This window comes from Bradyrhizobium iriomotense (assembly GCF_018130765.1).
GTDB classification, from domain to species: domain Bacteria; phylum Pseudomonadota; class Alphaproteobacteria; order Rhizobiales; family Xanthobacteraceae; genus Bradyrhizobium; species Bradyrhizobium iriomotense_A.
Map to the genome: position 1 here is coordinate 1 of NZ_JAFCJZ010000034.1, position 55,280 is coordinate 55,280.

Sequence of the window (55,280 nt, forward strand, 5' to 3'; positions counted from 1 at the left end):
TCCACAAAGCTCGGCTGTCCTGTCCGCTTAACCGCCATCGCTACCCTCCAAGGCTCTGCCCTAGGGAATCACAACTGACGGATTACGCAACAGGCCCCTTTGTGGGAGAGGGCAGCACCGCGAGGAGACACAAACTCACTTGGGTGAGGGGTATTTCTCCGCAGATTCGCTTGCAGATGTGAACGTGGAAAGAACCCCTCATCCGGCGCTTCGCGCCACCTTCTCCCACAAGGGGAGAAGGAAGAGACCTACTCCGCCAGGAACCTGTTCACCACCTCGCCGAACTCTAGCGGTGCCTGCTCGAACATCCAGTGGCCGGCATTGGCGATCACCGCCGTCCTGGCGCCCGCGATGTGCGCGGCCAGCACGCGCCATAGCACCGAGAGGCTGCCGGTGGTGGCGCCGCCACCGATCAGCAGCGTCGGCGTCCTGATCGCCTGCGCATCGCTGAGCGTATAGGGCCGGCGCTGTTCGTTGATCTGGCCGAGGAAGGTGAGCGCGTTGTCGCGCAGTTGCTGTTTCGCTGCCGCCGGCACGCGCCGCCAGGAGCCGTCGCCCTCGATGCCCTCGTAGAAGTTCTGCAGCGCGCCCTCGAGGTCGCCGGCGCGGACCATCTCGACCGAGCGTACTGTCCGCGCCGCCAGCGGCGGATGCGCGGGCGTGCCTTCGGGTACCGGCAGGCTGGCGTCGAGATCGCCGCCCGGCTCGGCCAGCACTAGTTTGCGCAGCAGATCAGGTCGCGCCTGCGCGACGCGAAACGCGATGTGGCCGCCGCGCGAATGGCCCATCAGGTCGACCGGGCCGGGCTTGATCTGCTCGATGAAAGCGATCGTGTCCGAGACGTGCTGGGCCATCTTGTAGTCGTCGCCGACGGCGTCCCAATGCTCGGGAAAGAAATGCCGCAGGCTGACCGAGATCACCCGATGGTCCTTCGACAGCGGGCCGAGCACCGAATACCAGGTGCGGAAGTCCCCGAGCGTGCCGTGTACGCAGACCAGCGGCGGGCCGTCTCCGAGTTCGAGATAGGCCATGTCGTAACCGTTGACGTGAAAGCTCTGCATGGTCAGCTCGCCAGAAAATCCAGGACCACTTCGGAGTATTTCTGCGGCGCCTGCTCGAACATCGGATGCGTCGCGTTCGGGATGATTGCCGTCTTGGAGTAGGGCACATGTGCCGCGAGCGCATGCAGCACCTTCGGCAGCAGGCCCTTGGTCCGCGCGCCCAGGATGAACAGTGTCGGCATCTTGATCGCTTCCGCATCCGCCTTCGAGAACGGCGGGCGATTGTCGCGGACCTGCCCGATCAGTGTGTAGGCGTTGTCGCGCAGATTCTGTTTCACCATCGCCGGCAGCCGCGGCCAGGTGCCGGCGCCCTCCAGCGTGTCCACGAAGACGGCGAGGCCGCCGTCGACATCGCCGGCCGCGATCTTCTCGGCCGAAGCCGTGAAGCGCGCCAGCAGCGGCGAGGGGCCGCCGACGTAATCGGGATCGAGGCTGGCATCGAGCTCGCCGCCGGGCTCGGCCAGGATCAGCCGCCGGAGCAGATCCGGCCGGCGCTGCGCCACGCGAAAGCAGATGTGCCCGCCGCGCGAATGGCCCATCAAATCGACCGGGCCGAGATCGAGCTTTTCGATGAAGGCGATGACGTCGTCGACATGCTGGGCGATCGAATAGGTGTCGCCCACACCGTTCCAGCGGTCCGGGAAGAAGTGCCGCAGGCTGACGGCGATCACGCGGCACCGCTGCGTCAGCGGCCCAAGCACGCAGCCCCAGACGCGGAAGTCGTTCAGCGATCCATGCACACAGACCAGCGGCGCGCGGCCTCTGTCTTCGCCCACGTCGAGATAGGGCATGTCGTAACCGTTGACGTGGAGGCTTTGCATTCTGGGCTCGCGGGAAGAGGGCGGAACTCCTGTGCAAGATTCCCGGAAACCGGGTGGATCGCAACTATTTCCAAGCCTAGATTTAGGCGGAGATCACATTGGGGGCATGCGACAAGGACGCAAGCTCAGGAACCAAGCCATGACCGACCAGCATTTTGCCCTGTTCGACACCAGGATCGGCCTCTGCGCCATCACCTGGGGCCCGCGCGGCATCAACGGCACGCAATTGCCGATGGGCGGCGAGGAGAAGATCCGCACCCGCATCAGCCAGCGCCATGCCGATGCTACCGAAGCCGAGCCGACGCCCGAGGTGCAGCAGGCCATCGATCGCATCGTCAACCTGCTCGCGGGCGAGCCTGACGATCTCACCGACATCCCGCTCGATCTCGATGGCGTGCCTGAGTTCAACCGCGGCGTCTACGAAATCGCCCGCGCCATCCCGCCGGGTAAGACCATCACCTATGGTGACATCGCAAAACAACTCGGCGGCGTCCAGCTATCGCGCGACGTTGGCCAGGCGCTCGGCCGCAACCCGTGCCCGATCGTCGTGCCCTGCCACCGCGTGCTGGCGGCCGGCAACAAGCCCGGCGGCTTCTCGGCGAATGGCGGCGTGGTGACGAAGCTGAAGATGCTGGAGATCGAGGGCGCGCTGGTGAACCACACGCCGAGTCTGTTTGATTGAGAGGGCTTGCGCTGTTTTCGTAGGGTGGGCAAAGCGAAGCGTGCCCACCAAACCGATCGTAACATGGACAGGTGGTGGGCACGACGCTTCGCGCCTTTGCCCACCCTACGGATCCCGTCCTAAATCTTCGCCGCCGTCTTCGGCCAATATTTGTCGCGCAGATGCCGCTTCACCAGCTTGCCGGTCGGCGTGCGCGGCAGCTCGGCTTCGAAATCGATCGAGCGCGGGCACTTGATCGCTGAAAGCCGCGTCTTGCAGAACGCGATCAGCTCGGCCTCCAGCGCCTTGCCGGCGCGCTTCATGTCGTGCGGCTGCACCACCGCCTTCACCTCTTCGCCCATCTCCTCGTTCGGCGCGCCGAACACGGCGACGTCGGCGACCTCGGGGTGCGTGATGAGCACGTCCTCGGTCTCCTGCGGGTAGATGTTCACCCCGCCCGAGATGATCATGTAGGACTTGCGGTCGGTGAGGAAGAGGAAACCGTCCTCGTCGAGATAGCCGACATCGCCGAGCGTCGACCAGCCCTTGGCGTTGTAGGCCTTCTTCGTCTTTTCAGGGTCGTTGTGATAGGTGAAGGCGGGCGCATCGGCGAAATAGACCGTGCCGATCTCGCCGACCGGCTGCTCCTCGTCGTTCTCGTCCAGAATCTTGATCTTGCCGACCACGGCGCGGCCGACGCTGCCGCGATGCTCCAGCCATTCCCTGGAGTTGCACACGGTGACGCCGTTACCTTCCGATCCCGCGTAATACTCGATCAGGATCGGGCCCCACCATTCGATCATTTTTGCTTTCACGTCGACCGGGCAGGGGGCGGCGGCGTGGATCGCGCCTTTCAGCGTCGAGACATTGTATCGGTTGCGAACCTCGTCCGGCAGCTTCAGCATGCGCACGAACATGGTCGGCACCAGCTGCGACTGCGTGACCTCATACTTCTCGACCAGCTTGAGGAATTCTTCGGCGTCGAAATGCTCCATGATGATGGAGGTGCCGCCGAGCACGATGGCCATCATGTTGAAGCGCAAGGGAGCCGCGTGATAGAGCGGCGCCGGCGAGAGATAGGTGCTCTCCGTGTTCATGCCGCACATGTCGGCGCAGAGCACACGCAGGAACGCGTTCGGCACGTCGATCCTGTTGCCCTCGAACGCCTTCTTGATGCCCTTTGGCCGGCCGGTCGTTCCTGACGAATACAGCATGTCGTAGCCGGCGACCTCGTCCGCGATCGGCGTGGTCGGCTGCGCGGCGGCTTCCTTGTCGTAGGAGCGGAAGCCGGGCAGCGGCTCGTCCATCATGTAGAAGATCGGCTCGCCGGGCGCGCCCTTGATCAGCGCCTTGATCTGGTCGGCGCATTTCGGCGTGGTGATCACGACCTTGGCGCCGCAATCACCGATGATGTAGTCGATCTCGTCCTGCTTCAGGTAGCGGCTGATCGCGGTGTAATAGAGCCCGCTGCGTTGTGCCGCCCAACAGAGCTCCATGAAGGCGAGGCGGTTCTCCATCAGCAGCGCGATGTGGTCGCCGGCCTTCAGCCCCAGCGAGCGGAAGAGATGCGCGCCCTGGTTCGAGAGCTCGTCGAGCTCGCGATAGGTGATCGCCTTGCCGGTGCCCGCCATCTGATAGGCGATCTTGTTCGGAGCGGTCTTGGCGTAGACGGACGGATGGGTCATCGCGAAGGTCTCACAACAAAAAAGGTGTCATCCCGGCGAAAGCCGGGATCCATAACCACAGGCCTCGACTGTTGAAACGAGATGGGGTTCCGGCGCAGCATAACCACGGACTCCTGTGGTTATGGGTCCCGGATCTGCGCGCGCTTGTCCGGGACGACACCATCTGTGTGGAAGAGGCCTACAGCCGCTCCACGATCGTCACATTCGCCATGCCGCCGCCTTCGCACATGGTCTGCAGGCCATAGCGCTTGCCGCGCTGGTGCAGGGCGTGGATCAGCGTGGTCATCAGCTTGGTGCCGGAGCCACCGAGGGGATGGCCGAGCGCGATGGCGCCGCCGTTGACGTTGAGACGCTCCGGGTCGGCGCCGGTGGTCTTCAGCCATGCGGTCGGCACCGAGGCGAAGGCTTCATTGACCTCGAACAGGTCGATGTCGCCGATCTTCATGCCGGCCTTCTCCAGCGCCCGCTTGGTGGCGTGCAGCGGCGCATCCAGCATGATGACGGGGTCGCCGCCCATCATGGTCATGTGATGGATGCGCGCGAGCGGCTTGACGCCGAGCTGCTTCAGGCCCTTCTCGTTCACCACCAAGACGCCGGAGGCGCCGTCGCAGATCTGGCTGGCGCTGGCCGCCGTCAGCTTGCCGTTCTCGGCGATCAGCTTGACGCCCTTGATGCCTTCGATCGTGGCGTCGAAGCGGATGCCTTCATCGATGTGGTGGATGTCCTTGCTGCCGTCGGCGCGGGTGATCTCGAGCGGCACGATCTCCTTCTTGAAGTGACCGGCTTGCGTCGCCGCGATCGCGCGCTGATGGCTGTTATAGGAGTATTCGTCGAGCTCGTCCTTGGAGAGGCCATACCGCTCCGCCATCATCTCCGCGCCGGTGAACTGGCTGAACACGATGTTCGGATATTTCTTCTCGATGCCCGGGCTCTTGTAATTGCCAAAGCCGTTCTTGGCCGGAAGCTGCGACGACAGGCCCATCGGTACGCGCGTCATGGATTCCACGCCCGCGGCGATCACGACGTCCATGGTGCCGGACATCACGGCCTGGGCTGCGAAGTGCAGCGCCTGCTGCGAGGAGCCGCACTGGCGGTCGATCGAGGTGCCCGGCACGCTCTCCGGCAGCTTCGAGGCCATGATCGCGTTGCGCGCGACGTTGTTGGACTGTTCGCCGACCTGCATCACGCAGCCCATGATCACGTCCTCGACCTGGGCGGGATCGACCTTGCTGCGGTCGACCAGCTCGTCCAGCACCTTGGCGGCGAGATCGGCCGGATGCCAGCCGGCGAGGCGGCCCCCCTTGCGCCCGCCGGCGGTACGCGCAGCGGCGACGATGTAAGCCTCGGCCATTTCGGTCTCTCCCTGGATTGTTCTGAATTGGGTTGTCGGGGGCGGATTTAAGGGGCGGGATATCGTTTAGTCAATCGATCAATTAACTCTTGTGATGAGGCGCTGCATGGGCTTATCTGCGCCCCGCTTCCAGCGGCCAAACAGGGATTTCCGTGGCTACCAGCGTACCGAACAGGCTCCCGAGCGGAAAAAATTCCACGGCAGAGAAATTGCTCGTGGCCGCCAGCGAGCTGATGATCGAACGCTCCTCGATCGAGATCTCGCTGTCCGACATCGCCCAGAAATCCGGCGCGAACGCCGCGCTGGTCAAATATCACTTCGGCAACAAGGACGGCCTGCTGCTGGCGTTGCTCGAGCGCAACGCGGCGACGGAGCTGTCCAATCTCGAATATCTGCTGGCGCAGCCGATCACGGCGACGGCGAAGCTGAAGCTGCATATCGGCGGCATCATCCGCGCCTATTACCGGTTCCCCTACATGAACCGGCTGATCCATTATCTCCTGCACGAGACCAATGCGGGAGCCGCCGACGAAGTCTCGAAATTCTTCGTCGCACCGCTGCTCGATTTTCACCGCCGTCTGCTCGCCGAAGGCGAGAGCAGCGGCGAATTCCGCAAGACCGATCCGGTGCTGTTCTACACCAGCCTGATCGGCGCCTGCGACCACCTGTTCTTCGGCCGGCACGCGATGTCCCGCGCGACCGGCGTCGGCCCGGTCACCGACGAAGTCTGCCGGCAATACATCAAGCACATGGAAACGCTGATCTGTGGCGGCATCCTCACGCAAGCCGGGGAAGCTGCCGCTGCCGGATAGTCCGGCCATCACTCTCAAGTCTAGAGAAGAAACGCCCAAGGAAAGGTAGATTGCGATGGAGTTGAAAGACGTAGCCGTTCTCATCACCGGCGGTGGTTCGGGTCTCGGTGAAGCGACCGCCCGCGCCATGGCCGCCAAGGGCGCCAAGATCGGTGTGATCGATCAGAACAGGGAAAACGCCGAGAAGGTCGCCACTGAGGTGAAGGGTGTCGCGCTGCATGCCGACGTCACCAGCGAGGAGCAGATCAAGGCGGCGATCGCGAAAGCAGAGGCCGCGCACGGTGTTGCGCGCGTGCTGATGAACTGCGCCGGCATCGGCGGTTCGCAGCGCATCGTCGGTCGCGACGGCGTCTATCCGCTGGAGAAGTTCGCGCGCATCATCAACGTCAATTTGATCGGTACCTTCAACTGCCTGCGGCTGTTCGCCGAGCGCCTCGTCACCATTGAGCCGGTCGGCGAAGAGCGCGGCGTCATCATCAACACGGCGTCGGTTGCCGCTTACGAGGGCCAGATCGGCCAGATCGCCTATTCGGCGTCGAAGGGTGGTGTCGTCGGCCTCACGCTGCCGGCCGCGCGCGACCTCGCGAGCCAGAAGATCCGCGTCAACACCATCGCGCCCGGCCTGTTCTTCACGCCGCTGCTGATGGGATTGAACGAAGAAGCCCGCAAGAGCTTAGGGGCCCAGGTGCCGCATCCTTCCCGGCTTGGTGATGCCAACGAGTACGGCATGCTCGCGGTGCACATCGTCGAGAACCCGATGCTGAACGGCGAGACCATCCGTCTTGACGGCGCCATTCGCATGGCGCCGCGGTAAGCACTTTCTTCCTTCTCCCCTTGTGGGAGAAGGTGGCATAGGCGGCCCTCGGCCGCCGTTCATAGGAACGCCGATGCTTTGCATCGGCTAAGGCGCCGGATGAGGGGTTCTCTCCGCGGAGACAGACCCCTCACCCAAGCGAGTTCTTGGTCAGCGACGTACATGCCCTCTCCCACAAGGGGAGAGGGCGCAATAACCGCCACTCAAAGAGCGGATGCAGGAGCGCCCCATGTCCCAACCGCTGCTGATCGAGCATCACGACGGCGTCGACCGGGTGACGCTCAATCGCCCTGACAGTCTCAACGCACTCGATCCTGCGCTGATCGATGCGCTCAACGTTTATTTCCAGGGTCTCCAGCGCAACCGTGACACACGCGTCGTCGTGCTGCGCGGCGCCGGCAAGAATTTTTGCGCGGGCCTCGACCTCAAGGCGGCGATGGCGCGCCGTGCCGGGCAGCAGGAGCCGCCCGGGGTCACGGAGTCGCTGGACTCGCAGCGCCGCATTGCCGACATCGTGATGTTGATGCGTCGCTGCCCGCAGCCGATCCTGGCGTTGGTGCAGGGCGCGGCAGCCGGCGGCGGCTTTGCGCTGGCGCTCGCCTCCGACATCCGCATCGCGACGAAGTCGGCGCGGATGAATTGCGCCTTCATCAAGCTCGGCCTTGGCGGCTGCGACATCGGCACCAGCTATTTTCTGCCGCGGCTCGTCGGCGTCTCCGTCGCCTCCGAGCTGATCCTCACCGGACGCTTCATCGGTGCCGAGCGCGCGCTCGCGGTCGGCCTTGTCTCCGAGGTCGTCGATGAAGACAAGCTCGATGCAGCGGCCGAGCCTTATGTCGACGCGATGATGACGGCGTCGCCCGTGGGGCTGCGTCTGTCAAAGGAATGTCTCAACATGAGCGTCGATGCCGGTTCGCTGGAAGCTGCGATCGCGATGGAGGATCGCAACCAGGTCCTGTGCAGCCGCTCCGAGGAATTTTCGGAAGGCATCAGGGCCTTCCTTGAGAGGCGAAAGCCTGTCTATATCAAGCGCTGAACGACGAAGATCCGCAAAGGACGGTAATTCCGGGAGACGCAAAATGAGTGGAAGCGCGGCGGCGGCGGCGATGATGACGAAGCCCGCCTTTCGCAAGGTCGAGTGGCTCGAGCGCGACATCGACGTCGAGCGCCGTGCCGACGGCACGGTGGTGCTGAGGTCGCGCATTCCGCTGCAGGCTTACGAGACGCACATCCCGGCGTCGCTGGCAAAGTGGGCGAAGGAAGCGCCCGAGCGCATCTGGCTTGCCCAGCGCGGCGGTCCGAACCGTGAATGGCGAAAAGTCTCCTACGCCGAAGCCAAGCGCACGGTCGATGCGCTGACGCAAGGCTTGCTCAATCTCAAGCTGGAGGGGCGCCCGGTCACGATCCTCTCCGGCAACTCGATCGAGCATGCGCTGATGACGCAGGCCGCGATGCAGGCGCGCGTCCCGGCGGCTCCAGTGTCGCCGGCCTACTCGCTGATGAGCCACGATCACGTCAAGCTGAAGTATCTGTTCGACCTGATCAAGCCGGCCGTGGTGATGGTGCAGGACGGTCCGACCTTCGAGAGGGCGCTGAGAGCGATCGACCTCAGCGATGTCACCGTGGTTCATGTCGCGCGGCCCTGCGATGGGGTCAAGAGCGTGAGTTTTGCCGATCTCGCGGCGACGCCGGTGACGAAGGACGTCGAGGAGTCGATCGCAAAAATCACGCCGCAGACGGTCGGCAAGCTGCTGTTCACGTCGGGCTCGACCGGCATGCCCAAGGCCGTCATCAACACGCAGGAGATGATGTGCGCCAATGCGGCGATGATGATGCAGGTGCGGCCGCGCATGCCTGATGGTCCCGTCACGACCATGCTGGACTGGATGCCGTGGAATCACACCATGGGTGGCAACGCAGCGTTCCACCCCGTGCTGGTCGATGGCGGCACGCTCTATATCGACGACGGCCGGCCGATGCCGGGCCAGTTCGAGGAGACGCTGCGGAATCTGCACGAGATCTCGCCGACCTATTACGCCAACGTTCCCGCCGGCTATGCCGCGCTTGCGGCGGCGATGGAGAAGGATGACGCGCTCTGCCGCTCCTTCTTCAAGAACCTCTCGATCATGGCCTATGGCGGCGCGCGGTTGCCGGACGATCTTTACGAGCGCATGCAGGCCCTCGCGGTGAAGACCACCGGCGAGCGCATCGTGTTCTACACCGGCTGGGGTTCGACCGAGACCGCGCCGACCTCGACCGGCACCTATTGGGACACCGAGCGCGTCGGCCTGATCGGCCTGCCGTTTCCCGGCGTCGAGCTGAAGATGGTGCCGTGCGGCTCGAAATATGAATTGCGGCTGCGCGGCGTCAACGTCACGCCCGGCTATTTCGGGCAGCCGGAGCTGACGAAGAAGATGTTCGACGAGGAAGGCTTTTATTGCATCGGCGATGCCGGCATTTTCGTCAACGATGCCGATCCGGTGCAGGGCATCATCTTCGCGGGGCGCGTCGTCGAGGACTTCAAGCTCACCACCGGCACCTTCGTTCATGTCGGCTCGCTCCGCACCGACACGATTGCGGCGGCAACTCCCGTCGTACATGACGCACTGGTCGCGGGACAGGATCTCGCCTTCATCGGCCTCTTGGCCTGGCCGAACCTGCATGCCTGCCGTCAGCTCGTCGGCAATCCCGATTTGAGTTTTGCCGATGCGGTGAAGCACCCTGACGTGCTCGCCTGCTTCAGGCGCGGGCTGGAGGCTCACAACCGGGAGTGCGAGGGCGCCAGCAGCCGCATCATCGCGCGCGCGATGCTGATGGTCGAGCCGCCCTCGATCGACGGCAACGAGCTCACCGACAAGGGCTACATCAACCAGCGCGCAGGCCTCGAACGCCGTGCGGCGCTGGTTGAGCGGCTCTATGCGGACAAGCCGGACCAGGATGTGATCGTGCTGAAATGAAACCCATCTTTCTCCATTGGTCATTCCGGGGCGCGCGTAGCGCGAGCCCGGAATCCATCGGGCCGCAGGGACGCGGTGAAATGGATTCCGGGCTCGCGACTTCGTCGCGCCCCGGAATGACGGTCTGAATAACGATGAATAAGAGGTAGCCCGCCATGAACTTCGATTTCTCCGACGACCAGAAACAGCTCCGCGACCAGGCGCGCAAATTCCTCGCGGAAAAATGCTCGCCCAAGGCGGTGCGCGTGGTGCTCGACGGCAAGGCGCCTTACGACAAGGAGCTGTGGAAGGGTCTTGCCGAGATGGGCTTTCTCGGCGTTGCGATCCCCGAGGAGTTTGGTGGTGCGGGCGCCGGCCATCTCGAACTTTGTGTGATCGCGGAGGAGATGGGCCGGGCGAACGCGCCGGTGCCGTTCTCCTCGACCGTCTATCTCGCCGCCGAAGCGCTGCTGATCGCGGGCAGCGATGCGCAGAAGAAAAAATGGCTGCCGGCGATCGCCGCGGGCGAGGCGATCGGAACGCTGGCGCTGTTCGAGGGCAAGGGCAATCCGTCGCCGAAGAACGTCAAGCTGACGGCCGCGAATGGCGTGCTCAACGGCGTCAAGAAGCCGGTGGCCGACGGCGCGATTGCCGACCTCGCGGTGGTTGCCGCACGCACGGGATCGGGCGGGCGCGAGAACGACATCTCGCTGTTCCTGGTCGACCTCAAGGCCGGCGGCGTCGAGGTCAAGAGCCTCACCAATCTCGATCCGACCCGCGGGCAGGCGGAGCTCACCTTCAAAGACTGCAAGGCCGAGCTGCTTGGCGCTGCCGGCGAAGGCTGGAGCATCCTGACCCAGGTGCTGGATCGGGCCGCGGTGCTCTGCGCCTTCGAGCAGGTCGGCGGCTCCGACCGTGCGCTGGAGATGGGCCGCGACTACGCGCTCGACCGCATCGCCTTCGGCCGTCAGATCGGCTCGTTCCAGGCTGTGAAGCACATGCTAGCCGACATGTATGTGTCGGCGACGCTGGCGCGCTCGAACAGCTATTACGGCGCCTGGGCGCTCTCGACCAATGCGGCCGAATTGCCGGAAGCCGCCGCGGCCGCGCGCATCAGCGCGACGCAGGCGTTCCAGCACTGCGCCAAGAACAACATCCAGGTTCACGGCGGCATGGGTTTCACCTGGGAGTTCGACTGCCACATGTACTACCGCCGCGCCAACGCGATGGCGCTCGGGCTCGGCAGCCTCAGCTATTGGGAAGACCAGTTGATCGACCGCATGCGGAAGAAGAACGCGGCGTAGCATTGGTGATTTGTAGGATGGGTAGAGCGTAGCGAAACCCATCATGACGCGGGTGATCTAAAAGATGGGTTTCGCTTCGCTCTACCCATCCTACGACACCGGCGAAGGATGAGAGACCATGAACTTCGACGACACCCCGCAGGAGGCCGAATTCCGCGCCACCGCCCGCGCCTGGATCGGCGCCAATGCGCCCAAGCAATACGAGGAGGAGCTGCGCAAATCCTCGCTCGGCCGCACCGTGCTCAAGAACGCCAACATTCTCGAAGTCGCGAAGGCCTGGCAGAAGAAGAAGGCCGATGCCGGCTGGGCTTGCCTGCACTGGCCGAAGGAATATGGCGGCCGCGGCTCATCGCCGATCGAGCGCGTGATCTGGCAGCAGGAGGAAGGGCCGTTCGGCCAGCTGTCCCGCATGTTCATCATCGGCCACGGCATGTGCGGACCGACCATGATGGCGTTCGCGCGCGAGGAGCATAAGCGCACCTACCTGCCGCCGCTCGCTTCCGGCGAGAAGGTCTGGTGTCAGCTGTTCTCCGAACCCGCGGGCGGCTCCGACGTCGCGGGCCTGCGAACCCGCGCGGAAAAGGATGGCGACGACTGGATCATCAACGGCCAGAAGATCTGGACCTCGGGCGCGCATTATTCCGACTACGGCATCTTGCTCACCCGCACCGATCCGACCGTGCCCAAGCACAAGGGCCTCACCATGTTCTTCCTGGACATGAAGAGCCCCGGCGTCGAGGTTCGGCCGATCAAGCAGGCGAGCGGTGCCTCCGACTTCAACGAGGTCTATTTCACCAACGTCCGCATTCCCGATCATCAGCGCCTCGGCGAGGTCGGCGACGGCTGGAACGTCTCGCTGACCACGTTGATGAACGAGCGCAGCGCGATCGGCGCGGCCGTCTCGACCGGTTTCCCGGAGCTGTTCGAATACTGCTCCAGCCTGATGCTCGACGACGGCCCGGCGATCGAGGATCGCGCGGTGCGCTCGAAGCTGGCGAACTGGGCGGTGAAGGCGAGCGGGCTGAAGTACACCAGCATGCGAGCGATCTCGGCGCTGTCGAAGGGTGAGCGGCCGGGGCCCGAAAATTCCATCGGCAAGCTGGTGGCGGGCTCGATGATCCAGGATGTCGCGACCTATGCGCTGGACTTGCAGGGCGCGGCGGGCGTCGTCAGCGGCGAGGATGCCGAACTCGCCGGCCGTTTCCAGGCCATGCTGCTGCGTGCGCCGGGCACGCGCGTCGAAGGCGGCACCGACGAGATCATGCGTAACATCATCGCTGAGCGGGTCCTGGGCCTGCCCGGCGATATCCGTGTCGACAAGGACGTGCCGTTCAACAAGATCCCGACGAAGGGAAGATGAGTTCGTGTCCCGGACGCGATGCGGCGCTTAGGCGCCGCTTCGCAGAGCCGGGGCACGAGAGAGGAGAGTTCGAAGATGAATTTCGACGATACCCCGCAGGAAGCCGCATTTCGCGAGACCGCGCGCAAATGGGTCGAGGCCAATGCGCCGAAGGAGCTGCATGCCGAGCTGTCGAAGTCCTCGCTCGGCCGTATTCGGCTTGCCAAGCACGACATCGTCGATGTCGGCAAGGCCTGGCAGATGAAGAAGTTCGAGGGCAACTGGTCCTGCCTGCACTGGCCGAAGGAGTATGGCGGCCGCGGCGCCACGCCGATCGAGCGGGTGATCTGGCAGCAAGAGGAAGGCGTCTACGGCAAGCTGACGCAGCCGTTCCAGATCGGCGAGGGCATGTGCGGCCCGACCGTGATGGCCTTTGGCAGCGAGGACGCCAAGCGCCGCTATTTGCCGAAGCTCGCCTCGGGCGAGGAGATCTGGTGCCAGCTGTTCTCCGAGCCCTCCGCCGGCTCCGACGTCGCGGGCCTGCGCACGCGCGCGGAGAAGAAGGGCGACAACTGGGTCGTCAACGGCCAGAAGATCTGGACCTCGGGCGCGCATTATTCCGACTATGGCCTCCTGATCGCGCGCACCGATCCGAACGTGCCCAAGCACAAGGGCCTCACCATGTTCTTCCTGGACATGAAGAGCCCCGGCGTCGAGGTCCGTCCGATCAAGCAGGCCAACGGCATGCAGGAGTTCAACGAGGTCTATTTCACCGATGTCGTGATCCCCGACAGCCAGCGTCTCGGCGCGGTCGGCGAGGGCTGGAGCGTGTCGCTGACCACCCTGATGAACGAGCGCATGTCGATCGGCGCGCGGCTCGCGACCGGCGTCCCTGAAATGTTCGAGTTCTGCTCGAATCTGATGCTCGAGGACGGGCTTGCGATCGACGATCCGGCGGTGCGCTCAAAACTTGCGAGCTGGGCGGCGAAGTCGAGCGGGCTGAAATACACCAGCTACCGCACCATCTCGGCGCTGTCGAAGGGTGAGCGGCCGGGTCCGGAGAATTCGATCGGCAAGCTGGTGTCCGGCATGATGCTCCAGGACATCGCGACCTACGCCATGGACCTGCAGGGCGCGGCCGGTGTTCTGACCGGCACGGACGATGAGACGGTGCAGGGCCAGTTCCAGCAGATGCTGCTGTCCTCGCCCTCGATGCGCATCGCCGGCGGCACCGACGAGATTTTGCGCAACATCATCGCCGAGCGCGTCCTGGGACTGCCGGGCGATATTCGTGTCGACAAGGATGTGCCGTGTAACAAGATCCCGACCAAGGGGCGGTGATGTCTCCGTGCCTCGGCTCTCGTAGGGTGGGCAAAGCGTAGCGTGCCCACCATATGCAGATGCTCCGGGGTAAGTCTGTCGGTGGGCACGATGCTTGCGCGTCTTTGCCCACTCTACGAGAAGAGCGCGAGCTGATTCATGGACGCACAAGTGAAACAAAACGACCGCATCGGCGTGCTCGAAGAGCTCCTCAAAGAGCGCTACTCGGTCCGCGCCTTCCTGCCGGAGGAGGTCGACCGCGCCACCATTGAGCATGTGCTGACCACCGCGCAGCGTACCGCGTCCTGGTGCAACAGCCAGCCCTGGCAGGTCGTCATCGCCAGCGGCGAGGCCAAGGAGCGTTTTCGCAAGGCGATCTACGCGGAGGCTTCAAAAGGCCTCGGCGACGATTACGATTTCACCCCGCCGCGCGAATATGTCGGCGTCTATCTCGAGCGCCGCCGCGAGAGCGGCTTCCAGCTCTACAACACGCTCGGCATCGCGCGCGGCGACAAGGCCGCCTACGCCAGGCAGGCGCTGGAGAACTACAATTTCTTCGGCGCGCCGCATATCGCTGTCATTCACACCAACGAGCCGCTCGGCATTTACGGCGCGATCGATTGCGGTGCCTATGTCTCGAATTTCATGCTGGCGGCGCAGGCGCTCGGGCTCGGCACGATTCCCCAGGCGGCGCTGGCGCGCCATTCCGGCCTGATCCGCCGCCATTTCAATTTGCCCGACGACCGCCGCGTCGTCTGCGGCATCTCGTTCGGCTATGCCGACCACGCCCACAAGGTCAACAGCTACCGCACCTCGCGCGCGAGCGTGCCTGATACCGTGACGTTCGTGGAGGCGTGAGGACGTACGTGAAGGCGGCCGCGCGAACGGCCGCCTTCACACGTCTGCTGAGGACCCGCTAGCTGCGCTATCCGCCGCTGCCGCCGATCACGGCGCGCACGGTCTCGTCGGGCCCGAAGTCTTCGGCGCCGTCGACATAGAGCAGCGCGGCGAGCTTCGAGCGCGCGCGATTGACGCGGCTCTTGATCGTGCCGACCGCGCAGCCGCAGATCGAGGCCGCGTCCTCATAGGAGAAGCCGGAGGCGCCGACCAGGATCAAGGCCTCGCGCTGGTCCTGCGGAAGCTTCTCGAGCGCGCCGCGAAACTCCTCGAACTCCAGATGCGCGTTCTGCGAAGGCTGCGTCTTCAGCGTTTTGGCATAATTGCCCTCGGCATCCTCGACCTCGCGCCGCCGCTTGCGATAATCGGAGCGAAACAGGTTGCGCAGGATCGTGAACAGCCAGGCCGGCAGGTTGGAGCCGGGCTGGAAGGAGTCGATGTTGGCAAGCGCGCGCAACAGCGTTTCCTGAACCAGATCGTCGGCGCGGTCGGCATTGCCGCTGAGCGAGATCGCGAACGCGCGCAGACTTGGCACGGCCGCAAGGATGTCGTTACGCAGGGATTCCGTGAGAGGCATTAATCCCTCCCATTGTTGTTGTCGTTGGAGCCCCCATCAGTTTCCACTTGGGGTGCGCCTCCCGGCGCATCAAGTTTCTTGATCAGTTCCGCGAACCGGTCCGGAACCCCTTGCCGCACGACATCGTCGTACATGGCGCGCAGTTGATGCCCGATCCGGGATTGGATCTCCGGAGTGAGGCCTCCCTTGCCGGGGGTCGTGCTTTTGCTGGCTTGAGACTTGAGATCTTTCATGACCTGTTCCACGTTTCCCCGAGTTAAGTTACTGTAAAATCGAGAAGTTTTCTCAACCGGGAGCCGTTCCCTGGATAGGCACAATTCCAGGTTCGACAAAAAGTTCCCCCTCTCGCGGAACTTTTCTTGTCCTGAGGCGTAATCAGCCCTGCAGGGGAACCTGGGCCTCCCCTCGTGGTTCCTATTCTTTGAGGTTGGCCCGAAGATGAATGGAGTGGGGATGTCCCGTTCACAGCTTGTCGCTGAACACTTGCCGTTGCTGCGCCGGTATGCACGCGCCCTGACGGGCAGCCAGGCCTCGGGCGACGCCTATGTCGCAGCCATGTTGGAAGCCATGCTGGGAGATCCGTCGGTGCTCGACGAGAGCCGCGGGCCGCGCGCGGGCCTGTTCCGGCTGTTCACCCAGATATGGAATTCGGTTTCCGTCAACGACGATGCCGAGGTGACAACCCTGCCGATGCCGCCCGAGCGGCGGCTGTCGAACATCACGCCGCTGCCGCGGCAGGCATTCCTGCTGCTCTCGCTCGAGGGATTTTCGGAGGAGGAAGTCGCTTTCGTGCTCGGCACCGATGTTGGCGAGACCCGGCGGCTCGCGGACGCCGCAGGACGCGAGATGGCGGCCGAGATCGCCACCGACGTGCTGATCATCGAGGACGAGACCTTCATCGCCATGGACCTCGAGAGCCTGGTGAAGAATCTCGGCCACAATGTCGTCGGCGTCGCGCGCACCCATGCCGACGCGGTGGCGCTCGCCAAGAACAAGCGGCCCGGCCTGATCCTCGCCGACATCCAGCTCGCCGACGGCTCGTCGGGGCTCGATGCCGTCAACGAATTGCTGCGCACCTTTGAGGTGCCGGTGGTGTTCATCACCGCCTATCCGGAACGCTTCCTCACCGGCGAGCGCCCGGAGCCGGCGTTCCTGATCTCGAAACCGTTCCAGCCGGCGATGGTGTCGGCGGTGGCGAGCCAGGCGCTGTTCTTCCAGCGCAACTCGCGCAACCGCGCGCCGAAGGTCCCGGCGGCGTAAGCAAGCTTCGATCGGACAGGAAGACGGCGCGTCGCAAGGCGCGCCGTTTTTTCGTGTGTGGGAGAGCTGGTTTGCTCTTGCCTCAACAGCCCCGGCAGATGCTGCGAAGCATGGAATTCAGCTTGGCGTCGTTCGGCCCCGGCGATTTCGCGTTCTGCCTGGCCTGGTCATCGATCCAGGATTGGAGAAATTTTTCGCGTTCCGGTGACGGCCCCGCCCAGGGGCGCGGCGTGCCGTCGAAAGCTATGAGGACGGTCACTCTCTGCAGGTCGTCCTTCGCCTCGGCGGGCGGTTTCGGGAACGGCACGGATCGCTCGACCATCGCGAGCGTCTCCGCATCGAGCGGTGCGATGCCGGTGCTTTCCACCAACGCATTCGAGATCAATTTGCCTGAACGGTCGATTACGAAAGTGACGCCCGCATCACCCCGCTGGCCGATCGCTTTCGGGGGGAACACTATGTTGCGCCGGACGTGCTCGGTGACCGCCTTGCGCCAGGCGGCCATAGCCTCGGACTCTGCGAAGCCCGAAGCCGGCGTGCTCAGCACCAGCCCGTTGGTCGGCACCTGGAATTGGCGGCCGTGGAAGACAATCGGCACTACGAGGTAGAAAGTCTCTTCCTTCAACTCCTCAGGCGGCTGCGGAAACGGTTGGGCGCGGGCGACGATCTCCAGCGCAGCATCGTCGAGCAGTCGCGAGCCGGTGCTCGCAGCCAGTACCCGCGAGACCAGCTTGCCGGACCGGTCCATGACGAAGCCGACCCTGGCCTCACCGGTTTGCCCCAGTGCCTGGACTGGAAATAGCCCGCTCCTGGCGATGTGCGCTGACAGCTTCGCCTTCCAGGCCTGGGCACTTTCGCTCTGCGTATCCGTCTGCGCATGGGAAGGGGGAGTCACCAGCAATCCGAGAAGCGCGGCAAGCAAGGGGAATTTCATCTGCATCGGTGCGGATACTAGTCGCGGTATGGTTGATTACAAGGCTCGCTGCTCGTACCGCGTTTCTCAAGCTGTGGGCAATTCGAACGGCCGCGAAGCACCGGGCGCTTGACGGCAACCCAATTGCCCCGTTGATACGTCGAGCCGACGACATCCATCGCAGCCTCAAGCCGCCGGGAGAAACGTACCATGGACCAGCAACTCCTCGATCGCCTCGCCATCCGCGACCTCGTCGAGAACTGGGCGGTCTGGCGCGATGCCGGGGACTGGGACCGCTTTGCGACCGTCTGGCACGAGGAGGGCTGGATGTCCGCCACCTGGTTTCAGGGGCCGGCGCGGGATTTCATGCGCGTCAGCCAGGAGGGTTTTGCCAAGGGCGTGCGCATCCTGCATTTCCTCGGCGGCACCAGCATCGACCTCTCTGGCGAGCGCGCCATCGCCCAGACCAAGATGACGATCTCGCAGCGCGCCCTGGTGCACGACGTGCTCTGCGACGTCGTCTGCACCGGGCGCTTCTACGATTTCCTGGAGAAGCGGCAGGGGAAATGGGGCATCGTCCGCCGCCAGCCGATCTACGAGAAGGACCGGATCGACCCGGTCGATCCCGCCGCGACGCTTCAACTCGACCAGAAAGCACTCGCCGCGCTGCCCGAAGGCTACCGCCACCTCGCCTACATGCAGGAGCTGATCGGCTACAAGGTCAAGCGCGACATGCCGGGCCTCACCGGACCTGAGGTCGAGAAGCTCTACGGCGAGGGGCGGGATTGGCTGGCGGGGAGGGCGAAGTAAGGCGCCGCCGGCGCATGCTGGCGGCGAACGCGCGCTCTTGATCGGATACTTGGATGTCCCCGAGGGCCACCAACGGCGGTGCTGCCGCCGCTCATGTTGCGATTGCGCTGTCAGGCCTTGTTGCCATAGCACGAGCAGTACGCTTGCCGTCACAGTCGTGGAGCTGGGGTCCTGCCAGTCGCGGCGAAAGACCCGCGCCTTTTGGCCACGCGATAGTTAGGCCCTGTGCATCGCGGGACGAACTAGGTTAGAAATCCCTTACAACCCATGGTATAGAAGCTGAGAGACTGGTGCGGGAAGATATTGATTTTAGAGATCGCAATTTATGAGTCTTGATGATTTGAAGGATCGCGTCCGGACGATCGGGAGGCAATATAGAGACCGGGAGCAGCGTGCTCGTCGCATCTTCATCGAAGAGCGTGCAGCTTCCCTTCAGAAAGAGCGCCACCGCGAATTCGCTATCAGGACAGAAGTATCGACTTACTTCCGCATAGCCTATTCGTCGGTTAGTTTCTGCGGGTCGGGGCAGATTGGATTCAGTGTTCACAAGGACAAATTCTTCGAACCGTGTGTCTCTGATCTGGACGTGGCTTGCATCGATGTTGAGCTATTCCAAAGAGCTTGGATTGACGTCGTGTCCGCGACTCGTGCGTTCACTGACCTTACCCCCTTTGGAAGGCGTCCCCTGCAACGTATTGAACACTTCAAGGATCAGATACTAAGGCGAGGTATGATTCGGGTTGACGCTATGCCGCAATCGTCTCTGAGCCAACAGTGGTCCGAGTTTCAAGGTCGGCTAAGCCGAAGTCACACCGCCATCTTCAAGAATATCAATTTTGCAATTTACATGAATGAATATGCCTTCTGCTGGAAGCAGGACGCCGTGCTATCAGAACTCATAGGCTGAACATGCTCAACGATCTCAAATACACGGTTCGATCGCGAGAGATAATCGATCTTGTCGCGGCCATGCGTAGCGCACGCTTAACACTGTCGCCTTATTTCCAGCGAAACCTCGTATGGCGAGACGCACACAAGCGCGACTTCATAGATACAATTATGAGGGGGTATCCTTTCCCGCAGATATTTCTTGCGCGGGGGCCGATCGACCTCGATACGATGGAGGCTAGCCAGGCTGTTGTGGACGGTCAGCAGCGGCTGAATTCAATACGCGACTTCGTTGATGGCAAGTTGGATTTTGAAGGTAGGGCTTTCCGAGAGCTCACGCAAAAGCAGCGTGAAGATTTCCTCAAGTACGAAGTGGCCGTCATTGATTTCGATCTCGATGCGGGCGACCCTCGCTTGAAGGACGTATTTTACCGGTTAAACCGGACGTATTATTCTCTATCCGCTATTGAAAAACTTGCTTCGGAATACTCTGCGTCTGAGTTCATGCTCGTAGCCCGCGTGCTCTGCGGTGAAATAGTCGGCCATCCGCCAGACGATGACGAGTTGGGCGAGGTCGGTAGCGAGAATGACGCTGAGGAGCCGTTGGCGGCGAACATCTTCAGTCGTGATCCCGGTATTGATGCGGCCACTTGGGAGTGGCTTCTTTCACAAGCTGAGGGACCTTACACCAGCCTCGTGCGATCCAAAAACATCTTCACCAGCTTTGAATTCGATCGCAAAGTCCCGCTGATGTTCACCTTGAATCTGATGTGCACGTACATGACCGGGTATTTCAAGCGGAATGACCGAGTCCGTAAGTACCTCGAAGAACGCGCCAGCAACTTTCCCGAAAGAGATGAAGTGATCGCTGCAATCAACCTAGCGAGTAAATACATCGGGTCTTTGGATATTCCGGAAGGCTCGATTTGGTGGAACAAGGCAAACTTTTTCACCCTCGTTTCTGAGTTTTCACGATTGCCCTTTATCATGAACCGGCCCGCGTCAGAGACGCGAAGCAGGCTATTGGAATTCTCCAACAACATGCCTGCGGATTATGCCCTCGCGGCGCGCGAGGGAGTTGGACAAAAAGCAGAAAGAGAAGTTCGAGGGAAAGCCATTCGTGGTTTATTGGCGTCTCAGCAGATAACTCCTTAAACGACGCCTTGCTCAAGGCTGGAGGCTGGAGTGGCGCGAGACATAAATGAGGCTGCCGAGATTCTGAAAGAACACGGGCTCGATTTAGCTCAAGTTCTGAGGGATACCCACGCGGAGACCATGCTGAGGATTGGCACTCAGCTAGATGATATTCTCCAGACAGCGCTCCGGACTCATGCTCTCCACACGGTCGGAAAGGACCTTGATGACCGGCTGTTTCAGCCGCCTAAAGGCAAACTTCAAACGCTGGGCTCGAAGATAAAAAAGGCGCAGACGGTCGGGCTATTGGACGCCGCAACCTTTGCGGATGCCGATCTCCTCCGGGAGATTAGGAACGAGTTTGGCCACCTGAAAACCAAGTTACATTTTGATCATCCGAAGATCGTTGCGCTGGCTGGCAGACTTAGCACTTACGAAGCGGCGGAGACGAACCAAGCGGCCATCTTCGCGGCCACCGACAAGGTTGTGGATCATGTGCGTGCGGCGCTTAAAAACCTGAAACCAGTAGCGCAGGCCTGATCAAGGGAGGTTGGCCGTGGATCCGACTAAAAGACCTTGGGCAGATGACGGCGAACCTTCGGCGGATGCGATCTTCGCCGCTGTCGGAAAGGCGCTCTCGCGCTGGGAGCTGCTTGAGAGTGCTGTGGCGGGTTTGTTCACGGTGATAACGGTTGGCAACTATTACGCTCCGACTAGCCCCATGCTGCAAGCCTATTCGGCTATAGCAGGATCGGACAGTAGAATACGGATGGTTCGCGCGGCTCTAGAGAGTTGGCTGCTGACTTGGCCTCTCTGTCCGCTTGGACCCAACGCTACCGACCTGCTGAAGCAATGCGGCAGATGGGCTGGCCGCAGGAATGATATCGCACACGGGATAGCGGATATATGGTTTGACGATGCTCACTGGTATCTATTCCCCGGTCTCTATGCCGGGAAGGGCAGAACAGTGCTAGCAAACCCTGAGCAGGGAAAACCGCTTATCCATCGCCCCGACTACCGCTACAACGCGGAGATAATAGAGGCGTTCGCTGATCAATTTTTGAGCCTCTACAACCGGATGAATGAAACGACGTCGGCGCTGGGCGAGTGGTATCGTATCGCCCACGACGGCCAACGCTAGCGTACCGCCCGTTACCTCAGGATCGCTGCCCGATCCCTTGTCCAAATCTTTGGGCCTTCCCGCTACTCATTCACGTTCGATGTCGATAGTCCCCAATAGAGGGGCGTTGTCCCATGGCTCCTATCCGGTGTGGAGGTGGAGTAAAAGGTGGGAAAGCCGAAAACTTGGCCGAAACGCCCAGACAAAAGTAAGGCGCGACTGGCATCACCACAGTCGCGCCCTACGTCGCCGGCTTATGGGGCAGGGGGGAATAGCCGGCTGTTGAGACGACTCCCGACTGCTAGAGTCGTTCCAGGCGGTTGCGAATTTTTTTTGCATGGGCGCCCCGACCTTTTCGCACACGGTTAAGTGATCGTGACGGCTGAGAACCCCCGGTCCCCGGCTCGCGTTGTTCCCGCGATCGCCATGGGGCGAGGGATTGACAGCCATGTCACAGATTCAAAAGGTATTTTTGAGCGCCGCCGCGATTGCCGCAACGCTTGGCGCCGTGCAACTTGCCTCCGGCCATGATCTGGCCGACCGCTGGCAGGCGGTCGCCGACAAGTCTGCCAAGCCGGACCACAACGTGAATCGGGTCGGCAAGGCCGACCGGCTGGCCGAGATCAAGCAGGCCGCAGTTCCGACCCGCACCGTGTCGATGCGGCTGAACGACCTCGCCGATACCTCGGTGCTGCTGCGGGTCCCCGCGGTGATCGAGACCGGCAACGCCAAGCCGCCGGTGCTGCTCCAGAACCAGAAGAAGCAGCAGGGCCGCAACAAGCCGACGATCGCCTGCGAGCCGATGGTCAGCTCGCTGACCGAGGTCGCCAAGCTGCTCCAGCCCGGCCGCTGCGTGACTTGATCGCCCATCGCCTATGGGCAGGATCGCCTCCGCCGTAGGCGGGGGCTAACCGCCTCACGTCCTCTTGATCCGCCCTCTCATCGCGTTATATCCGGGCTTTCCCCTTTGATTGACCGGGTAAACGCATGACGACGTCAGATACGGCTGTGCACACGCAGCCCTTCCAGGCCGAGGTTTCCGAGCTTCTGCACCTCATGGTGCATTCCGTCTATTCGGAGACCGACATCTTCCTGCGCGAGCTTGTCTCCAACGCCTCGGATGCCTGCGACAAGCTGCGCTACGAGGCGATCGCGACTCCGGCGCTGCTGGGCGAGGGCGACGCGCTCAAGATCCGCATCATCCCGAACAAGACGGCCGGAACGCTCACGATCGCCGACAATGGCATCGGCATGGAGCGGCAGGAGCTGATCGACCATCTCGGCACCATCGCCCGTTCCGGCACCAAGGCCTTCGTGTCCAAGCTGAAGGAGGCCAAGGACGGTCTCGGCCTGATCGGCCAGTTCGGCGTCGGCTTCTATTCCGCCTTCATGGTCGCCGACAGGATCGTCGTCATCAGCCGCCGTGCCGGCGAGAGCGACGTCTGGACCTGGACGTCTTCCGGCGGCTCCGGCTTCGAGATCGCCCGGGCGAGCGAGGAGGACGCTTCGCGCGTCGTGCGCGGCACCGAGATCGTCCTGCACCTGAAGGACGACGCCAAGAAATATCTCGAAACCTACGAGATCGAGCGCATCGTCGGCGCCTATTCCGACAACATCCTGTTCCCCATCGAGTTGGTGCCGGAAGAGGGCGAGCCGCGCCAGATCAACTCGGCGAGCGCGCTGTGGCAGCGCTCGAAATCCGAGCTTTCGGCGGAGGATTACAAGAAGGCCTATCAGCAGATCGCCTCGGCCTTCGACGATCCCGCGATGACGCTGCACTACCGCGCCGAAGGGCGCTACTCCTACGCCGTGCTGCTGTTCGCGCCGTCGACCAAGCCGTTCGACCTGTTCGAGCCGAACCGCAAGGGGCGGGTGAAGCTCTATGTCCGCCGCGTCTTCATCACCGATGATGCCGATCTCTTGCCGGGCTATCTGCGCTTCATCCGCGGCGTCGTCGACAGCGAGGATCTGCCGCTCAACATCTCGCGCGAGATGCTCCAGAACAATCCGCAGCTGGCGCAGATTCGGAAAGCCGTCGCCACTCGTGTCGTGTCCGAGCTCGAAAACCTAGCCGACAAGGACCCGGAGAATTTTGCAAAGATATGGGACGCCTTCGGCGCGGTGCTGAAGGAAGGCGTCTACGAGGATTTCGAGCGCCGCGAGAAGCTGCTGGCGCTGTCGCGCTTCACCACCACGACGGGCGAGAAGCGGTCGCTGGAGCAGGTCGTCGCCGATTTCAAGCCGAACCAGACCGAGATCTATTATCTCGTCGGCGACAGCATCGAGCGGCTGAAGTCCAACCCGCGGCTGGAAGCTGCGACCGCGCGCGGCATCGAGGTGCTGCTGCTGTCCGATCCGGTCGACGCCTTCTGGACCTCGATGCCGACGGAGTTCGAGGGCAAGCCGCTGAAGTCGTTGAGCCAGGGCGATCTCAACCTCGACCTGATCCCGCGCCTCGACGACAAGGACGAGGCGAAGAAGGACGAGCCCGTCGCCGATGAAGCGGCCACCATCGCCGTGATCAAGGCCGCGCTCGGCCAGCGCGTCAGCGACGTCAAGGCCTCGACGCGCCTCACCAGCTCGGCCTCCTGCCTCGTCGCCGACAGCCAGGGCCCGAGCCGCGAGCTCGAGCGCATCCTGTCGCAGCAGAACCGCGGCATGCGCACCAAGCCGGTGCTCGAGATCAATCTGCGCCATCCGATGGTGGGCGCGATCACCAGGGCCCCGGCCGGCTCCGGGGACGTCGACGATCTCAGTCTGCTCCTGCTCGAGCAGGCGCAGATCCTGGACGGCGAGTTGCCGGAAGACCCCGCGGCGTTTGCGGCGAGGCTGAACCGGCTGGTGCTGCAGGGGCTGGGCTAGCTTCGCGCGGCTTCGTTCGTCGTCATGTCCGGGTCAGGTCCGGCCATGACGACCGCGTCGCGAGAAGCCCACCTCACCTTGCCGTCATATGTCCTTGGGAACAGTCGCCTCCGCGGCGGTGTTATGCCATAGGAGGCTGTCGGCATCAGATCTGCCGACGCCATCGATTCGAGGATGTCTCCATGCGTTTGCCGATCCTGACCCTCACCGCGATTGTCACGTTGTTTGCTGCGGCAGATGCGCGCGCCCAGACCTATGACCCGCGCTATCCGGTGTGCATGCACGTCTACATGCCGGGTGGCTTCGGTGGTGGCGGCGGCGACTATTACGACTGCTCCTTCACCTCGCTGCCGCAGTGCCGCGCCACGGCTTCGGGACGCTCCGCGAGCTGCGACCTCAATCCCTATTACGCCTTCGACGAACCGCCGCCGCCTCCGCGCAAGCGTCACAAGAAGGTGTATTGAGCAATCCGGAGCGCAGGAGCGTTCGTCATGCGTTTCTCGTTTGGCCAGGTCGTGATCGTCGGTGCGGTGCTCGCAGCCGCGCCGTCGCACGCGCAGACCTTCGACCCCAGTTTTCCCGTCTGCATGCACGTCTATTCCGGCGCGAATGGCGGTGGCGGAGAGTGGTACGACTGCTCCTTCACGTCTCTGCCGCAATGCCGCGGCACCGCTTCAGGCCGCGCCGCGACCTGCGATCTCAATCCGTATTATCCGGTCAGCGCGCCGTCGCCACGCCTGCGTCGCGGGCGAAGCGGCTAGCTTCCTTTATCCGGATCAAGTCTTAGGTGCCGTGAGGCGCCTTGTCGGTCGCGACGGCGATCGCGTCGGCCAATTGCCAGCTCATCTTGTCCGTGGTCCAGTCGCTGGCATGCAGCCTGCTATCATCGCCCGGGTCCACTAGGCGGTCGAACGAGATCTGCGCGACCTCGTGCCAGCCCTTCATCAGCGCGAAGCGGCGGAAGACGTTGACGCCCTTCTCGCGCGCGATCCGGCTGATCGCCTCGACCATGGCCTCCGCCTTCTCACGCTTGGCCGGCGTCAGCACTGCCGGCACATATTGAAGGTCCATCAGGATCACGTCGATCTGCTTGGCGCCGAGCAGTTGGTCGACACCGTCACGAATGGCGTTGGTGGTGTCGGCGAACGAGGGACCGTCGGCCTGCCACACCGAATTAGTGCCGATTTGCCAGATGACGAGATCGGGCTTCAGGTCGAAGACGTCGTGCTCGAACCGCTTCAGCTCCAAAGGCGCGTCTTCGCCGCCGACGCCGCGGTTGATCACCTCGATTGCGACATTTGGAAATTTGATCCGAAGAGCCGCCAGCAGCCGCTGCGGATAGGGAGCGATGCCTCCTTCGCCCGCCGTGGTCGACGAGCCGATCGCGACCACCCTGGCCTGCCCAGCTTTCACGCAACGGGCGAAATTGATCAGTGGCTGCTCGAACGGCGCGGCCTGGACGGGAAACTCCAAGGGATCGAGAGCCACGGGTCGCCTCCCTTTCAACTCCGACAACGCAGGGTAGAAAAGAATAGCCGGTTTACCCGGGATCGCCTAGCCGCGGCGGGGCTGGATCGCTATTCCTTCCTGATCCCCGACAGCTCGACCACCTTGCGCCAGCGCTCGGTCTCCGCCGTCAGCATGCCGCCGAACGCGCCGGCATTGCCGTGCAGCGGGATCGCGCCGAGCTCGGCGATGCGGGCCTTGATCTCGGCGTCGGAGAGTGCGGCGTCGATCTCGCGGTTGAGCAGGTCGACGATTTCGAGCGGCGTGTCGTGCGGCGCGCCGACGCCGTAGAACGAGCTCGTCTCATAGCCGGCAAGTGTGTCGGCGATCGGCGGCACGTCGGGGAGGATCTCCGAGTGTTCGCGCGTGGTGACGCCGAGCGCGCGCAGCTTGCCCGCGCGCACCAGCTCGAAGGACGAGGTGACGTTGTCGAACATGCCCTGGATCTGGCCGCTCATCACGTCGGTCAGGCCCGGCGCCGAGCCGCGATAGGGCACATGCGTGAACTGCACGCTCGCGAGCGACTTGAACAATTCGCCGGACAGATGCAGCGAGGTGCCGATGCCGGAGGAGGCGATCGACATCTTGCCGGGATTGGCCTTGGCGTAGGCGATGAAGTCGGCGACTGTCTTTACCGGCAGATCATTGTTGACGACCAGCACCAGCGGGATCCGCGCCACGCCCGCCACCGGCGCGATGCTCTTGGCGAAATCATACGGCAGCGCCGGATCGAACGAAGCATTGATCGCGTTCGCAGTCGAGGTCAGCAGCAGTGTGTGGCCGTCGGGAGCCGCGGCGATCACGGCCTGCGTCCCGATATTGCTGCCGGCGCCGGGCTTGTTCTCGACCACGAAGGTCTGGCCGAGCCGGTCGGACAGGCGCTGGCACAGCAGCCGTGACAGCACGTCGGTCGCGCCGCCCGGCGCGTAGGGCACCACCCATTTCACGCTACGCGAGGGATAAGAGGGGTTGCCGAGCGCAAAGGCGCGTGGTGCGGCGAGCGTGACTGCGGCACACGCGGCAGTCTGAAGGAAATGTCGTCTGGTGATCGTCATCTGCATCCCCGCTCTTCTTCTTCCTTCTCCCCTTGTGGGAGAAGGTGGCGCGCAGCGCCGGATGAGGGGTTTTCTCCACTTGCGAGATTGCCTGTGTGGAGAGAGACCCCTCACCCGTCGCGCTGCGCGCGCCACCCTCTCCCACAAGGGGAGAGGGTGAGAGTGCCACTCAGCATTTGCTGCTATCGCAAGAATCGCACCAGGCCGCACGCCGTTCCCGCCGGCTTGGTAAAGGATGACTAGAGTTAATCGCGCACTAACCGGCTTTTACCTTGTCTCTTAACGCCTGGGCAGGACGCGATGGATTAAGCTGCCCGAACCAGCAGACACGTTCCGAAAGAATGAACGGCATGACCACCGGCGTCATCGAGCAACCGAAAGCCGCGCGCGCGCCCTCGGCATCCAGGATCTGGCTGAAGGCCATCGAGCTCACGGCGCGGATCGAGACGCTGCCGGGCCGCCTGTTCGCTGACGTCGTCGACGATTGGGCGCAGCGCCAGCCCGACCGCATCGCGCTGGTCATGGACGATGCGATGCTCGACTATGACGGCCTCTCGAAGCGGATCAGCCGCTATGCGCGCTGGGCCCGCTCCGTCGGCGTGGCCAAGGGCGACACCGTCGCACTGATCATGCCGAACGGCATCGACTATGTCGCCGCGTGGCTCGGCATCAGCCGCGTCGGCGGCGTGGTCGCGCTGATCAACATAAAACTCATTGGCCAATCGCTCGCGCATTGCCTCGATGTCGCGAAGCCCCTGCATATCATCGTCGCGCACGATCTGATGGCGACGCTGGAGAGCGCGAAGCCGCATCTGAAGACGGAAGCGAAGATCTGGACCCATGGCGATGCCCGCAGCGAGCGCGCCATTGACGTCGCGCTTGCCGCGCTGGACGACGGTCCGCTCCTGGCGGAGGAGCATGGCGGCGTCACCATCGATGACCGCGCGCTGCTGATCTACACCTCCGGCACCACCGGCCTGCCCAAGGCGGCCAGCATCAGCCATCGCCGCATCCTCAATTGGGGTTTCTGGTTCGCCGGTCTAACAGGCGCGAGCCCGCAGGACCGGCTCTATGACTGTCTGCCGCTGTTCCACTCGGTCGGCGGCATCGTCGCGCCCTGCAGCATGCTCGCTGCCGGCGGCTCGGTGGTGATCGCCGAAAAATTCTCGGCCTCGAATTTCTGGTCCGACATCGTGCGGCACGACTGCACGCTGTTCCAGTACATCGGCGAGCTCTGCCGCTATCTGCTCAAGGCGCCGCCGTCGGAATACGAAAACCGGCATCGGCTGCGGCTTGCCTGCGGCAACGGCCTGCGCGGCGACATCTGGGAGGATTTCCAGGGACGCTTCGCCATTCCACGCATCCTCGAATTCTATGCGGCCACCGAAGGCAATTTCTCGCTGTTCAACGTCGAGGGACAGGTGGGCGCGATCGGCCGCATCCCGCCGCTGCTCGCGCATCGCTTTCCCGCGAGCCTCGTCAAACTCGACCCCGACAGCGGCGCACCGCTGCGCAATGAAGGCGGCTTTTGCCTGGCCTCCGCCCGCGGCGAGGCCGGCGAAGCGATCGGCCGCATCGGCACCGCGGACCAGGGCGGTGGTCGCTTCGAGGGCTACACGGATGCCGGCGAGACCGAGAAGAAGATCCTGCGCGACGTCTTCGCCAAGGGCGATGCCTGGTTCCGTACCGGCGATCTGATGCGGCTCGACGACAAGGGCTTTTTCCATTTCGTCGACCGCATCGGCGACACGTTCCGCTGGAAGGGCGAGAACGTCGCGACCTCGGAGGTGAACGATGCCGTGCGCGATTTCACCGGCGTGGTCGATGCCACCACCTACGGCGTCAGCATCCCCGGCACCGACGGTCGCGCCGGCATGAGTGCGATCGTCGTGAACGAGGGCTTTGACGTCACCGCGCTGTCTGCCCATCTCGCGCAGCGCCTGCCGGCTTACGCCCGCCCGGTTTTCATCCGCATCTCGCGCGAGCTCGATGCCACCGAGACCTTCAAGCAGAAGAAGGGTGAGCTCGCCCGCGAGGGCTTTGACCCCAGCGCGATCTCCGATCCGCTGTTCATGCTCGAGCCGAAGTCAGGCGCCTATGTCGCGCTGGACGGGAAGGCCTATGCGGCAATCTCCGAGGGCGCGATCCGGCTGTAGCGCAACCAAAATCGGGAGATAGGTCCAATTTTATCTGAATTGTCCAAGAAGCCATTTACTTCTGTCGGGTAAACAGACGGCCATGGGGAGGCGGTCATCAAGAGCCGCCACAACAACGAGATCGATAACAAAAGCGAGCCAGCCATGTCGGTAAGGTCTAAGGTCATCGAAGCGATCCAGCAGATCGCCAAGGAGCAGCACGTCACGCTTCCCGCGCTCTCGGACGATCTGTCCCTGCACGAGACGGGTTTCGACTCGCTCGCCTTCGCCATTCTGGTTGCCCGCCTCGAGGACGAGACCGGTGTCGATCCCTTCACCATTTCCGAGGACGCCGCGTTCCCCGCCACGGTGGGCGATTTCGTGCGGGCCTACGAAAATGTCCCCGCGTGAGATTTTTGCGCTCCGCGACTATCTGAGCCCGGAGCTCAAGGGCCGCACGATCTCCGATGCGCATGATGTCGTGTCGCTGACCGACATCCTGTCGCACACGGTTCTGGGGGGCCGCCTGCACGAACTGTCCGGCCGCGCCGTGCTGCTCAAGCTGTCCGACCAGCTCCGGTCCGGCCTTGCCATGATCGAGCTCGACGGTATCGCCCGTCGCATGCTGCTGTGTCCGCCGGACCTCAACCCGGCACATCTCGACGCCCTGATCGCGGATGCCGGGATCGATGCTGTCGTCACCGACGAGCCCGATCGTTGGGCGGAGACCGGCGTGCCGCTGATCGTCACCGCACACTTGCCGCTTCAAGCCACCGCGCCAGCCAGGACCGAGCGCGCCACCGAATGGCTGATGCTCACCTCGGGCACGTCGGGCGTACCCAAGATCGCCGGCCATACGCTGGAAGCGCTGACCGGCGCCATCGTTGCCGAAGGCCCCGCGCGCGGACCTGCGCCGGTGTGGGCCACCTTCTACGACATCCGCCGCTATGGCGGCCTGCAGATCTTCCTCCGTGCCGTTCTCTCCGGCGGCTCGATGGTGCTGTCCGATCCGCATGAGGCGCTCGCCGATCATGTCGCGCGGCTGAACGCGCGCGGCGTCTCGCACATTTCCGGCACGCCCTCGCATTGGCGCAAGCTGTTGATGAGCGGTTCGGCCGCGCAATTCGCACCGCGCTACGTCCGTCTCTCCGGCGAGATCGCCGACCAGGCCGTGCTGGACGGCCTGAAGGCGGCGTTCCCGAATTCCTCCGTCGGCCACGCCTATGCCTCCACCGAGGCCGGCGTCGGCTTCGCCGTCAATGACGGGCTGGAGGGTTTTCCCGCCGATTATCTCGGCAACCGCAACGGCGTCGAGATGAAGGTCGTCGACGGCTCGCTGCGCATCCGCTCGACGCGAACGGCGCACGCTTACATCGGCCGCAATGCCGCAGCGCTCACCGATGCCGACGGGTTTGTCGACAGCGGCGACATTGTCGAGCTGCGCGGCGACCGCTATTATTTTGTCGGCCGCCGCGGCGGCATCATCAATATCGGTGGACTGAAGGTCCACCCCGAGGAGATCGAAGCGGTGATCAACCGTCATCCTGATGTGCGGATGTCGCAGGCGAAATCGCGCAAGAGCCCGATTACCGGCGGCATCGTCGTCGCCGATGTGATCCTTGCCGACGGCACGGAGCAGGCGCGGGTGAAGGAAATTCGCGACCAGATCCTGGAGCAGTGCCGGGCCCAGCTCGCGTCCCACAAGGTGCCGGCGGTGATCCGCTTCGTCGAGGCGCTCGATGTCACCCCGGCCGGAAAACTGGCGCGCACCGATGCATAACGTTCTCGTCACCGGCGGCAGCCGCGGCATTGGACTAGCGATCGGCAAGCGCCTGGCCGCTGCCGGCTTCAATGTGATTGCGGCCGCGCGGCGCGAGAGCGACGAGCTCAAGGCCGCGATTGCCGAATCCGACGGCCACCTGCATTTCCGTGCCTGCGATCTCGCCGTGATCGACGCGATCCCGGCCTTCGCAAAGCTCGTGCGCGACGAGTTCGGCCCGATCTACGGCCTCGTCAACAATGCCGGCCTCGGCACCGAAGGCCTGCTCGCCACCATGCACAATTCCGAGATCGAGGCGCTGGTACAGCTCAACGTGCTGTCGCCGATCATCCTCACCAAATATGTAGCGCGGCAGATGATGGCCGACGGCGCCGGCCGCATCATCAACATCTCCTCGATCATCGCGACCACGGGCTATAATGGCCTGTCGGTCTACGGCGCGACCAAGGCGGCCGCGACCGGCTTCACCCGTTCGCTCGCGCGCGAGGTCGGCAAGCTCGGCATCACCGTGAATGCGATCGCGCCGGGCTTCATCGACACCGAACTCACGCACAATCTCTCGGACGAAGGCCGCAAGCGCATCGCTGGCCGCAGCGCGCTGCGCCGTTTGCCGGAGACGGATGACGTCGCACGCATGGTGGAATATCTCCTGGGCGATGGCGGCCGCAACGTCACGGGCACCGTGTTCACGATCGACGCCGGGAATACGGCGTAGGCGGAACCGGGCTGCCACAATTGCGTTGATCCGGCGCAATGACAGCACGCCGGTTTTGGTCGTAAGATGCCCCGCAATCGATTGGGTTACGTCAATCGATCTGCCCTAATCGAAGGGGAGCAGTCGATGGCCGCTTCAAACTTGACCGCTTCAAATCATGCCGCGACCGCGCCGTCGCGCGCGAAGCCGGACGATGTCCGCTGTCCGCCGATGTCGCATCAGAATTCCGGCGATCACGGTCACGAGATGTATCCGCAGCAATTCGTGCGTCTCGTCGGTTGCCACGACGTCCCTGCATCCGCGCTGCGCAAGCGCCAGGATGAGAAGCTGCACTAGGTCCGATGCTGCTTTGGCAGGTCAATCCGCTCGTGTGAGAATTCCGGCGGGCCCTCGGTGAGGCGGCGGATGCGGCGCTCGCGTTCGTCCTCGGGCAATGCGGGATCGAGCAGTCCCTCGATTTCCTGCACCGCGGCCTCCTCGATCCGGGTGGCGTCCGATGCGACCGAATGTGCTGATGTCGGTGCGGCTGGCGCGATCTTCAGGCCGAGCTCGACCAGCTTGCAGATTGCATCCGAGCGCGACAATTGATGGGCCTCGGCCCAGGCATCTACAGTGGCGGTGAGCGTCTCCGGCATTTTCACCGCACTGATCGCATCGAGCCCCGTGCGCCGGCGTACCGGCGAGGCGGAGTCCTTGCTGCCGAAATCAGACACCCAGATCATCCCCACGCGATCGTTACAGATGGATCAACCGTAAACGTCATTTGCAGCCGGCTGTTTGATGCCGATCAATGACGAACTGCGGCATTGCGGCGCGGTGCGATCTTGTTGTCCGGCTCCATTTTGGCCAATGATCGGGAAACGAACCCTGATCGCCCCTGCCACGTATCTCGTTCGGACGCGCATCCCAACCATCCGGCATCATCCGATGACATCAGGCGAATCCTTTTACGGCGGCATTTCCGTCTTCCGCGGCTTCACCAGCCTGATGGATCCCACGCTCTATGCGCCGCTGCCGGACGATTGGAGCATCGGTGTCGCCGACATCGTCGATTCCACCAAGGCGATCGCGGCGCAGCGCTACAAGGCGGTCAACATGGCCGGTGCGGCCGTGATCGCGGCGGTGACCAATGCGCTGGAGGGGCGGGAATTTCCCTTTGTGTTCGGCGGCGACGGCGCGAGCTTTGCGGTCGCGCCCGGCGATCTCGACCGCGCCCGCGATGCGCTCGCGGCGACCGCAACCTGGGTGCGGGAGGATCTCGATCTGAAGATGCGCGTCGCGCTGGTGCCGGTGAACGCCATCCGGGCGCAGGGCCTCGACGTGCGCGTCGCGCGCTTCGGTCCGTCGCCGAACCTGTCCTATGCGATGTTCTCCGGCGGCGGGCTCGCCTGGGCCGATGCCGCGATGAAGCGCGGCGAGTTCGCGGTCACGGAAGCGCCCGCCGGCACACAGCCGGACCTCTCGGGTCTGTCGTGCCGCTTCGAGGTGATGCCGGCTGCGCGCGGCCTGATCCTGTCGGTGCTGGTGATGCCGACGCGCGGCGTCGATCCGCACGCCTTCCGCAAGGTGATCGAGGACATCATCCATCTCGTCGAGCGCAGCCCGGAGGGCGGCCGCCCGGTGCCGCCGCAGGGGCCGCCGCTGAAATGGCCGCCGCAGGGGCTGGACTTTGAGGCGCGCGCCAGGCGCGGCGGTCCGCTTCTCGCGCGCAGAGCCAGCGTGCTGGCCTATACGCTGTTCGCCTATCTGATCATGCGCTTCGACCTCAAGGTCGGCGGCTTCGTGCCCAGCCTCTACAAGCGCCAGGTCGTCGAGAACTCGGACTTCCGCAAATATGACGACGGCCTGCGCATGATTCTCGACTGCACGCCGCAGCTCGAGCGCGCATTGAGCGATCGTCTTGCGGCCGCCGCGCGCGACGGCATCGTACGCTACGGCCTCTATCAGCAGGATGCCGCGATGATGACCTGCTTCACGCCGTCGGCGCTGCGCAGCGATCACGTGCATTTCATCGACGGCGCGCGGGGCGGTTACGCCTCGGCGGCGACGGCGTTGAAGGCGATGACGGGGTGACACACTCCCGTGCCCCGGACGCAGCGCAGCATGAAATGATGCGCTGCTGAGCCGGGGCCCATGTCTCCAAGTCGTACTGTGCGGCCTGCTGGGTCCCGGCTCTGCGAAGCGGCGCTGCGCGCCGCATCGCGTCCGGGACACGAGAGCGAGCTCACCGCCCCGCGCGCGTCCAGGTCTCGCCGCCGCAGAGTGCGCCGACGCAGCCTTCGACCCGCAGCGAATCCGCACCTGTCACCGAGACACTGCTCGCATAGGTGCTGCCGTCATCGGCGTTGTAGATCTGGCCCGACCATTTGCTTGGCCCCACGGGCTGCATGGCGTTGAACAGCGGCAGGCCGATCATCGGACGCTTGGCGAGCGCGGGATTGGGATTCTTGCTGTCGGTGGCGGGTTGGCCGGTCGCGGTGTCCATGGGCTCGCGCAGCCAGACGATGTGGCCGCAGATGCCGCCGCCGCACTTGCTGATCTTGACGCGGGCATCGCCGGCCTGGGTGAGCCAGGTCCCGTCGGCACTCTGCGCATGCGCGGTAGTCGCGCCAAGCAGCGCAGTCAGGATGACGGAGAGGATGGCGAATCTGCTGAACATGGAGCGGCCCTGAAAAATGGAGGCGCCTCCATAGCAGTCCGGCAGGATAGTGCAACGCCGGATTGAATCACATTCCTGCGCGTGATTTGCCTGCGCTCATTTGCCCCAGCGCGCGAACGCGACCGAGGCTGCGGTCAAGAGCCCGAACACGACCATGGCGCCGCCGACCAGCGCAAACAACGTCCAGGCCGGTGCCTGCGCGGTCATGAGGCCGATCCCGCCGATCGCGACGATCAGCAGCCGCGCGGTGGAAGCGAGCACCGGACCGCCAACGCGTGCGGCGCCTTGCGAGGAGAAATACAGCGACACGCCCATGCCGAAGAACACGAAGGCCGGACCGGCCCAGTGGAAATAGCTGTGCGCCGCCGCGGTAACGCCGGGATCGCGCGTGAACAGCGACACCCACAGCGCGGGATCGAGTGCGACGACGAGGCCGATCGTGCCGACCGCAAGCCCCGAGGCCGCTGCTGCCGTCCACGCAACGCGCCGTGCGCGCGCGACATGTCCGGCACCCATCGCCATGCCGACCATCGGCACCGAGGCGATGCCGAAGGCGAAGGTGATCGGGATCAGCAAAAACTCCAGCCGCGAGCCGATGCCGTAACCGGCCAGCATCTCGGTGCCGAAGGTCGCGAGGATTTTCGTGAAGATCAGGATGGTGAGCACGGTCTGGAGCGGCGACAGGCAGGCGACGGCGCCGACCTTGAGGATGTCCAGGAACATCGCGCGTTCGAAATGGAAGGCGCGGAAGTCGAGCTGCAGCCGGCTACGGCCGGACAGGAGATACCAGAGGAAGAAGATCGCGGCGCAGCTGAACGCGATCAACTGGCCGCTCGCAACGCCGGGCATGCCGAATTGCGGCGCGCCGAACAGGCCGAGCCCCAGCGTGCCGCCGAGCGCGATCTGGAGCACGCTCGCCCCGATCAGAATCATCGAAGGCAGGCGCATGTCGCCGGTGCCGCGGATCACCGAGGCCAGCGTATTCACGAGCCAGATCGCGACCGCGCCGGAGAACAGCACCTGTGAATAGCCGCTGGCTTCTTCGAGCACGCGCTCTCGCCCGCCGAGCAGCGTGAAGAACGAGCGGCCGAAAACCAGCATCATCACCGTGAAGAACAGTCCGCCGCAGAGGCCGATGATGGCGGCATGCAGCGCCAGCGTCGCGGCGCGCTCGCGATTCCCAGCGCCGAGCGCGCGGCTGATCGCCGACGAGACGCCGCCGCCCATTGCGCCCGCGCTCATCATCTGCGTCAGCATCGCGAACGGAAACACCAGCGCGATCGCGGCCAGCGGAATGGTGCCGAGCCGGCCGATATAGGAGGTCTCGGCAATCGCAACCAGCGTGCTGCCGACCATCGCGATCATGTTGGGGATGGCGAGCCGCAACAGCGTCGGCAGGATCGGGGCGGTCAGGAGGCCGGCGATGGGGGAGGCGACCGGCGCACGGGGCGGGACGGCGTCTATCGGGGCGTCGATCGTCATGTGCCACGGTGCGGAATATTGAATGATGGACGACATACTATAGGGCGCGCGACACCTGCGCCAGCCCTCATCTCACGCAGGGCTCACCAGGGCAGACCGCATAGGTCGATGGTGCCCAGCGTCGGGGCCCGGACGATGTCGAAGACGTAGGGCGCCATGTAGTCGAAGCGAATGCGCCCCTCCGGCTGCTCGCAATAGACGTCACCTCTGAACGGTTGCCATTTGCGGGCCTCGTAGAACGCGAAATTGTGCGGCTCGCAGAACAGGAGCCCGAAGCGGACCGCCTCGTTGGCGCGCATCGTATGCACCGCCGCGTCGATCGCGATCGTTGCAAAGCCGCGGCCGCGCCGGTCCTCGCGCGTGCAGACGCCGCCGATGCCGCCGACATGGACCTTCTGTCCATTCCAGGTCACGGTGCGGAAGTAGATGCCGACATGGCAGACGAGGCCGTCCTCGGGCGTCTCGAGCAGCACGCGAAGGTCGGCATTGGCCCATTTGACGTGAGCCCAGGGCTTGTCCGCGACCAACTGCGGTCCCCAGACCGCCTGATGCAGCGGCTCGGCAATCGGCCATGAGGCGTCGCCGTTCAAAATGTCGATCTCGATGCTCATGGCGTCGTCCTTCACAGCTCCGCTTCGTGGCGCGTTTGTTCTGTCTTAAGCGCTTCAAAGGCAATGATATTTTATGGCGAACCGCAGGTTTGATCGACCGTGGCCCGTTGCGATGAATTTGTGCAGTCGGGCAAAGCCACCCCGTCACGCCTTTTCGCAAATTCTGAGGTATTTAATGGCGTCGGAACCTTCTATAAGGGGTGACCGTTAGAACGTTCCCCACCAGTTGCGGACAAGAACCCATGACCTTTACGCTGCCCCCACTCCCTTACGCCTATGACGCCCTCGGCCAGTACATGTCGAAGGAGACGCTGGAATATCACCACGACAAGCATCATCAGGCCTACGTCACCAACGGCAACAACGCGCTCAAGGGGACCGAATGGGAAGGCAAGTCCCTTGAAGAGATCGTCAAGGGCTCGTTCGGCAAGAACCCCGCGGTGTTCAACAACGCCGGCCAGCACTACAATCACATCCACTTCTGGAGCTGGATGAAGCCCAATGGCGGCGGCACCAAGCTGCCGGGCAAGCTCGAGAAGAAGATCAACGAGGACCTCGGCGGTTTCGAGAAGTTCAAGACCGACTTCCAGGCGGCTGGCGTCGGCCAGTTCGGCTCCGGCTGGTGCTGGCTCCAGGTCAAGAACGGCAAGCTCGAGATCTCCAAGACCCCGAACGGCGAGAATCCGCTGGTGCACGGCGCCACCCCGATCCTCGGCTGCGACGTCTGGGAGCACTCCTACTACATCGACTACCGCAACCGCCGTCCCGACTATCTCAAGGCGTTCGTCGAGAACCTCGTGAACTGGGAATACGTCGAGTCCCTGTTCGACAAGGCGTAAGGCTTCACCTCGTCATTCCGGGGCGGCGCGTCAGCGCCGAGCTATGGTGCGCAATTGCGCACCTGAGAATCCATCGGGCGTCAATCCGCGTGGATCAATGGATTTCCGGGCTCGCGCTTCACGCGCCCCGGAATGACAGAAAGGCGGTCGCATCAGCGGTCGCCTTTTTGCTGTGCGGAATTGCCCTGCGCGGCGCGCGTATCGGCCTGTGATCCTACCGTTTGCATCGCGTTGGCGGCGCCCTTAATCAGGATGGGCATCACCCTCGAGCCGCTCCACACCCGTTGTCAGAACTTCCCTCGAAAGCCCCGGCGCCTGCCGAGGACGCGGAGTCCGAGCCGCGGCCGGGACGCGTGCGCAAGCCGATCGGCTGGTCGACCATCATCATCGCGGCCCTGGTGGCGGTGAGCGCGGCACTGGTCTGGCGGCGTGACGGCACCGAAGGCGTCCTCGATATTCTGACCCACGATCTCTCGCTGTTCGGCGGCATCCTGCCGCGCGTGCTGGCCGGCTGCCTGTTAGGGGCCTTCATCTCCGAGATCCTGCCGCACGAAAAAGTCTCACGCTCGCTCGGGCCGAAATCCGGCCTGATGGGCCTTCTGATCGGCGCGGCTTTCGGTGCGATCCTGCCCGGCGGTCCCTTCACAGCCTATCCGGTGGCGAGCGCGCTCCTCGCGGTCGGTGCCGATTTCGGCGCCACCATCGCCATGGTCGTGAGCTGGACCCTGATCGGCTACGGCCGGGCAGTGGCCTGGGAAATCCCGATCATGGGCACCGATTTCACACTGTGGCGGATCGTGATCTCGCTGCCGCTGCCGGTGCTGGCGGGCGCCCTCGGCCGCTTCGTCTATGTCCGGCTCTATCCGAAGCCGCTGGCGAAGGACGACGAGAGTTGAGCGCGGCGCTCCTGATCGACATCCTGTTATGGGGTTCGGTGCTCGGCGTCGGGCTGATCGCCTTCCGCCGCGGCCCGCCGGTGTTCAAGGCCTCCTTGCGCGAAGGCTCGATGGACTTCATCAACATCGTGCCGCGGATTGCGCTGGGCGTGATCGGCTCCGGCTACATCGCCGCCATCATCCCGCAGGAGGTGATCACCGGCTGGCTCGGCCCGGACAGCGGTTGGCTCGGGGTCGCAAGCGCCGTGGTCGCCGGCGCGGCCACGCCCGGCGGCCCCGTGATCGGCTTCTCCATTGGCACGGTGGCCCTGAAGTCGGGCGGCGGGGTGCCCCAGGTGGTCGCCTATGTCGTCGCCTGGGCCCTGTTCGCCTTCCAGCGGGTGATCTTGTGGGAAATCCCGTTCATGCCGGCCCGTTTTGTCTGGTTCCGCTGCGCCGTCTCGGTGCCGTTCCCGTTCGTGGCGGCCGCCATCGCCATGGTGATCGGCAAGCCCTGAGCCCGTCTCCATCTACCGTCATTCCGGGGCGATGCGCAGCATCGAACCCGGAATCTCGAGATTCCGGGTCTAGTCCTTCGGACCATCCCGGAATGACGAGGGTAGGCCCGTGGACAGGGGTAATGTTATAATATAACGTTCCGGGATGGTTCCCGCCGCGTCTCACGCCCATCATCACGACCATGCTCATGGCCATTCCCATGACCATGCGCACGGCCACGACCACACCCACGCCCATGTCCACGATGCGGCCTCGCCGCATCCGGCCCAGGCGGCGCCTTGGTCGATCCTGCGCATGACCATGGCGGGACGCCTCGCGGCTGCGCTCGCCGTCTGCGCCGTGCTCTGGGGCGTGGTCTTCCTGGCGATGAGGTGAGGATGGCGGCCCTGCATTTCCACAACGTCACGCTCGGCTATGACCGGCATCCGGCCGTGCATCATCTCAGCGGCGAGGTCGCCCCGGGCGCGCTGGTCGCCGTGATCGGCCCGAACGGCGCCGGCAAGTCGACCCTGCTGCGCGGCATCGTCGGCATCCTCAAGCCGCTCGACGGCAGCATCCATCTCGGCGGGCTCGATGCCCGCGATATCGCCTATCTGCCGCAGAGTGCTGAGATCGACCGAAGCTTCCCGATCTCGGTGTTCGATTTCGTCGGCACCGGGCTGTGGCGCGGCACGGGCCTGTTCGGCGGCATCGGCAAGGTGGCGCGGGACAAGATCCTGCGCGCGATCGCATCCGTCGGCCTCAACGGCTTCGAGAACCGTCCGATCGGCACGCTCTCGGGCGGTCAGATGCAGCGCGTGCTGTTCGCGCGCGTGCTGCTCCAGAATGCACGCCTGATCGTGCTCGACGAGCCCTTCAACGCCATCGACAGCAAGACCACGACCGATCTGCTTGCATTGGTGAAGCACTGGCACGGCGAGGGTCGCACCGTGCTCGCCGCGCTGCACGACATGGAGATGGTGCGCAATCATTTCACCGAGACGCTGGTGCTGGCGCGCGGACCGGTGGCGTGGGGACCGACGGCGGAGGTGCTGACGCCGGAGAACCTGATGGTCGCGATGCGGATGTGCGAGGCCTTCGACGACACCGCCGCGGCCTGCGCTGCCGATGATATCAGCTCGCGGGCGGCCTGATATCCGATGGTCTATGACGCGCTGATCGGCCCGTTCACCGAATTCGAGTTCATGCGGCGGGCGCTGGCCGCGGTGATCGCGCTGTCGCTGGCGGGCGCGCCGATCGGCGTTTTCCTGATGCTGCGGCGGATGAGCCTCGTCGGCGACGCCATGGCGCATGCGATCCTGCCCGGCGCTGCCGTCGGCTTCCTGCTCTCCGGCCTCAATTTGTTCGCGATGACGGCGGGCGGCCTGATCGCCGGCTTTGCGGTTGCGATTTTGGCCGGCGTCGTCGCCCGCTCGACCGGGCTGAAGGAGGACGCGTCGCTGGCGACCTTCTACCTGGCCTCGCTGGCGCTCGGCGTCACCATCGTCTCGATCAAGGGCACCAATATCGACCTCTTGCACGTGCTGTTCGGGAACATCCTCGCGATGGACGATCAGACGCTGCTGGTGGTCGCCTTCAACGCCACGGTGACACTGCTGGTGCTCGCCGTGATCTATCGCCCGCTGGTGATCGAAAGCGTCGATCCGCTGTTTCTGCGCACCGTGAGCCGGGCCGGGGGCCCTGCGCATCTCGCCTTCCTCGCGCTCGTCGTCATCAACCTCGTCAACGGCTTTCAGGCGCTTGGCACGCTGCTGGCGGTGGGCCTGATGATCCTGCCGGCCGGTATCGCCCGGTTCTGGTCGCGCGATCTCACCGCGATGATCTGCATCGCGGTCGTCGCTGCTGCCGTCTCCGGCTATGCGGGCCTCGTGCTATCGTTCCAGACTCGCGTTCCCTCAGGCCCCGCGATCATTCTGGTGGCGACCGTGCTCTACATTGTCTCCGTGCTGTTCGGCCGCGTCGGCGGTGTCGTCCGGCAACTGTTTCCCGGCCGGCATCTGGAAGCGTGACGATGCGGCGTATCCTGCTTTGCGCGCTCCTGCTGATCGCCTCGCCGCTGCACGCCGCCGAGCGGCTCAACGTGGTCGTCAGCTTCTCGATCCTCGGCGATTTCGTTCGCAGTGTCGGGGGCGACCGCATCAACCTGACCACGCTGGTCGGCCCCGACAGCGACGTCCACGTCTATACGCCGGCGCCAGTCGATGCGAAGCGGGTCGCGGAAGCGAAGCTCGTCATCGTCAACGGGCTTGGGCTGGAGGGCTGGCTGCCGCGCCTCGTTCAATCCTCCGGCGGCAAGGCGACGGTTGTCACCGCGAGCGCGGGCATTGCGCCGCTAAAACTCGGTTCGGCCGCTGATCCCCATGCCTGGCAGTCGGTCCCCAATGCCAGGATCTACGTGACCGATATCGCCAATGCATTGGCCGCCGCCGTCCCGGATGATGCGGACTTCTTCCGCGCCCAGGCCAAGGCCTATCTGGAAAAGCTCGAAACGCTGGATCGCGAGGTCCGCGAGGCCGTGGCCAAGATCCCGCCGGAACGGCGCAAGGTGATATCGACCCACGATGCCTTCGGCTATTTCGCCGCCGAATACGGTATCCAGTTCATCGCACCCCTGGGCGTCTCCACGGAAACCGAGCCCAGCGCGCGTGACATTGCGGCCATCATCGGCCAGATCAAGGCCCAGAAAATCCCGGCCGTGTTCCTGGAAAATATCAGCGATGACCGCCTGATCCGCCGGATCGCCGCCGAGACCGGGGCCAAGGTCGGCGGGACCCTGATTTCGGATGGTTTGACCGGCGAAAAGGGGCCTGCACCCACTTACATTGACATGGTCAGGCACAATATAAAGGCCCTGACCAGCGCGCTTGACCATTAGGGCAGGGGCCACCCCGCCTCGCGTCGCGCGAAAAAGCCTTAAAGTCCGGAGTTGTTATGTCTGAAGCGACCTCTCAGAAAATTCCCGTGACCGTCCTGACCGGCTATCTCGGCGCCGGCAAGACCACGCTTTTGAACCGCATCCTGTCGGAGAACCACGGCAAGAAATACGCCGTCATCGTCAACGAATTCGGCGAGATCGGCATCGACAACGACCTCATCATCGGCGCCGATGAGGAAGTGTTCGAGATGAACAATGGCTGCATCTGCTGCACCGTGCGCGGCGACCTCGTCCGCATCATGGACGGGTTGATGAAGCGCAAGGGCAAGTTCGACGCCATCATCGTCGAGACCACCGGCCTTGCCGATCCCGCGCCGGTCGCCCAGACCTTCTTCGTCGACGAGGACGTGCAGAAGAACGCCCGCCTCGACGCGGTCGTCACGGTCGCCGACGCCAAATGGCTGTCCGACCGGCTCAAGGACGCGCCCGAGGCCAAGAACCAGATCGCCTTCGCCGACGTCATCGTGCTGAACAAGACCGATCTCGTGACGAAGCCCGAGCTTGCCGAGGTCGAGGCCCGCATCCGCGGCATCAACCCCTATGCGAAGCTGCATCGCACCGAGCGCTGCTCGGTGGCGCTGGCCGACGTGCTCGACCGCGGCGCGTTCGACCTCGATCGCATCCTCGACATCGAGCCGGATTTCCTCGAGGCCGACGATCATGACCACGACCATGATCATCACCACCATCACGGCCACGACCATCATCACCATGATCACGGTCACGGCCTGAAGCACTATCACGACGAGGACATGCAGTCGCTGGCGCTCAAGACCGACAAGCCGCTCGATCCCAACATGTTCATGCCCTGGCTGCAGAACCTGGTGCAGGTCGAGGGCGGCAAGATCCTGCGCTCCAAGGGCATCCTCGCCTTCCATGACGACGACGACCGCTACGTCTTCCAGGGCGTCCACATGATGCTGGAGGGCAACCATCAGCGGAAGTGGAAGGAGGGCGAGCCGCGCGAGAGCCGTCTCGTCTTCATCGGCCGCGAATTGCCGGAGAAGGCCATTCGCGAAGGTTTTGAGAGCTGCATCGTCTCGTGATGAAAGAGTTTTCGCCGCCCCCCGATTCCGCCTCGATCGTCTCCGTCACCGATCGCGTCAAACAGGTTGCGCTCGGCATGGCCGTGACCTCGGTGTCTTTCCTCGGCGCCCGCGCCGCCTTCGTCGGCGGCGAGGAGAACGTCAAATTCGTCGATAGCCAAGGCGAGATCACCACGGTCGCCGTGCATAGCGGCGGCATTCTCTCCACCGCCTCCGACGGCAAGCGCATCGTGATGGGCGGCGACGACGGCAAGGTCGTCTCGCTCGACGCCAAGGGCGAGGTGACGCTGCTCGCGACCGACCCCAAGCGGCGCTGGATCGACGCGGTGGCGCTGCACGCCGATGGCGCATTCGCCTGGTCGGCCGGCAAGACCGCGACCGTCAAGAGCGGCAAGAACGAGGAGAAGTCGCTCGACGTGCCCTCGACCGTTGGCGGTCTCGCGTTCGCGCCGAAGGGACTGCGGCTCGCGATCGCGCATTACAACGGCGCGACGCTGTGGTTTCCGAACATGGAGGGCTCGGCCGAATTCCTGCCCTGGGCCGGCTCGCATCACGCGGTCACCTTCAGCCCCGACAACAAATTCCTCGTCACCGCCATGCACGAGCCGGCGCTGCACGGCTGGCGGCTCGCCGACAACAGGCACATGCGCATGACTGGCTATCCCGGCCGCGTCCGCTCGATGTCCTGGAGCGCGGGCGGCAAGGGGCTCGCGACCTCCGGTGCCGACACCGTCATCATCTGGCCGTTCGGCAGCAAGGACGGCCCGATGGGCAAGGAGCCCGCGATGCTCGCGCCATTGCAGGCGCGCGTGTCGGTGGTCGCCTGCCATCCCAAGAACGACATCCTCGCCGCCGGCTACAGCGACGGCACCGTGCTGATGGTGCGTCTGGAAGACGGTGCCGAGATCCTGGTCCGCCGCAACGGCACCCCGCCGGTCGCCGCGATTGCCTGGAACGCCAAGGGCACGCTGCTGGCGTTTGCCGACGAAAATGGGGACGGCGGCCTGCTGGAGCTTTAATCTGTCATGGTTCCGGCCGTATAGGGGACCATGCGGTTTCTGACGACCTTCCAACTCGCCGATTTCATCGACACGCTGATCAGCCTGACCACGGCCTTCGTGCTGGGCACACTGATCGGCGCCGAGCGGCAATATCGCCAGCGTACTGCGGGCCTGCGCACCAATGTGCTGGTCGCGGTGGGAGCGGCCGCCTTCGTCGATCTCGCTATGCATCTGACCGGCGCCGACGGCGCGGTGCGGGTGATCTCCTACGTCGTCTCCGGCATCGGCTTCTTAGGAGCCGGCGTCATCATGAAGCAGGGCATGGACGTCCGCGGGCTCAACACTGCGGCGACGCTGTGGGCCTCGGCCGCGGTCGGCTCCTGCGCCGGCGCCGACATGGTCGCGCAGGCGGCCGCGCTCACCGTCTTCGTCATCGCCGGCAACACCATGCTGCGCCCGCTGGTCAATGCCATCAACCGCATCCCGCTGAACGAGAAGGCGCTCGAGGCGACCTACTATTTCAAGCTGGCGGTTGCGACCGACGCCCTTCCCGACATGCGCGACCGCCTCGTCGACAAGCTCGAGGCCGCGAAATATCCGGTCGCCGATATCGAGGTCGCCGAGATCGGCGAGGACAATCTGGAGATCGCCGCCAAGCTGGTCGCGACCGCGGTCGATCCGAACGAGTTGAACGCAGTGGCGACCGATCTCCAGCATCTGCCGGGCGTGCGTCACGCCACCTGGGAAGTCAGCACGACGGAGTGAGCGGGCGGCGTTTTGGCGCGCGAGGGGCGGTTCCCGCCTTGCCGGTCTCGGAACTCGCGCGCCCCAGTTTCGTTGATTCCGCGGATAAAGGCGGTGATCGACATGCCCGGCCCAGATGACAAGCGTAGACTGAAGCTCGACCTGACAATTGCCGGTTTGCTGTTCGCAGCAGGTGTCGTGGTGTCGGTGATGTCGCTGGCTCAGATCCGAGCGGAAAGCCGGGCGGAGCTGGCGCAGGCGACGCAGCCGCTCCAGGGCACCCCGTCCGACGAGCAGAGCAAGACGCCCGCGGAAGCCAAGCCTGGCGGCGATCGGCCGACCACGCCGGCCCCCGAGCCGGCGCGCCCGGAGCCGCAGACGCAAGGCGCAGCGACAAAGCCGGCGCTGCCGCCGGCACCGGCGGAGAAGATCGCGCCGCCGATTGAGAAGAAGTAGTTTCTCTGTCGTCATTCCGGGGCGCGCGTAGCGCGAGCCCGGAATCCATTGATCTGCCGACACGGCCGCCCGATGGATTCTCAGGTGCGCAATTGCGCACCATAGCTCGGCGCTTATGCGCCGCCCCGGAATGACAGGCGCCTCACCGCACCAGAATATTCCGGAACTGCCAGGGATCGCTGGTATCGATATCCTCCGGGAACAGTCCCGGACGATCCGTCAGCGGCGTCCAGTCGGTGTAGAAACCCTTCACCGGGCCGAGATAGGGCAGCTGAATTTCCAGCAGGCGGTCGAAATCCATCTCGTCGGCTTCGACAATGCCTTCATTCGGGTTTTCCAGCGCCCACACCATGCCGCCGAGCACGGCGGAGGTCACCTGCAGGCCGGTGGCGTTCTGGTAGGGCGCGAGCTCGCGGGTCTCCTCGATGGAGAGCTGCGAGCCGTACCAATAGGCATTGTTGTCGTGGCCGAACAGCAGCACGCCGAGCTCGTCGATGCCGTCGACGATCTCGTTCTCGTCGAGGATGTGGTGCTTCTCCTGCATCTTCGCGGCGCGGCCGAACATCTCGTGCAGCGACAGCACGGCATCGTCGGCCGGGTGATAGGCATAGTGGCAGGTCGGCCGGTAGACGGCCTTGCCGGAGGCGTCGCGCACCGTGAAGTAATCGGAGATCGAGATCGACTCGTTGTGGGTGACGAGGAAGCCGTATTGCGCGCCGCGGGTCGGGCACCACGTGCGCACGCGGGTGTTGGCGCCGGGCTGCATCAGATAGATGGCAGCGCCGCAGCCGGCCTCGTGGGTGCGCGCATTCTCGGGCATCCATTTTTCATGGGTGCCCCAGCCGAGCTCGGACGGCTGCACGCCTTCCGACAGGAAACCTTCCACCGACCAGGTGTTGACGAAGACGTCGGGCTCTTTCGGCTTCTTCGAGCGCTGGGTGTCGCGTTCGGCGATGTGGATGCCCTTGACGCCGGCCTGCCGCATCAGGTCCGCCCATTCGGCCTTGGTCTTGGGCCGGGGAGCATTGAGCTTCAGGTCGGCGGCGACGTTGAGCAGCGCCTGCTTGACGAAGAAGGAGACCATGCCGGGATTGGCGCCGCAGCAGGAGACGGCCGTGGTCGAGCCCGCCGGGCGCGCCTTCTTGGCGGCCAGCGTCACTTCGCGCAGCGCGTAGTTGGAGCGCGCTTCCGGGCCCTTCGACGCATCGAAATAGAAGCCGAGCCAGGGCTCGTTGACGGTGTCGATATAGAGAGCGCCGAGCTCGTTGCAGAGCTCCATGATGTCGGTCGAGCCGGTATCGACCGAGAGATTGACGCAAAAGCCCTGGCCGCCGCCTTCCGTGAGCAGCGGGGTCAGCACCTCGCGATAATTGTCCTTGGTCAGGCCCTTCTGGATGAAGCGGACATTGTGCTTCTCGCAAAGCGCCTTGCGGCCCTCGTCCTTGGGATCGAGCACGGTGATGCGCGACTTGTCGTAGTCGAGATGCCGCTCGATCAGCGGCAGCGTGCCTTTGCCGATGGAGCCGAAGCCGACCATGACGATGGGGCCGGTGATCTTCGCGTAGATCTGCGAGGGAGGGCTCATAGGATAGATTCTCCGGAAAGTGCTGGCAGTGAGGGGTGGATCAGGCGCTGCGGCGCTTGTCAGACGCTGCGGCGCTTGGCGGTGACTTCGATCTCGACCTTCATCTCGGGCTTGGCGAGGGCGCTGACGACCAGCAAGGTCGCAGCCGGCCTGATGTCACCGAGAACCTCGCCGCAGACGGCGAAGTGGGCATCGATGTAGCTGGCGTCGGTGACGTAGTAGGTCGCGCGGACGATATCGGCCATCTCGAATCCGCCCTCCTTCAGGGCAGCTTCGATGGTCTTGAAGCAGTTGCGTGACTGGCTCGTGACATCGGCCGGCATCGTCATCGTGGTGTAGTCATAGCCGGTGGTTCCCGCGACGAAGGCGAACTCGCCGTCGATCACGGCGCGGCTATAGCCGACGGTCTTCTCGAGCGGGGAGCCGGTGGAAATCAGGCGACGGGACATGGTCGTGGGCCTCGACTGAAGGGGGTGTTTCGCGGGGGTTAAAGGGCGTTTCCGGCGCCTGCGCAACCCCAAAGGAACGGGCTTGGCACAGGCGCGGCCGGGCGTTGCCGCTCGATGCGGCTTCGGTCGTCGCTATGAAAGCGATCCGTTAGGCCGCGTGCGCCTGGAGGGGGCGAACTACCCTCCGTTTGGGTAAGGCCGCGCCGGTCGGGACGATCATCCCCTCGGCGCCATCCAGCGCACCTTCGGCGAACTCGATCGCCAGCAGGCGGTCGCGCTCGAACGGGCCGGGCAGCACCAACGCCCCGGTCTTCTCTGCCGAGAAGCCGAACCGGACGTAATAGGGGCATCGCCGAGCAGGATCACGGCTTCATGCCCGCGCGCCCGGGCGGCGGCCAGCGCTTGTTGCATCAGCGCGGCGCCGATCCCGAGCTCGCGGCAGGCAGGGTCGACCGCCAGTGGTCCGAGGACCAGAGCGGGCCTGCCTCCGGCGCTGACGTGCCACAGCCGCACGGTTCCCACGAGTGTCCCCTCGCGCACAGCCGACAGGGCAAGGCCTGCGGCAGGTGCACGTCCGTCGCGCAGGCGCTGGCAGGTGCGGTCATGGCGGTTCTCGCCAAAGCAGGCATCCAGCAGCGCTTCACGGGCGGCGACGTCGGCAGCACGTTCCGCACGGATCGCGAACGAAGCGGCTTTCGAAGTGAGGGCGACTTGTGGCTTCCGAAAAGCAGTCATGGCGCGTCAGTCCCCGCTTGAACCGGCGTGCGGGAAGCACGCCTGTCCAAGACGTCGTCAGAAATCGAGGATGTCAGGGAGGAGCCGGCGGACCGGCTCCCGGGTTCGTCAGGCCTCAGACAGAGAGGCGGATCAGATGTGGTAGGTCTTCAGCGGCGGGATGCCGTTGAACGCCACCGACGAGTAGGTCGACGTATAGGCCCCGGTGCCTTCGATCAGCACCTTGTCGCCGATCTCGAGCGTGACCGGGAGCGGATACGGGTTCTTCTCGTACAGCACGTCGGCGCTGTCGCAGGTCGGACCTGCGAGCACGCACGGCGTCATGTCCGCGCCGTCGTGACGGGTGCGGATGGCGTAACGGATCGACTCGTCCATCGTCTCGGCGAGACCGCCGAACTTGCCGATGTCCAGATACACCCAGCGCACCTCGTCCTCGTCGCTCTTCTTCGAGATGAGCACGACCTCGGATTCGATGACGCCGGCGTTGCCCACCATGCCGCGGCCCGGCTCGATGATGGTCTCCGGAATCTGGTTGCCGAAGTGCTTGCGCAGCGCGCGGAAGATCGAGCGGCCGTAGGTCACGACCGGCGGGACGTCCTTCAGGTACTTGGTCGGGAAGCCGCCGCCCATGTTGACCATGGTGAGGTTGATGCCGCGTTCGGCGCAGTCGCGGAACACCTGCGAGGCCATCGCCAGCGCACGGTCCCACGCCTTCACCTTGCGCTGCTGCGAGCCGACATGGAAGGAGATGCCGCACGGCTCCAGCCGGAGGCGCTTGGCGAGGTCGAGCACCTCGACCGCCATCTCCGGGTCGCAGCCGAACTTGCGCGACAGCGGCCACTCGGCGCCGGCGCAGTCGTAGAGGATGCGGCAGAACACCTTCGCGCCGGGGGCGGCGCGGGCGACCTTCTCGACCTCGGCGGCGCAGTCGACCGCGAACAGCCGAATGCCGAGCGCGAAGGCGCGCGCGATGTCGCGCTCCTTCTTGATCGTGTTGCCGAAGGAGATGCGGTCGGGCGTCGCACCGGCGGCCAGCGCCATCTCGATCTCGGCGACGGTCGCGGTGTCGAAGCAGGAGCCCATGGACGCCAGCAGGGCCAGCACTTCCGGCGCCGGGTTCGCCTTGACGGCGTAGAACACGCGGCTGTCGGGCAGCGCCTTGGCGAAGCTCTGGTAATTGTCGCGCACGACCTCGAGGTCGACGACGAGGCACGGCTCGGTGTCGAGGCCTTCGTTGCGGCGATTGCGCAGGAATTCCTGGATACGTTCGGTCATGGCACTCTCCAACGGTCCCAGCGACGGGAGCCGTATCAACGTGACGTCTGATGAGAGTGCTTCAGCCACATCGCGCGATGGAGGCGCGTTGAGGCCAAAAAACTCAAACCAGACTGTGCTGCCGTGGATTGGTTGGGAGAGATTCCCGCCCGCACACCTGGCAATGAAGGACAAGCCTTTTCAGTAGCCCGCGCCGGCGTTGGACTGCCGGTAGAGACCAAAAAAGCCCGATCCGTCGTTGCTTTAAGTCGCGTCCCCCGTTGAGAGCGGGGTGCGCCGGTTCGCCTCCGGCTGCCAGTCACGGTTGCAAAGAGCGAAGTCACCTTCGACATGGCATCTCTTTGAGAGAGATGCTGGACCCTCCGGGTTTGCTTCGGTCGCTCGACCTTTCAGTCTCGACTTCCGCACTTCCGAAGAGCCCCTCGGCTTCTTCACCCCTTGGCGGCTGTCCGGCCTCTTGTCCGGATACCTACCGACTGACACACGACCACAGGCACGTGCGAAATTGGGCAAGTCCGCACATAAGCGTTTTGACTCTGCTTCGCAAGAATTTTTTTAGGCTGAGAACAGAATTGCCTAACGTCTGCTTGCGCGCTGTTGCGCGAGCGACGCTGAAGATGAACGAGCGTTAAGTTTTCGCTGCGCTGCGCGTGTTGCTCACGCGCGTGAAGCGTCAGCCGCGCTTCGTGAAAGGCTCGACGCGTTGAGCCGCGCGGATGAAGGCGGTCATCACGAGCACGCCGAGTGCGAACAGCACGGCCTGCAGAATGTGGGCGCCTTGATCGCCGAGACCGAATAGGATCGCGAGCGCCCAGCCGCCGGCAAAGGCCGCGCCGAACACCTCCGCGCCGATCAGGATCGCGGCGCTGATGACGGTGATGACGCTGGGCCAGACGATCTGGCGGGACGAGGAAGAAGACGCGTTCATGGGGCTCAGGGGTCCTGACTTCGAGGGCCGCAATCTCCCCGAAAAGCTGGCCGGGAGCAAGGCCAAATGGCCCAAAAAAGCCCCATCGCGTGCTATAGCTGGCCGCAACAATTGAGCCACAAAGATCGGGACTTGCGATGTCAGAAACCCGCCAGACTATGGACTCCGGGATCAATCCGCTGCTGAAGGCCTGGGTGACGCCGTTTGCGACCCCGCCCTTCGACGAGATCACGCCGGAGCACTTCCTCCCGGCCTTCGAGCAGGCCTTCGCCGATCATTCCGCCGAGATCGCGGCGATCACCAACGATCCCGCGGCGCCCGACTTCGCCAACACCATCACGGCGCTGGAGCGTTCCGGCAAGCTGCTGAGCAAGGTCGCGGCGGTGTTCTACGACCTCGTCTCGGCGCATTCCAACCCGGCCATCCTGGAGATCGACAAGGAGGTCTCCTTGCGGATGGCGCGGCACTGGAATCCGATCATGATGAACGCCGTGCTGTTTGGTCGCATCGCCCAGCTGCACGAGAACCGCACCTCGCTCGGTCTTTCGCCCGAGCAGCTCCGCCTGCTGGAGCGCACCTACACCCGCTTCCACCGCGCCGGCGCCGGCCTCTCCGAGGAGGCCAAGGTCCGGATGGCCGAGATCAACGAGAGGCTGGCCCAGCTCGGCACCGGCTTCAGCCATCATCTGCTCGGCGACGAGCAGGACTGGTTCATGGAGCTCGGGGAGGCCGATCGCCAGGGCCTGCCGGAGAGCTTCGTCGCCGCCGCCAAGGCTGCGGCGGAAGAGCGCAGCATGGAAGGCAAGGCCATCGTCACGCTGTCGCGCTCCTCGGTCGAGACGTTCCTGAAGAGCTCGGCACGGCGCGACCTGCGCGAGAAGGTCTACAAGGCCTTCATCGCCCGCGGCGACAACGGCAATGCCAACGACAACAACACGACCATCGTCGAGGTCCTGAAGCTGCGGGAGGAGAGCGCCAACCTCCTGGGCTACCCGACCTACGCCGCCTACCGGCTCGAGGACTCCATGGCCAAGACGCCGGAGGCAGTGCGGAGCCTGTTGGAGCGGGTCTGGAAGCCGGCCCGTGCCCGGGCGCTCGCCGACCGCGACGAGATGCAGGCGCTGATCACGGAAGAGGGCGGCAATTTCAAGCTCGCCCCGTGGGACTGGCGCTTCTACGCCGAGAAGCTGCGCCTGCAGCGGGCCAATTTCGACGATTCCGCGATCAAGCCGTATCTCGGCCTCGACCACATGATCGCCGCCGCCTTCGACTGTGCCACGCGCCTGTTCGGCGTCACCTTCGAGGAGCGCAAGGACGTTCCGGTCTGGCATCCCGACGTCCGGGTCTGGGAGATGAAGGGGCCGGACGGCAAGCACAAGGCGCTGTTCTACGGCGATTACTTCGCACGCCCGTCGAAGCGCTCCGGCGCCTGGATGACCTCGCTGCGCGACCAGCAGAAGCTGGACGGCGAAGTCGCGCCGCTGGTCCTCAACATCTGCAATTTCGCCAAGGGCGCCGGCGGTGAGCCATCGCTGCTGTCGCCCGACGACGCCCGCACCCTGTTCCACGAGTTCGGCCACGGCCTGCACGGCATGCTCTCCAACGTGACCTATCCCTCGTTGTCGGGCACCTCGGTGTTCACCGACTTCGTCGAGCTGCCGTCCCAGCTCTACGAGCACTGGCAGGAGCGGCCCGAGGTGCTCCAGAAGTTCGCCCGTCACTACCAGACCGGTGAGCCGCTGCCCGACGACCTGCTCCAGCGCTTCCTGGCTGCGCGAAAATTCAACCAGGGCTTTGCCACGGTCGAGTTCGTCTCCTCGGCGCTGGTCGATCTCGAGTTCCACACCCAGCCGGCCGCCGCCGCGCAGGATGTCCGCGCCTTCGAGAGACGCGAATTGGAGAAGATCGGCATGCCCGAGGAAATCGCGCTGCGTCACCGGCCCACGCAGTTCGGTCACATCTTCACCGGCGACCACTATGCCGCCGGCTATTACAGCTACATGTGGTCCGAGGTGATGGACGCCGACGCCTTCGGCGCGTTCGAGGAGGCCGGCGACATCTTCGATCCCGCCGTCGCCAAACGCCTGCACGACGACATCTACTCGAGCGGCGGATCGGTCGATCCGGAAGCGGCCTACGAGGCCTTCCGCGGCCGCCCGCCGGAGCCCGACGCGCTGCTCCGCCGTCGCGGCCTGCTCGACGACGCCAAGGCGGCCTGATGGGTATGCGCCGCTTGTTCGGATGGCTGCTCGCCGCCGCGATGACGCTCGCGGCGGGCGCAGCGCATGCGCATCCGCATGTCTGGATCACCGCGACCAGCGAGCTGCTGTACGCCGCCGACGGCAGCATCACCGGCGTGCGTCACGCCTGGACCTTCGACGACATGTTCTCGGCCTATGCGGTGCAGGGGCTCGAGAGCAAGACCAAGGGCGCCTATACGCGCGAGGAGCTCGGGTCGCTGGCGCAGACCAATGTCGAGTCGCTGAAGGAATATGCCTATTTCACCTTCGCCAAGGCCGACGGCAAGAAGGAGCGCTTCCAGGAGCCGGTCGACTATTTCCTCGACTATAAGGACACGGTGCTGACCCTGCACTTCACGCTGCCGCTGAAGAACCCGGTCAAGCCCAGGCAATTGGTGCTCGAAGTGTTCGACCGCTCGTTCTTCATCGACTTCCAGATGGCCAAGGAGAATCCGGTCAAGCTGGTCGGCGCGCCCGCGGGTTGCCAGATGAAGCTCGATCGTCCCAGCGACGGCTCGGCTACCGCCCAGAAGCTCAACGAGCAGACTTTCCTGAACGGTGAGAACAGCAATTTCGGCATGATGTTCGCCAACAAGATCACGGTGGATTGCCCTTGAAGCAGCATCTCTCCCTGCTCACCCGCGGGCTGATCGCCTGCGTGGCCGTTCTGCTGGTCGTGATCGCGGCCGATGCCGCGCTTCACAATCTCCTCGCGCAAAACCCCTTCGGCGCGCCGCGCCCCGCGCCGGCGGCCGAACCCGAGGCCAGCGGCCTCATTGGCTGGCTCCTGGCAAAGCAGTCGGAATTCTATCGGCAGATGTCGTCGACCATACGTGCCGCGAAGTCCGACGGCTCGGCGGTGTGGACGCTGCTCTTCATCTCGTTCGCCTATGGCATCTTCCATGCCGCCGGCCCAGGCCATGGCAAGGCGGTGATCGCCTCTTATCTGGTCGCCAACCGCGAGACCGCCGGGCGCGGCATCGCGTTGTCGTTCGCCTCGGCGCTGATGCAGTCGCTGGTGGCGATCCTGATCGTCGGCATCTCGGCCTGGGTGCTGAACGCGACCGCCAAGACCATGTGCAAGGCGGAAGGGGTGATCGAGATCGCGAGCTACGCCCTGATCGCGCTGTTCGGCCTGCGCCTCGTCTGGGTCAAGGGTCGCACCTTCCTCCGCGCGCTGCAGGCGGCCCAGCCAGTGCCCGCGATGGCGGGCGTGCCGCATGACCGTCATGATCACGGCCATCACCATCACCACGATGCGCATGATCATCATGAGCACGATCATCATCACCACGATCGTGCCCATGCCCACGACCACGCCCACCACGGGCACGATCACGTCCATGACGAGCATTGCGGCCATTCCCACGGGCCCACGCCGAGCGAGCTCGCCGGGCCCGGCGGCTGGCGGCGCGGCTTTGCCGCCATCCTCACCGTCGGCATCCGGCCCTGCTCGGGCGCGATCCTGGTGCTGGTGTTCGCGCTGGCCCAGGGCCTGTTCTGGGCCGGCATCGCCGCCACCTTCCTGATGGGGCTCGGCACCGCGATCACGGTCGCGGCCATCGCTGTTATCGCCGTCTCCGCCAAGGACGTCGCCGCGCGCCTCAGCGCCGGGCGCGACGGCGGCGGCGCGCTGTTCATGCGCGGCATCGAATTCGGCGCCGCCGCCCTCGTGCTGTTATTCGGCGTCGGCCTGTTGTTCGGCTACATCGCGGCCGAACGGACGACGTGTTTTTGAGCTCTTCCCCTCTCCCCTTGTGGGAGAGGGTGGCTCGCCGCGTAGCGGCGAGACGGGTGAGGGGTTGTCTCCGCAAGCGATCCTCTCGCAGCTGCGTTCGGCGATAGAACCCCTCATCCGGCGCTATAGCCGATGCGAAGCATCGGCGTTCTTGAGAACGGCGGCCAAAGGCCGCCTATGCCACCTTCTCCCACAAGGGGAGAAGGAAGAAGCTCACACCGGCAGAAACCGCTTCAGCATCGGCATGAAAAAAATCCCGAGATTGATCGCAAAGCCGATGCTCCAGAGGATCGAGCGCAGCGTCGGGCGGTTGCCGAGATAGGTCAGCACGTAGGCGATCCGCACGATCAGGAACAGCGCGGCGAGCTCGTCGATCAGCCGCTGCGGCGAGTCCCTGAATTCGGCAAGCAGCACCGCGAAGGCGAAGAACGGGAAGGTCTCGATGCCGTTCTGGTGGGCGCCGAGGGCGCGCTGCGCGATGGCGTCCTCATAGAAGGCGGGATCGCGCGGCCGTGAATTGTCGAAGCGGCGAAACCTGATCCATTTGATCGAGGCGATCGTCGACAGATAGAGCAGCAGCGCCCCGAATACGCACCATTCCGCGAGCGTCATCTTCCCTCCCCCGCTTGGGTGCGACCCTAGCGAAACCGCCCTCATCTTGACAAGTTCGGACCAACGCGCGACCCAACCAGCCATGAACAGCGTCGTCCCCCTCGAGACTGCGAACCCGGCCACCCGATCCGCCCTGCCGCGCGTCGGCGTGCTCCTGGTCAATCTCGGCACGCCCGATACGGCTGACGCTCCCGGCGTCCGGGTCTACCTGAAGGAGTTCCTCTCGGACGCCCGCGTCATCGAGGACCAGGGCCTGATCTGGAAGCTGGTGCTGAACGGGATCATCCTGCGCCGCCGTCCCCGCACCAAGGCGCTCGACTACCGGAAGATCTGGAACACCGAGAAGAACGAGTCGCCGCTCAAGACGATCACGCGGTCGCAAAGCGACAAGCTCGCGGCCGCGCTGTCGGACCGCGACCACGTCGTCGTCGACTGGGCGATGCGCTACGGCAACCCCTCGATCAAGACGGGCATCGACGCACTGATCGCTCAGGGTTGCGAGCGCATTCTCGCCGTGCCGCTCTATCCGCAATATTCCGCCTCGACCTCGGCCACCGTCTGCGACGAAGTGTTCCGCGTGCTCGCGCAGCTTCGCAACCAGCCGACGCTGCGGGTGACGCCGCCTTACTACGAGGACGAAGCCTATATCGAGGCGCTCGCGACCTCGATCGAGACGCATTTGGCCGCGCTGCCGTTCAAGCCGGAGCTGATCGTCGCTTCCTTCCACGGCATGCCGAAATCCTATGTCGACAAGGGCGATCCCTATCAGCAGCACTGCATCGCCTCGACCGAGGC

57 protein-coding genes and 1 pseudogene (1 of these 58 running past the window's edge) are annotated in these 55,280 nt (G+C 64.3%); 39 read left to right on the forward strand and 19 right to left on the reverse strand.

The window, feature by feature from the left end; genetic code table 11:
- Window positions 1–248 precede the first annotated feature (248 nt).
- Together JQ635_RS36285 and JQ635_RS36290 are read right to left on the reverse strand one after the other, a co-directional pair.
- Entirely contained in the window at window positions 249–1,061 is an 813-nt protein-coding gene (locus JQ635_RS36285; RefSeq protein ID WP_211414565.1) for an alpha/beta fold hydrolase, read from the reverse strand.
- A gap of 2 nt (window positions 1,062–1,063) precedes the next feature.
- Complete coding sequence (locus JQ635_RS36290; RefSeq protein WP_211414566.1) at window positions 1,064–1,882, reverse strand: alpha/beta fold hydrolase; 819 nt, start codon at window positions 1,880–1,882, stop codon at window positions 1,064–1,066.
- 139 nt (window positions 1,883–2,021) lie between these two features.
- Here JQ635_RS36290 and JQ635_RS36295 point away from each other — a divergent pair, with 139 nt between their 5' ends.
- Window positions 2,022–2,564, forward strand: a complete 543-nt coding sequence (locus tag JQ635_RS36295) for a methylated-DNA--[protein]-cysteine S-methyltransferase (RefSeq protein WP_211414567.1) — start codon at window positions 2,022–2,024, stop codon at window positions 2,562–2,564.
- Window positions 2,565–2,683: 119 nt separating this feature from the next.
- Here the strand turns inward: JQ635_RS36295 and JQ635_RS36300 are convergent, their stop codons facing one another.
- On the reverse strand, window positions 2,684–4,228 hold the full coding sequence (locus JQ635_RS36300) for an acyl-CoA synthetase (protein WP_211414568.1): 1,545 nt from the start codon (window positions 4,226–4,228) through the stop codon (window positions 2,684–2,686).
- A gap of 178 nt (window positions 4,229–4,406) precedes the next feature.
- A complete protein-coding gene (locus JQ635_RS36305) occupies window positions 4,407–5,579 on the reverse strand; it encodes an acetyl-CoA C-acetyltransferase (protein WP_211414569.1) in 1,173 nt (390 codons plus the stop codon).
- 209 nt (window positions 5,580–5,788) lie between these two features.
- On the opposite strand from JQ635_RS36305, the gene JQ635_RS36310 reads away from it, so the two are divergent.
- The 8 genes from JQ635_RS36310 to JQ635_RS36345 all read left to right on the forward strand — a co-directional run bounded on the left by JQ635_RS36310 (window position 5,789) and on the right by JQ635_RS36345 (window position 14,962).
- Window positions 5,789–6,391 (forward strand): TetR family transcriptional regulator, encoded by a 603-nt coding sequence (locus tag JQ635_RS36310; RefSeq protein WP_246584002.1) that lies wholly within the window; start codon window positions 5,789–5,791, stop codon window positions 6,389–6,391.
- Window positions 6,392–6,446: 55 nt separating this feature from the next.
- On the forward strand, window positions 6,447–7,205 hold the full coding sequence (locus JQ635_RS36315) for an SDR family NAD(P)-dependent oxidoreductase (protein WP_211414571.1): 759 nt from the start codon (window positions 6,447–6,449) through the stop codon (window positions 7,203–7,205).
- A 229-nt stretch (window positions 7,206–7,434) separates the two neighbouring features.
- Entirely contained in the window at window positions 7,435–8,241 is an 807-nt protein-coding gene (locus JQ635_RS36320; protein ID WP_211414572.1) for an enoyl-CoA hydratase/isomerase family protein, read from the forward strand.
- A 43-nt stretch (window positions 8,242–8,284) separates the two neighbouring features.
- Window positions 8,285–10,162, forward strand: coding sequence for an AMP-binding protein (locus JQ635_RS36325; protein WP_211414573.1), 1,878 nt, complete (start codon window positions 8,285–8,287; stop codon window positions 10,160–10,162).
- A 155-nt stretch (window positions 10,163–10,317) separates the two neighbouring features.
- Window positions 10,318–11,445, forward strand: coding sequence for an acyl-CoA dehydrogenase family protein (locus JQ635_RS36330; protein ID WP_211414574.1), 1,128 nt, complete (start codon window positions 10,318–10,320; stop codon window positions 11,443–11,445).
- 118 nt (window positions 11,446–11,563) lie between these two features.
- Window positions 11,564–12,805, forward strand: a complete 1,242-nt coding sequence (locus JQ635_RS36335; RefSeq protein WP_211414575.1) for an acyl-CoA dehydrogenase — start codon at window positions 11,564–11,566, stop codon at window positions 12,803–12,805.
- Window positions 12,806–12,880: 75 nt separating this feature from the next.
- Window positions 12,881–14,125: an acyl-CoA dehydrogenase gene (locus JQ635_RS36340; RefSeq protein ID WP_211414576.1), complete on the forward strand. Its 1,245-nt coding sequence runs from the start codon at window positions 12,881–12,883 to the stop codon at window positions 14,123–14,125.
- A 138-nt stretch (window positions 14,126–14,263) separates the two neighbouring features.
- Complete coding sequence (locus JQ635_RS36345) at window positions 14,264–14,962, forward strand: nitroreductase (RefSeq protein WP_211414577.1); 699 nt, start codon at window positions 14,264–14,266, stop codon at window positions 14,960–14,962.
- A 67-nt stretch (window positions 14,963–15,029) separates the two neighbouring features.
- On the opposite strand, the gene JQ635_RS36350 is transcribed toward JQ635_RS36345, so the two are convergent.
- Window positions 15,030–15,578, reverse strand: coding sequence for a sigma-70 family RNA polymerase sigma factor (locus tag JQ635_RS36350; protein WP_018646832.1), 549 nt, complete (start codon window positions 15,576–15,578; stop codon window positions 15,030–15,032).
- Entirely contained in the window at window positions 15,578–15,811 is a 234-nt protein-coding gene (locus tag JQ635_RS36355) for a NepR family anti-sigma factor (RefSeq protein ID WP_080135209.1), read from the reverse strand. Before JQ635_RS36355 ends, JQ635_RS36350 begins: the two co-directional genes overlap by 1 nt.
- A gap of 220 nt (window positions 15,812–16,031) precedes the next feature.
- On the opposite strand from JQ635_RS36355, the gene JQ635_RS36360 reads away from it, so the two are divergent.
- On the forward strand, window positions 16,032–16,838 hold the full coding sequence (locus JQ635_RS36360) for a response regulator (RefSeq protein ID WP_211414578.1): 807 nt from the start codon (window positions 16,032–16,034) through the stop codon (window positions 16,836–16,838).
- A gap of 82 nt (window positions 16,839–16,920) precedes the next feature.
- On the opposite strand, the gene JQ635_RS36365 is transcribed toward JQ635_RS36360, so the two are convergent.
- Window positions 16,921–17,778, reverse strand: a complete 858-nt coding sequence (locus tag JQ635_RS36365; RefSeq protein ID WP_211414579.1) for an energy transducer TonB family protein — start codon at window positions 17,776–17,778, stop codon at window positions 16,921–16,923.
- Between the two features lie 183 nt (window positions 17,779–17,961).
- Here JQ635_RS36365 and JQ635_RS36370 point away from each other — a divergent pair, with 183 nt between their 5' ends.
- The 8 genes from JQ635_RS36370 to JQ635_RS36405 all read left to right on the forward strand — a co-directional run bounded on the left by JQ635_RS36370 (window position 17,962) and on the right by JQ635_RS36405 (window position 25,326).
- A complete protein-coding gene (locus JQ635_RS36370) occupies window positions 17,962–18,561 on the forward strand; it encodes a nuclear transport factor 2 family protein (protein ID WP_211414580.1) in 600 nt (199 codons plus the stop codon).
- A gap of 909 nt (window positions 18,562–19,470) precedes the next feature.
- Window positions 19,471–20,604: a DUF262 domain-containing protein gene (locus JQ635_RS36375; RefSeq protein WP_211414581.1), complete on the forward strand. Its 1,134-nt coding sequence runs from the start codon at window positions 19,471–19,473 to the stop codon at window positions 20,602–20,604.
- Window positions 20,605–20,634: 30 nt separating this feature from the next.
- Window positions 20,635–21,123, forward strand: coding sequence for a hypothetical protein (locus JQ635_RS36380; protein WP_211414582.1), 489 nt, complete (start codon window positions 20,635–20,637; stop codon window positions 21,121–21,123).
- Between the two features lie 16 nt (window positions 21,124–21,139).
- Entirely contained in the window at window positions 21,140–21,724 is a 585-nt protein-coding gene (locus tag JQ635_RS36385; protein WP_211414583.1) for a hypothetical protein, read from the forward strand.
- Between the two features lie 427 nt (window positions 21,725–22,151).
- The gene (locus tag JQ635_RS36390) at window positions 22,152–22,565 is read left to right on the forward strand and encodes a hypothetical protein (protein WP_211414584.1); all 414 of its coding nucleotides are present in this window, start codon (window positions 22,152–22,154) and stop codon (window positions 22,563–22,565) included.
- A 125-nt stretch (window positions 22,566–22,690) separates the two neighbouring features.
- On the forward strand, window positions 22,691–24,565 hold the full coding sequence (gene htpG / locus JQ635_RS36395; protein WP_211414585.1) for a molecular chaperone HtpG: 1,875 nt from the start codon (window positions 22,691–22,693) through the stop codon (window positions 24,563–24,565).
- Between the two features lie 182 nt (window positions 24,566–24,747).
- Window positions 24,748–25,029: a DUF3551 domain-containing protein gene (locus JQ635_RS36400; protein ID WP_211414586.1), complete on the forward strand. Its 282-nt coding sequence runs from the start codon at window positions 24,748–24,750 to the stop codon at window positions 25,027–25,029.
- 27 nt (window positions 25,030–25,056) lie between these two features.
- The gene (locus JQ635_RS36405; protein WP_211414587.1) at window positions 25,057–25,326 is read left to right on the forward strand and encodes a DUF3551 domain-containing protein; all 270 of its coding nucleotides are present in this window, start codon (window positions 25,057–25,059) and stop codon (window positions 25,324–25,326) included.
- A 22-nt stretch (window positions 25,327–25,348) separates the two neighbouring features.
- Here JQ635_RS36405 and JQ635_RS36410 read toward each other — a convergent pair whose 3' ends face one another.
- Together JQ635_RS36410 and JQ635_RS36415 are read right to left on the reverse strand one after the other, a co-directional pair.
- A complete protein-coding gene (locus JQ635_RS36410) occupies window positions 25,349–26,053 on the reverse strand; it encodes an SGNH/GDSL hydrolase family protein (RefSeq protein ID WP_211414588.1) in 705 nt (234 codons plus the stop codon).
- 89 nt (window positions 26,054–26,142) lie between these two features.
- The gene (locus JQ635_RS36415; protein WP_211414589.1) at window positions 26,143–27,132 is read right to left on the reverse strand and encodes a Bug family tripartite tricarboxylate transporter substrate binding protein; all 990 of its coding nucleotides are present in this window, start codon (window positions 27,130–27,132) and stop codon (window positions 26,143–26,145) included.
- A 335-nt stretch (window positions 27,133–27,467) separates the two neighbouring features.
- Between JQ635_RS36415 and JQ635_RS36420 the strand changes: the two genes are divergently transcribed.
- The 5 genes from JQ635_RS36420 to JQ635_RS36440 all read left to right on the forward strand — a co-directional run bounded on the left by JQ635_RS36420 (window position 27,468) and on the right by JQ635_RS36440 (window position 32,092).
- Window positions 27,468–29,282 (forward strand): long-chain-acyl-CoA synthetase, encoded by a 1,815-nt coding sequence (locus JQ635_RS36420; RefSeq protein WP_211414590.1) that lies wholly within the window; start codon window positions 27,468–27,470, stop codon window positions 29,280–29,282.
- Between the two features lie 144 nt (window positions 29,283–29,426).
- Window positions 29,427–29,672, forward strand: coding sequence for an acyl carrier protein (locus JQ635_RS36425; RefSeq protein WP_015688794.1), 246 nt, complete (start codon window positions 29,427–29,429; stop codon window positions 29,670–29,672).
- Window positions 29,659–31,041, forward strand: coding sequence for a class I adenylate-forming enzyme family protein (locus tag JQ635_RS36430; RefSeq protein WP_211414591.1), 1,383 nt, complete (start codon window positions 29,659–29,661; stop codon window positions 31,039–31,041). Before JQ635_RS36425 ends, JQ635_RS36430 begins: the two co-directional genes overlap by 14 nt.
- Window positions 31,034–31,756, forward strand: coding sequence for an SDR family NAD(P)-dependent oxidoreductase (locus JQ635_RS36435; protein ID WP_211414592.1), 723 nt, complete (start codon window positions 31,034–31,036; stop codon window positions 31,754–31,756). Before JQ635_RS36430 ends, JQ635_RS36435 begins: the two co-directional genes overlap by 8 nt.
- A 126-nt stretch (window positions 31,757–31,882) precedes the next feature.
- On the forward strand, window positions 31,883–32,092 hold the full coding sequence (locus JQ635_RS36440; RefSeq protein ID WP_211414593.1) for a hypothetical protein: 210 nt from the start codon (window positions 31,883–31,885) through the stop codon (window positions 32,090–32,092).
- Here JQ635_RS36440 and JQ635_RS36445 read toward each other — a convergent pair.
- A complete protein-coding gene (locus JQ635_RS36445) occupies window positions 32,089–32,478 on the reverse strand; it encodes a hypothetical protein (RefSeq protein ID WP_211414594.1) in 390 nt (129 codons plus the stop codon). The two genes, JQ635_RS36440 and JQ635_RS36445, sit on opposite strands and share 4 nt — an antisense overlap.
- A gap of 205 nt (window positions 32,479–32,683) precedes the next feature.
- On the opposite strand from JQ635_RS36445, the gene JQ635_RS36450 reads away from it, so the two are divergent.
- Window positions 32,684–33,829, forward strand: a complete 1,146-nt coding sequence (locus JQ635_RS36450; RefSeq protein ID WP_211414595.1) for a DUF3095 domain-containing protein — start codon at window positions 32,684–32,686, stop codon at window positions 33,827–33,829.
- 151 nt (window positions 33,830–33,980) lie between these two features.
- On the opposite strand, the gene JQ635_RS36455 is transcribed toward JQ635_RS36450, so the two are convergent.
- The 3 genes from JQ635_RS36455 to JQ635_RS36465 form a co-directional block, all read right to left on the reverse strand.
- A complete protein-coding gene (locus JQ635_RS36455) occupies window positions 33,981–34,415 on the reverse strand; it encodes a DUF2147 domain-containing protein (protein ID WP_211414596.1) in 435 nt (144 codons plus the stop codon).
- A 96-nt stretch (window positions 34,416–34,511) separates the two neighbouring features.
- Window positions 34,512–35,897: an MATE family efflux transporter gene (locus JQ635_RS36460; RefSeq protein WP_211414624.1), complete on the reverse strand. Its 1,386-nt coding sequence runs from the start codon at window positions 35,895–35,897 to the stop codon at window positions 34,512–34,514.
- A gap of 83 nt (window positions 35,898–35,980) precedes the next feature.
- Window positions 35,981–36,508: a GNAT family N-acetyltransferase gene (locus tag JQ635_RS36465; protein ID WP_211414597.1), complete on the reverse strand. Its 528-nt coding sequence runs from the start codon at window positions 36,506–36,508 to the stop codon at window positions 35,981–35,983.
- Between the two features lie 242 nt (window positions 36,509–36,750).
- Between JQ635_RS36465 and JQ635_RS36470 the strand changes: the two genes are divergently transcribed.
- From JQ635_RS36470 to JQ635_RS36520, 11 genes are all read left to right on the forward strand, one after another.
- Window positions 36,751–37,347 (forward strand): superoxide dismutase, encoded by a 597-nt coding sequence (locus JQ635_RS36470; RefSeq protein WP_026312923.1) that lies wholly within the window; start codon window positions 36,751–36,753, stop codon window positions 37,345–37,347.
- Between the two features lie 284 nt (window positions 37,348–37,631).
- Window positions 37,632–38,243, forward strand: a complete 612-nt coding sequence (locus JQ635_RS36475; RefSeq protein ID WP_211414598.1) for a permease — start codon at window positions 37,632–37,634, stop codon at window positions 38,241–38,243.
- Window positions 38,240–38,740, forward strand: a complete 501-nt coding sequence (locus tag JQ635_RS36480; RefSeq protein WP_183242509.1) for a hypothetical protein — start codon at window positions 38,240–38,242, stop codon at window positions 38,738–38,740. Before JQ635_RS36475 ends, JQ635_RS36480 begins: the two co-directional genes overlap by 4 nt.
- Window positions 38,741–38,885: 145 nt before the next feature.
- A complete protein-coding gene (locus JQ635_RS36485) occupies window positions 38,886–39,116 on the forward strand; it encodes a hypothetical protein (RefSeq protein ID WP_211414599.1) in 231 nt (76 codons plus the stop codon).
- 2 nt (window positions 39,117–39,118) lie between these two features.
- Window positions 39,119–39,874, forward strand: a complete 756-nt coding sequence (locus JQ635_RS36490; RefSeq protein ID WP_211414600.1) for a metal ABC transporter ATP-binding protein — start codon at window positions 39,119–39,121, stop codon at window positions 39,872–39,874.
- A gap of 6 nt (window positions 39,875–39,880) precedes the next feature.
- On the forward strand, window positions 39,881–40,750 hold the full coding sequence (locus JQ635_RS36495) for a metal ABC transporter permease (RefSeq protein ID WP_211414601.1): 870 nt from the start codon (window positions 39,881–39,883) through the stop codon (window positions 40,748–40,750).
- Window positions 40,751–40,752: 2 nt separating this feature from the next.
- Window positions 40,753–41,616 (forward strand): metal ABC transporter solute-binding protein, Zn/Mn family, encoded by an 864-nt coding sequence (locus JQ635_RS36500; RefSeq protein ID WP_211414602.1) that lies wholly within the window; start codon window positions 40,753–40,755, stop codon window positions 41,614–41,616.
- Between the two features lie 56 nt (window positions 41,617–41,672).
- On the forward strand, window positions 41,673–42,722 hold the full coding sequence (locus JQ635_RS36505; protein WP_211414603.1) for a CobW family GTP-binding protein: 1,050 nt from the start codon (window positions 41,673–41,675) through the stop codon (window positions 42,720–42,722).
- On the forward strand, window positions 42,722–43,741 hold the full coding sequence (locus tag JQ635_RS36510) for a WD40 repeat domain-containing protein (protein WP_211414604.1): 1,020 nt from the start codon (window positions 42,722–42,724) through the stop codon (window positions 43,739–43,741). Before JQ635_RS36505 ends, JQ635_RS36510 begins: the two co-directional genes overlap by 1 nt.
- A 30-nt stretch (window positions 43,742–43,771) precedes the next feature.
- Window positions 43,772–44,488, forward strand: a complete 717-nt coding sequence (locus tag JQ635_RS36515) for an MgtC/SapB family protein (RefSeq protein WP_211414605.1) — start codon at window positions 43,772–43,774, stop codon at window positions 44,486–44,488.
- 102 nt (window positions 44,489–44,590) lie between these two features.
- The gene (locus JQ635_RS36520) at window positions 44,591–44,923 is read left to right on the forward strand and encodes a hypothetical protein (RefSeq protein WP_211414606.1); all 333 of its coding nucleotides are present in this window, start codon (window positions 44,591–44,593) and stop codon (window positions 44,921–44,923) included.
- Window positions 44,924–45,065: 142 nt separating this feature from the next.
- On the opposite strand, the gene JQ635_RS36525 is transcribed toward JQ635_RS36520, so the two are convergent.
- The 5 genes and pseudogenes from JQ635_RS36525 to JQ635_RS36545 form a co-directional block, all read right to left on the reverse strand.
- Entirely contained in the window at window positions 45,066–46,508 is a 1,443-nt protein-coding gene (locus JQ635_RS36525) for a homospermidine synthase (RefSeq protein ID WP_211414607.1), read from the reverse strand.
- Between the two features lie 59 nt (window positions 46,509–46,567).
- On the reverse strand, window positions 46,568–46,957 hold the full coding sequence (locus tag JQ635_RS36530; RefSeq protein WP_183242527.1) for a RidA family protein: 390 nt from the start codon (window positions 46,955–46,957) through the stop codon (window positions 46,568–46,570).
- Between the two features lie 148 nt (window positions 46,958–47,105).
- Window positions 47,106–47,692 (reverse strand): annotated as a pseudogene (locus tag JQ635_RS36535) (GNAT family N-acetyltransferase).
- A 132-nt stretch (window positions 47,693–47,824) separates the two neighbouring features.
- Window positions 47,825–48,967 (reverse strand): type III PLP-dependent enzyme, encoded by a 1,143-nt coding sequence (locus tag JQ635_RS36540; RefSeq protein WP_080134516.1) that lies wholly within the window; start codon window positions 48,965–48,967, stop codon window positions 47,825–47,827.
- 673 nt (window positions 48,968–49,640) lie between these two features.
- Window positions 49,641–49,895, reverse strand: a complete 255-nt coding sequence (locus JQ635_RS36545; protein WP_211414608.1) for a hypothetical protein — start codon at window positions 49,893–49,895, stop codon at window positions 49,641–49,643.
- Window positions 49,896–50,032: 137 nt separating this feature from the next.
- On the opposite strand from JQ635_RS36545, the gene JQ635_RS36550 reads away from it, so the two are divergent.
- From JQ635_RS36550 to JQ635_RS36560, 3 genes are read left to right on the forward strand one after another with little or no spacing between them, the layout of a single operon-like run.
- Window positions 50,033–52,114 carry a M3 family metallopeptidase gene (locus JQ635_RS36550; RefSeq protein WP_211414609.1) on the forward strand — a complete coding sequence of 694 codons (2,082 nt, stop codon included), beginning with the start codon at window positions 50,033–50,035 and terminating at the stop codon, window positions 52,112–52,114.
- Window positions 52,114–52,752, forward strand: a complete 639-nt coding sequence (locus JQ635_RS36555) for a DUF1007 family protein (protein WP_211414610.1) — start codon at window positions 52,114–52,116, stop codon at window positions 52,750–52,752. The genes JQ635_RS36550 and JQ635_RS36555 overlap by 1 nt, the downstream gene beginning before the upstream one ends.
- Window positions 52,749–53,873: a nickel/cobalt transporter gene (locus JQ635_RS36560; RefSeq protein ID WP_211414611.1), complete on the forward strand. Its 1,125-nt coding sequence runs from the start codon at window positions 52,749–52,751 to the stop codon at window positions 53,871–53,873. Before JQ635_RS36555 ends, JQ635_RS36560 begins: the two co-directional genes overlap by 4 nt.
- Window positions 53,874–54,086: 213 nt before the next feature.
- Here JQ635_RS36560 and JQ635_RS36565 read toward each other — a convergent pair whose 3' ends face one another.
- A complete protein-coding gene (locus tag JQ635_RS36565; RefSeq protein ID WP_211406149.1) occupies window positions 54,087–54,485 on the reverse strand; it encodes an MAPEG family protein in 399 nt (132 codons plus the stop codon).
- Between the two features lie 82 nt (window positions 54,486–54,567).
- Here JQ635_RS36565 and hemH point away from each other — a divergent pair, with 82 nt between their 5' ends.
- A protein-coding gene (hemH, locus tag JQ635_RS36570; RefSeq protein WP_211414612.1) for a ferrochelatase crosses the window boundary here: on the forward strand, window positions 54,568–55,280 show its 5' portion. Its footprint extends 325 nt past the window's final position; only the first 713 of its 1,038 coding nucleotides appear in the window; it begins with the start codon at window positions 54,568–54,570; the stop codon falls past the right edge of the window.

What these genes read in the sequence shown, in the direction of transcription:
- JQ635_RS36285 (WP_211414565.1), bottom strand. Translation starts at nt 1,061, where the DNA reads ATGCAGAGCTTTCACGTCAACGGTTACGACATGGCCTATCTCGAACTC.
- JQ635_RS36290 (WP_211414566.1), bottom strand. Translation starts at nt 1,882, where the DNA reads ATGCAAAGCCTCCACGTCAACGGTTACGACATGCCCTATCTCGACGTG.
- JQ635_RS36295 (WP_211414567.1), top strand. Translation starts at nt 2,022, where the DNA reads ATGACCGACCAGCATTTTGCCCTGTTCGACACCAGGATCGGCCTCTGC.
- JQ635_RS36300 (WP_211414568.1), bottom strand. Translation starts at nt 4,228, where the DNA reads ATGACCCATCCGTCCGTCTACGCCAAGACCGCTCCGAACAAGATCGCC.
- JQ635_RS36305 (WP_211414569.1), bottom strand. Translation starts at nt 5,579, where the DNA reads ATGGCCGAGGCTTACATCGTCGCCGCTGCGCGTACCGCCGGCGGGCGC.
- JQ635_RS36315 (WP_211414571.1), top strand. Translation starts at nt 6,447, where the DNA reads ATGGAGTTGAAAGACGTAGCCGTTCTCATCACCGGCGGTGGTTCGGGT.
- JQ635_RS36320 (WP_211414572.1), top strand. Translation starts at nt 7,435, where the DNA reads ATGTCCCAACCGCTGCTGATCGAGCATCACGACGGCGTCGACCGGGTG.
- JQ635_RS36325 (WP_211414573.1), top strand. Translation starts at nt 8,285, where the DNA reads ATGAGTGGAAGCGCGGCGGCGGCGGCGATGATGACGAAGCCCGCCTTT.
- JQ635_RS36330 (WP_211414574.1), top strand. Translation starts at nt 10,318, where the DNA reads ATGAACTTCGATTTCTCCGACGACCAGAAACAGCTCCGCGACCAGGCG.
- JQ635_RS36335 (WP_211414575.1), top strand. Translation starts at nt 11,564, where the DNA reads ATGAACTTCGACGACACCCCGCAGGAGGCCGAATTCCGCGCCACCGCC.
- JQ635_RS36340 (WP_211414576.1), top strand. Translation starts at nt 12,881, where the DNA reads ATGAATTTCGACGATACCCCGCAGGAAGCCGCATTTCGCGAGACCGCG.
- JQ635_RS36345 (WP_211414577.1), top strand. Translation starts at nt 14,264, where the DNA reads ATGGACGCACAAGTGAAACAAAACGACCGCATCGGCGTGCTCGAAGAG.
- JQ635_RS36350 (WP_018646832.1), bottom strand. Translation starts at nt 15,578, where the DNA reads ATGCCTCTCACGGAATCCCTGCGTAACGACATCCTTGCGGCCGTGCCA.
- JQ635_RS36355 (WP_080135209.1), bottom strand. Translation starts at nt 15,811, where the DNA reads ATGAAAGATCTCAAGTCTCAAGCCAGCAAAAGCACGACCCCCGGCAAG.
- JQ635_RS36360 (WP_211414578.1), top strand. Translation starts at nt 16,032, where the DNA reads ATGTCCCGTTCACAGCTTGTCGCTGAACACTTGCCGTTGCTGCGCCGG.
- JQ635_RS36365 (WP_211414579.1), bottom strand. Translation starts at nt 17,778, where the DNA reads ATGCAGATGAAATTCCCCTTGCTTGCCGCGCTTCTCGGATTGCTGGTG.
- JQ635_RS36370 (WP_211414580.1), top strand. Translation starts at nt 17,962, where the DNA reads ATGGACCAGCAACTCCTCGATCGCCTCGCCATCCGCGACCTCGTCGAG.
- JQ635_RS36375 (WP_211414581.1), top strand. Translation starts at nt 19,471, where the DNA reads ATGCTCAACGATCTCAAATACACGGTTCGATCGCGAGAGATAATCGAT.
- JQ635_RS36390 (WP_211414584.1), top strand. Translation starts at nt 22,152, where the DNA reads ATGTCACAGATTCAAAAGGTATTTTTGAGCGCCGCCGCGATTGCCGCA.
- htpG (WP_211414585.1), top strand. Translation starts at nt 22,691, where the DNA reads ATGACGACGTCAGATACGGCTGTGCACACGCAGCCCTTCCAGGCCGAG.
- JQ635_RS36400 (WP_211414586.1), top strand. Translation starts at nt 24,748, where the DNA reads ATGCGTTTGCCGATCCTGACCCTCACCGCGATTGTCACGTTGTTTGCT.
- JQ635_RS36405 (WP_211414587.1), top strand. Translation starts at nt 25,057, where the DNA reads ATGCGTTTCTCGTTTGGCCAGGTCGTGATCGTCGGTGCGGTGCTCGCA.
- JQ635_RS36415 (WP_211414589.1), bottom strand. Translation starts at nt 27,132, where the DNA reads ATGCAGATGACGATCACCAGACGACATTTCCTTCAGACTGCCGCGTGT.
- JQ635_RS36420 (WP_211414590.1), top strand. Translation starts at nt 27,468, where the DNA reads ATGAACGGCATGACCACCGGCGTCATCGAGCAACCGAAAGCCGCGCGC.
- JQ635_RS36425 (WP_015688794.1), top strand. Translation starts at nt 29,427, where the DNA reads ATGTCGGTAAGGTCTAAGGTCATCGAAGCGATCCAGCAGATCGCCAAG.
- JQ635_RS36430 (WP_211414591.1), top strand. Translation starts at nt 29,659, where the DNA reads ATGTCCCCGCGTGAGATTTTTGCGCTCCGCGACTATCTGAGCCCGGAG.
- JQ635_RS36435 (WP_211414592.1), top strand. Translation starts at nt 31,034, where the DNA reads ATGCATAACGTTCTCGTCACCGGCGGCAGCCGCGGCATTGGACTAGCG.
- JQ635_RS36440 (WP_211414593.1), top strand. Translation starts at nt 31,883, where the DNA reads ATGGCCGCTTCAAACTTGACCGCTTCAAATCATGCCGCGACCGCGCCG.
- JQ635_RS36445 (WP_211414594.1), bottom strand. Translation starts at nt 32,478, where the DNA reads ATGATCTGGGTGTCTGATTTCGGCAGCAAGGACTCCGCCTCGCCGGTA.
- JQ635_RS36450 (WP_211414595.1), top strand. Translation starts at nt 32,684, where the DNA reads ATGACATCAGGCGAATCCTTTTACGGCGGCATTTCCGTCTTCCGCGGC.
- JQ635_RS36455 (WP_211414596.1), bottom strand. Translation starts at nt 34,415, where the DNA reads ATGTTCAGCAGATTCGCCATCCTCTCCGTCATCCTGACTGCGCTGCTT.
- JQ635_RS36460 (WP_211414624.1), bottom strand. Translation starts at nt 35,897, where the DNA reads ATGACGATCGACGCCCCGATAGACGCCGTCCCGCCCCGTGCGCCGGTC.
- JQ635_RS36465 (WP_211414597.1), bottom strand. Translation starts at nt 36,508, where the DNA reads ATGAGCATCGAGATCGACATTTTGAACGGCGACGCCTCATGGCCGATT.
- JQ635_RS36470 (WP_026312923.1), top strand. Translation starts at nt 36,751, where the DNA reads ATGACCTTTACGCTGCCCCCACTCCCTTACGCCTATGACGCCCTCGGC.
- JQ635_RS36485 (WP_211414599.1), top strand. Translation starts at nt 38,886, where the DNA reads ATGGTTCCCGCCGCGTCTCACGCCCATCATCACGACCATGCTCATGGC.
- JQ635_RS36490 (WP_211414600.1), top strand. Translation starts at nt 39,119, where the DNA reads ATGGCGGCCCTGCATTTCCACAACGTCACGCTCGGCTATGACCGGCAT.
- JQ635_RS36495 (WP_211414601.1), top strand. Translation starts at nt 39,881, where the DNA reads ATGGTCTATGACGCGCTGATCGGCCCGTTCACCGAATTCGAGTTCATG.
- JQ635_RS36500 (WP_211414602.1), top strand. Translation starts at nt 40,753, where the DNA reads ATGCGGCGTATCCTGCTTTGCGCGCTCCTGCTGATCGCCTCGCCGCTG.
- JQ635_RS36505 (WP_211414603.1), top strand. Translation starts at nt 41,673, where the DNA reads ATGTCTGAAGCGACCTCTCAGAAAATTCCCGTGACCGTCCTGACCGGC.
- JQ635_RS36510 (WP_211414604.1), top strand. Translation starts at nt 42,722, where the DNA reads ATGAAAGAGTTTTCGCCGCCCCCCGATTCCGCCTCGATCGTCTCCGTC.
- JQ635_RS36515 (WP_211414605.1), top strand. Translation starts at nt 43,772, where the DNA reads ATGCGGTTTCTGACGACCTTCCAACTCGCCGATTTCATCGACACGCTG.
- JQ635_RS36520 (WP_211414606.1), top strand. Translation starts at nt 44,591, where the DNA reads ATGCCCGGCCCAGATGACAAGCGTAGACTGAAGCTCGACCTGACAATT.
- JQ635_RS36525 (WP_211414607.1), bottom strand. Translation starts at nt 46,508, where the DNA reads ATGAGCCCTCCCTCGCAGATCTACGCGAAGATCACCGGCCCCATCGTC.
- JQ635_RS36530 (WP_183242527.1), bottom strand. Translation starts at nt 46,957, where the DNA reads ATGTCCCGTCGCCTGATTTCCACCGGCTCCCCGCTCGAGAAGACCGTC.
- JQ635_RS36540 (WP_080134516.1), bottom strand. Translation starts at nt 48,967, where the DNA reads ATGACCGAACGTATCCAGGAATTCCTGCGCAATCGCCGCAACGAAGGC.
- JQ635_RS36545 (WP_211414608.1), bottom strand. Translation starts at nt 49,895, where the DNA reads ATGAACGCGTCTTCTTCCTCGTCCCGCCAGATCGTCTGGCCCAGCGTC.
- JQ635_RS36550 (WP_211414609.1), top strand. Translation starts at nt 50,033, where the DNA reads ATGTCAGAAACCCGCCAGACTATGGACTCCGGGATCAATCCGCTGCTG.
- JQ635_RS36555 (WP_211414610.1), top strand. Translation starts at nt 52,114, where the DNA reads ATGGGTATGCGCCGCTTGTTCGGATGGCTGCTCGCCGCCGCGATGACG.
- JQ635_RS36565 (WP_211406149.1), bottom strand. Translation starts at nt 54,485, where the DNA reads ATGACGCTCGCGGAATGGTGCGTATTCGGGGCGCTGCTGCTCTATCTG.